The organism is Amycolatopsis kentuckyensis (genome assembly GCF_041679295.1).
GTDB classification, from domain to species: domain Bacteria; phylum Actinomycetota; class Actinomycetes; order Mycobacteriales; family Pseudonocardiaceae; genus Amycolatopsis; species Amycolatopsis kentuckyensis_A.
In genome coordinates this window covers 166,517-221,588 of sequence record NZ_JBGDMD010000006.1, presented here as the reverse complement: position 1 = coordinate 221,588, position 55,072 = coordinate 166,517, and the positions used below count along the sequence as shown (strand labels likewise).

The following is a 55,072-nucleotide window of genomic DNA, read 5'->3' as shown; positions in this document are numbered from 1 at the left end:
CCTTGCCCTCGAACTTCTGGCCCATCGCGTACCCGGCGGCGTTGAGCACCTGGTTGCCGATCACGATGGTGTACGGGTGGAAGCCGTGGCCCTGGTAGTCCCAGCCGCTGTGGTCGGTGCACCGGAAGATGCCCAGCAGGTCCTTCATGTCGACCCCGCGCGCGTACGCGACGCCGTGCTCGCGGTAGCTGGGGAACGCCATGTCGTTCTTCTTGAGCGCCCGGCCGGAGCCGATCTGCGCGGCTTCCTGCCCGAGCAGCGGGACCCAGATGCCGAGCTGGCCCTGGCGCTGCATGGCGTTGGCTTCGCGGTCGGCGCGGCGCACCAGCACCATGTCGCGGTAGAGCCCGCGCAGCGCTTCGGCGTCGACGTCCTCGACGTACTTGTCGAACTGGGGCGAGGGGACCCGTTCGCCTTCGGGGGTGAGCAGCTGAGTCAGCTCAGCGCCACCTTCGCTGGTTGCCCGCAATCCGGCGATCACCTGCTCGGGGGAAGGCTGGGCCGCTACGGCGGCCGGCCCGTCTCCGGGCTCCGGGTGCGTCCACTGTTCGGACGGCATGCGCAGTACTCCTCGGTGTCGGTGCCTCTGGCGGCCGCTTGTGGCGACCACAGCGACTGCACCGGCGGCGACCAGCGCATCGGGTCCGAAGCGCTCGGTCACCGTCGGCGTTGACGGTTCTCGCCGACATCCTGGCACGAAGGTCGTGGTTTTGGTCAGTCACGGATGCTGATTTGTTGCTGAGAAAGGGGCCCTGAACAGGGAAAACGCTTGGAAGCCCGAGCATCGGACCTACGAGAGTAGGGAATCGATGCGCGCGCTCACCAGGCGTGGCCGCGTCACCACGCGCACCCGATCCCGCGTGATCACCCACATCGGGGACGACCTTGTGATGTGCCGCACGCCGGGACCCCCGTGGCACGATGGCGGCGTGGAGCAGAAATCCGTTCGTGAATCCGTCGTGACGTCGTGGACCGACGACGTCATCCCGAGCCTGTCCGGGCTGGTGGCCATCCCCGCCCTGTCCCCGGCCTTCGACGCCGACTGGGCGAACACCGGGCACCTGGCCGCCGCCGTCGACCACGTCCGCGAGTGGATCGCCGCGCGCGACCTGCCCGGCGCGACCCTCGACGCCGTGGAGCTCGAAGGCCGCACGCCCCTGCTGCTCGTCGACGTCCCGGCGACCCCGGGCGCGGCGGACAAGGGCACTGTCCTGATGTACGGCCACCTCGACAAGCAGCCGCCCGTCGGTGGCTGGTCGGAGGGTCTCGGCCCGTGGACGCCGGTGATCCGCGACGGCCGCCTGTACGGCCGCGGGTCCGTCGACGACGGCTACTCCGGCTACGCGGCGACGACGGCGATCCAGGCCGTCCACGCGGCCGGCGGCGAGCACGCGCGGATCGTCGTGCTGCTGGAGACCGGCGAGGAGTCCGGCAGCCCCGACCTGCCCGCGTACGTCGAGCACCTGGCCGACCGGATCGGCGACGTCTCGCTGGTGGTCTGCCTCGACGCCGGCGGCAGCGACTACGAGCGGTTGTGGCTGGTCACGAGCCTGCGCGGGATGCTGCACCTGGACGTCACCGTGCAGCTGCTGGGCTCGGCGCAGCACTCCGGCGTCGCGTCGGGTGTCGTCGCCAGCTCGTTCCGCGTGCTGCGCAAGCTGCTCGAACGGCTCGAGGACAGCACGACCGGCGAGCTGCTGCTCGACGAGCTGAAGGTGGACGTCCCGGCGAACCGGCTGGCCGAGCTGAAGGCCGTCTCGCAGGACTTCCCCAACGCCCTCAAGACGGCGTTCCCGCTGGTCGAAGGCGGCCGCGTGATCACCGAAGACGCGCTGGAGCTGGCGCTCAACAACACCTGGCGGCCGACGCTCTCGGTGATCGGCGCCGACGGCTTCCCGAAGCCCGCCGACGCCGGCAACGTGCTCCGCGAAAGCACGACGCTGACCCTGAGCTTCCGGCTCCCGCCGACGGCCGACGCCGAGAAGGGCCTCGACGCCGTCAAGGAGGCCCTGACCACCGACGTCCCGTACGGCGCGAAGGTCACCTTCGGGCACAACCCGCAGGCGGAGGACGGCTGGAACGCGCCGACCGAGGCGCCGTGGCTGACGAACGCCCTGCGCACGGTCAGCGACGAGGTCTTCGGGCAGCCGCACCGCGCGGCCGGCATGGGCGGGTCGATCCCGTTCATGGGCCTGCTCTCGCGGAAGTATCCGGAGGCGCAGTTCCTGGTCACCGGCGCGTGCGGGTCCGACTCGAACATCCACGTGCCGGACGAGTGGCTGCACCTGGACTACGCGCAGCGGGTCACCGAGGCCGTCGCGCACATCCTGGACGCGCACGCCCGCGGCTAACGGCAGGCCTGCCGGAACGCCGAGGTGGCCGCGTCGAGGTACGCCGGGAACTCCTTGGCGCCGCCGGAGTCGATCCAGCGGTCGAAGGCGTCGCCGAGGATGATCGCCGCCGCCTGAGCTGCCGGTTTCGCCAGCTCGGGCGGTGTTCCGCGGCGCTCGAGGGCGTCCCGGATCGCGGCCGTGATCGCCGCGCCCTTGCTCCGCTCGCGTTCGCGGAGTTCGGCGCTCGACGCGATCACGGCCCGGCGTTCCGGCGACGGGTCGACGAGCCGCGTCACCTGCGTGCCGACCTCGACGAGCGCGCCGAGCGCCGTGCGAAGCGGCGACTCGGCCTCTTCAGCGGCGAGGACGGCTTCGGCGACCGCGGGCGGTAGCTGCTCCGCGCCGCCGAAGAGGACTTCGCGCTTGTCGGGGAAGTAGCGGAAGTACGAGCGGCGGGTGATCCCGGCGCGCTCGGCGATCTGCGTCACGGTCACGGCGTCGTACCCGTGCTCGGCGAACAGCTCCAGCGCGGCTTTCCGCAGCCGGTCCGCGGTCCCGGGATCCCATCTGGCCACGGCTCCAGCCTACAAGTGACGTCTCACTGTGTCGTCACGTGCTAGCCTCAGTGACGACACACTGAGACGTCACTGAGGAGCCGACATGGACATCTGGGTTCTGGGCGCGGCGGGTCGCACCGGCCGGGCCGTCACCGCCGCCCTGGCCGAACGCGGACTTGAGGCTGTGCAAGTCGGACGCGACCGGGAACGGCTCGAGGCGCTCGGCGGGAAGTTCGTCGTCGCCGACGGTGCCGACGCCATCGCGGCCGAAATCCGGCGGCAGCGGCCGGCGGTCGTCATCAACACGATCGGCGAGTACGCGGCGACGGCCCCGGCGATCGCCCGCGCGTGCCTGCCCGGGGGCCACTACCTCGACCTGGCCGCGGACCTCGTCGCCGTCTCGCGGCTGCTCGATCTGCACGAAGAGGCCCAGGCCGGCGGCAGCACCTTCCTGACCGGGGTCGGCTTCGGCGTCCTGGCCACCGAGGCCGTCGTGGTGAAGCTGTGCGAAGGGCGGCCGACGCCGGCCTCCGTGCGGGTCGACGCGCTGGCGTCCGTCGCCATCGAGGAAGGCGCCGTGGGAGTCGCGCTGGCCGCCAGCATCGTCGACGCCCTGGCCACGGCCAGGACCGGTGCGGCCCCGAGGACCATCGCCCTGCCGGACGGCGAGTCGATGACGGCGGCGGGTGCTCCCTCGGGCGAGCTGATCGCCGCCCAGCGCGCGAGCGGCACGCCGGACGTCACGGTCTACTCCGGACTCGCGCCGGTCTCCCCGCTGGTCCGGGCACTGGTGCCCGTGCTCGGCCGGCTGGTGGCGATCCCGGCTGTGCGCCGGTTCGCCGTCCGGCGGCTCGCCGCGGTCCGCACGAAGCCCGCTCCCCGCCCGCGCACGCACTCCTGGGGCCACGCGGTCGTCACCTGGCCGGACGGCACGACGCGCGAAGGCTGGCTCCGCGCGGGCGAGGCCATGGACTTCACCGCCGCGACCGTGGCCGAAGCGGCGGCCCGGCTCGCCCGTGGCGAAGCCAAGCCCGGCGCCGCAACACCGGCGGCCGCGCTCGGCGCCGAGCTGGCCGAAGCCGCGGGCGGCACCTTCCTGCTTTAAGCGAGCCGGGTCAGGTGGACCGAGACGTCCAAAGTGGACTGCCCACCGCCGGTGAAGATGCCCTTCAACGGCGCCACGTCCGCGTAGTCCCGGCCCATCGCCACCCACACGTGCCGCGGCCCGACCGGGATCCCGTTCGTCGGGTCGTACGCCCACCAGCCGCCGGTCCAGACGTCGACCCAGGCGTGCGACTCGCCCTCGACCACCTCGCCGAGCTTGGCGTCCGGCTTCGTGTGGAGGTAGCCCGAGACGTACCGCGCCGGGACGCCGATCGCCCGCAACATCACCAGCGTGACGTGCGCGAAGTCCTGGCAGACGCCTTCGCGCGCTTGCCAGGCGTCCGTCGCCGTCGAGTGGACGCCCGTCGTGCCCGGCTGGTACTTGAGCTGCTTGTTCACCCACTCGTTCACCGCGAGGACCGCGTCCGCCGGATCCAGCCCCGTCCGCAGCGCGCGGGCCTCGCGGGCCAGCTCGGCGTCACGCGGGGTGTAGTCGGTCGGCGTCAGGTACTCGGTGCGGTGGTCGACGACCGTGTCGGACCGCAGGTCCTTCCAGGTCGCGGTGCGGATCGGCTCGGCTTCGTCCGCCGTCTCGACCACCGACGTCGCCAGCACGGTGAACTCCGTGTGCGGCGCGTGGAGGTCGAAGGACGTCACGACCGTGCCCCAGTAGTCGGTGTACCGGTAGGCGCGGGTCGCCGGGGTCGTCTCGATGCGCGTCGCGACCGTCGTCTGGCGGCGGTCCGAACGCGGGGTCAGGCGCGCCTCGTTGTACGACTGCGTCGCCGGCGTCGCGTACCGGTACCCCGTCCGGTGGGCCACCCGCAGCTGCCACGTCACAGCGAAACCTCCGCACCGCTCCACGCCACCCACGGCGACGTGCTGAAGTACTGCAACGACACCGCTTCCCCGATTTCCTTGATCGACGTCTGCAACGCCGGGAGCCGCCGCGGCAGGTCGGTGAGCAGCTCCGACGGCCGGAGGAACTCCAGCTCGCTGCGGGCCCGGCCGAGCTCGCGCAGCGCTTCGGACTTCTCGTTGCTGCGCGCGCCGCCACCCGGGTCGAGCCGCTGCAGGCACTCCTCCGCCTGGCGCAGCGCGTGGAACACCGAGCGGGGGAACAGCGTGTCCCGCAACAGGAACTGGACGACGCGGCCGGCGTCGAGCGCGCCCCGGTACGTCCGCAGGTAGGTGTCCTGCGCGCCGGCCGAGCGCAGCACCGTGATCCAGCCCGGCGAGGACGCGCGGTCCGCGACCCGCGAGAGCAGCAGCCGGACGACCATGTCGGCGCGTTCGATCGAGCGGCCGAGCACCATGAACAACCAGCCGTCGTCGCGCGACATCGTCGAGTCGGCGAGGCCGGCGAACATCGCCGCGCGTTCCTCCACGAACGACAGGAACGCGTGCGGCCCGGCCCGCCGGGCGTACCGCTGCCGGTCCGGGACCGCGTTCCACGTCGCGTTCAGGCATTCCCACAGCTCGGTCGAGACGACTTCGCGCGCGCCGCGGGTGTTCTCGCGCGCGGAGTTGATCGAGCCGACGATCGACGCCGGGTTGTCCTTCGCGTACGCGACCAGCTCGGTCAGCTTCCAGACGTCGAGGGCTTCGCCGTCGGGCGTGTCGATGCCCAGGACGGCCAGCAGCTGGCGGCTCGCGTGGTCGGGGTCGACCGTCGCGTCTTCCAGCAGCTGGTGGACCGAGACGTTGAGGATGCGGGAGGTGTCGTCGGCGCGTTCGACGTACCGGCCGATCCAGTACAGCGACTCCGCGTTGCGGGCCAGCATCGGAACCTCCCTAGCTCTGCTGTTGCTGCTGTTGCTGGGACGAGGTCAGCTCGGGTCCCTGCTCGGCGACCAGCCCGTCCACAGTGGACATCGCGCCGAGGGAAGGCGACTCGAGCTCGCGTTCGGCGGTCGACGCCCGGGACGCCAGCACCCAGGTGTCCTTCGAGCCGCCGCCCTGCGACGAGTTGACGACCAGGCTGCCCTCCGGCAGCGCCACCCGCGTCAGGCCGCCGGGCAGGACGAAGATGTCCTTGCCGTCGTTGACCGCGAACGGCCGCAGGTCGACGTGCCGCGGCGCGAGCCGGTCGTCCACCTTGGCCGGCACGGTCGAGAGCTGGACCACCGGCTGCGCGATCCAGCCGCGCCGGTTCGCGCGCACCTTCCGCCGCAGCGTCGCCAGCTCCGCCGGGGTCGCCTCGGGCCCGAAGACGATCCCGTAGCCGCCCGAGCCCTCGACCGGCTTGACGACTAGCTCGTCCAGGTGGGCCATGACGTGGTCGAACTCGTCGGGCAGCCAGCACCGGAACGTGTCCACGTTGGGCAGCAGCGGCTTCTCGTTGAGGTAGTACTTCACCATCTCGGGCACGTAGGTGTAGACGAGCTTGTCGTCGCCCACGCCGTTGCCGACGGCGTTCGCGACGACGACGTTGCCCGCGCGCGCCGCGTTGAGGACGCCGGCGATGCCGAGCACCGAGTCCGGCCGGTAGTGCACCGGGTCGAGGAACTCGTCGTCGATCCGCCGGTAGATGACGTCGACCTGGCGCTCGCCCTCGGTCGTCCGCAGGTAGACGACGTTGTCGCGGCAGAACATGTCCCGGCCTTCGACCAGCTCGACGCCCATCAGCCGCGCCAGCAGCGAGTGCTCGAAGTACGCCGAGTTGTGGACGCCGGGGGTCAGCACGACGACCATCGGGTCGGCGACGTTCGCCGCGGCCGCCGCGCGCAGGGCCCGGAGCAGGTGTGACGCGTAGTCACCGACCGGGCGGACCCGGTGCTGGGCGAACAGGTCCGGGAAGACCCGCGCCATCGTCCGCCGGTTCTCCATCACGTACGACACCCCGGACGGGTTGCGGAGGTTGTCCTCCAGCACCCGGAACGTGCCCTCCTCGTCGCGCACCAGGTCCACTCCGGACACGTGGATGCGCACGCCGTTCGGCGGGTTGATGCCGAACGCCTCCCGCTGGAAGTGCTCGCACGAGGTGATCAGCCGCCGCGGCAGCACGCCGTCGCGCAGGATCTGCCGGTCGCCGTAGATGTCGGCGAGGAACGCTTCGAGCGCGCGGACGCGCTGGGCGACGCCGCGCTCGAGCTTCGTCCACTCGGCCGCCTGGATCACCCGCGGCACCAGGTCCAGCGGGAACGGCCGCTCCTGCCCGGACAGCGAGAACGTGATGCCCTGGTCGACCATCGCCCGGTCCAGCGCCTGCGACCGCGAGTTCAGGTCGTGCGCGTCGAGCGCGGCGATCGACTCGTAGAGCGCGCGGTACGGGCCGCGGACCGTGCCGTCCGCGGCGAACATCTCGTCGTAGGCGCCGGCGTGCGGGCGTTCCGGGGAGAGGTACCCCTCGAACCGCGCCCCCGGTCGGGTGATCCGGCGGGTCGTCGCCTTCCTCGCGCGTCGACCGGACGGGGGCAGCCGGGGCGGGGTCGCGTTCATGAACGACATCCTCACCCACGTGCCCCTTCGTGCGCGACACTCTCGTTCAGGTGGGCGCGGTGCGAAACGTCGCCGTAACTCGACAGTGCTGTGCTTTGGTATGGATGAGTGGCAATATGCGTGCTCTCAGAACCTGAGAACTACGAGGAGTGACGACGTGGCCCGAGTACCCCAACTCAAGGCGCTCGCCCTGATCCCGGCTCTCGCCCTGGCGGCCGGTGCCCTGGCCGCGTGCGGGGGCGACGAAGGCGGCACCGCCGCCGGTGGTGTCCAGCTCATCGCCGCGGGCAAGCTCACGACCTGCACGCACCTGCCCTACCAGCCGTTCCAGGTCAAGCAGGGCGACAAGATCGTCGGCTTCGACGTGGACCTCGTGGACCTGGTCGCGAAGAAGCTGAACGTCCAGCAGAACATCGTGGACATCGCCTTCGAGAACATCGAGTCGGGCGAGGCGATGAACTCCGGGCAGTGCGACCTGGCCGCGGCGGGCATGACGATCACCGACAAGCGCAAGCAGAAGTTCGACTTCTCGGCGCCCTACTTCGAGGCCACGCAGGCGCTGCTGGTCAAGGCGGGCTCGCCGATCAAGGACTTCAGCAACGTCGCCGGCAAGAAGATCGGCGTCCAGTCGGCCACGACCGGCGCCGACTACGCCAAGGAGCACGCGAAGGGCGCCGAGATCGTCACGTTCGACGACCTCGCCCTCGAGGAGCAGGCGGTCAAGAACGGCACGGTTGACGCGGGCGTCAACGACAACGGCGTCCTCTACGACTTCGTGAAGACGAACCCGGACACCGCCGTCGCGACCGAGTTCAAGACCAACGAGTTCTACGGCATCGGCGTCAAGCAGGGTAACTCCGCCCTGGTCACGGCGATCAACGACACGTTGAAGGCCTCGGTGTCGGACGGCACCTACGCGCAGATCTACCAGAAGTGGTTCGGCAAGGCGCCCACGTGGCTGCCGGGTAACCCGACCCAGTAAGACCCCCGCCTGTGGCCGGTGCTTCGGCACCGGCCACAGCGGTGTTTCCAGTGGTGTTTTGACTGCCCGTTCCGGGCCTGCTCGAGGAGTGAAATGGCACTGAGCCGACGCCAGCGACGATCGGCGTTCCGGGGTGCGCAGTACGTCCTGTTGCTCGTGATCGTCGTCGTGCTCGCCTTCCTGGCCAACTGGGGCCAGATCGGCCGGGCGTTCTTCGACCTCGACGTCGCGGCGAAGCAGTTCCCCGACGTCATCACCGTGGCGCTGAAGAACACCATCATCTTCACCGCGCTCGGCTTCGCGCTGGGCCTGGGTCTCGGCCTCGTGCTCGCCCTGATGCGGCTGTCCTCGGTGGGCCCGTACCGGTGGTTCGCGCGCGCCTACATCGAGTTCTTCCGCGGCCTGCCCGCGCTGCTCATCTTCCTGGCGGTCGGCGTCGGTGTCCCGATCGCGTTCCCGGACACCCACCTGCCGCGCAACATCTCCATCATGATCGCGCTCGGCATCGTGTCCTCGGCCTACATGGCCGAGACGATCCGGGCCGGCATCCAGGCCGTCCCGCGCGGGCAGGTCGAGGCCGCCCGTTCGCTCGGCATGTCGCCGGCGCGGTCGATGATCACGATCGTCATCCCGCAGGCGTTCCGGATCGTGCTGCCGCCGCTGGCAAACGAGCTGATCATGCTGACGAAGGACTCGTCGCTGGCGTTCCTGCTCGGCACGACGCCGGCGCAGCAGGAGCTCGCGCAGTTCAGCCGCCAGGCGCTGCTGGAGGCGAAGGGCCTGACCCCGATCGTCGTCGCGGGCCTCTGCTATCTGGTCATCACCATCCCGCTGTCGATCCTGCAGCAGCGGCTGGAGAAGAAATACGGGGCCGGAGTGGCCGGGGGTACCAAGTGAGCGACGTGATCGTCGAAATTTCCGGCCTGCACAAGGCGTTCGGCCCGCTCGAGGTGCTCAAGGGCATCGACCTGCAGGTCGAGCGCGGCCAGGTCGTCTGCATCATCGGGCCGTCCGGTTCGGGCAAGTCCACCTTGCTGCGCTGCGTGAACCTCCTCGAGGAGCCGCAGCAGGGCAAGATCGTCGTGAACGGCAACGAGATCACCGACGAGGACGTCGACATCGACGGCGCCCGGCGCAAGATCGGCATGGTCTTCCAGGGCTTCAACCTCTTCGCGCACCTGACGGTCCTGGACAACCTGACCGTCGCGCAGCGCAAGGTCCTCAAGCGCGGCAAGGAAGAGTCGGTCAAGATCGCGCGCGAGAACCTCGAGAAGGTCGGCCTGAGCGAGAAGGAGACGTCGCTGCCGGGCCAGCTCTCCGGCGGGCAGCAGCAGCGCGTCGCGATCGCGCGGGCGCTGTCGATGAACCCCGACGTCATGCTGTTCGACGAGCCGACGTCCGCGCTGGACCCGGAGCTGGTCGGCGACGTCCTCGCGGTCATGCGGCAGCTGGCCGAAGAGGGCATGACGATGCTGGTCGTGACGCACGAGATGCAGTTCGCCCGCGAGGTGGCCGACAGCGTGCTGTTCATGGACGGCGGCGTCGTGGTCGAGCAGGGCCCGCCGAGCCAGGTGATCGGCGACCCGCAGCACGAGCGCACGAAGTCGTTCCTGAAGCGGGTCCTCGATCCGACGCACAGCCTCGACGACTGAAACGCCTGCGAATTCCGTTCGCGTTCGCTACTTTGAAAGCGGGTGAGGGAGGGGGCAGTCCGTGACGACCGAAAGCGCGCTGCCACCCCTCGACCCCTTCGCGGGCATCCCCGACCGCCGGTACGAAGTCAAGGCGTCCGACCTGCTCAAACCCGGCAATGGCGGGTTGCTGCGCTGGCGCCGGACGGCCACCAACGCGCCGATCGTCTATGTCGAGGACGCCTACATCACCGGCACGCTCGACCTGCGCGCCGCGGACCTGAAGTACCTGTTCCGGTTCGAGCGCTGCCGGTTCGAGCACCCGCCGGACGTGCGCGAGGCGAACCTGCTCGGGCTGGTGTTCCGCAAGTGCTGGCTGCCCGGGCTCAAGGCCCGCAACATGCGCAGCCGCAACGACGTCCGGCTGATCCGCAGCGTGGTCCAGGTCGACGGCGCCGACCGCGAGATCGAGGAGACGACCGTCCAGCGCGGTGACGACCGCGAACGCGGGATGCCGAACGCCGCGGTCAACCTGACCGACGCCGTCATCGAAGGCTCGATGGTGCTGACCCGCACGGTGATCTCGCACCCGCACGGCAAAGCGATCCAGGCCGACCGGCTCGTGCTGACCGGCGCGCTGCTGGCCTACCGGATGGTCGCGAACGGCGAAGTCCGCCTCCCCGGCCTGCGGACCGGCGGTAACGTCAACTTTTCGGGCGCCACGCTCAACAACCCGGACGGCTTCGCGCTCAACGGCAACGGCCTGCACATCGGCGGCAGTCTGTTGTGCGAGGTCGACAACTACGGGCCGGCCAGCCAGCGCAAACGCTTCTCCGCCACCGGGATCATGTACCTGCCGAGCGCCACGGTGGACAGTGACATCGTGCTGCGCGAGGCGAAGCTGACGGTGTCCCAGCAGGGCCCGATCGCCGTCGACGCGTGGAAGTCCAACGACCCGTACCTCGACCCGCGGCCCGCGCTGGTGGCCGACCGGATGCGCGTCGACGGCAACGTCGAACTGTCCGACGGCCTGCAGGCGCTCGGCACGCTGCGCATGGTCAACGCCCGGATCGGCGGCTCGCTGCGGCTGGCCGGCGCCGAGGTCAGCGTGGTGCGCGGCAAGTCCCAGCCGTACTACGACCGCGCGTTGCACCTGGACGGCACGGAGATCGGCGGCGACATCGAGGCGACGAGCCTGCGCGTCCCGACCGGGCAGCTGCGCCTGGCCGACGTCACGGTCGGCGGCAACTTCCTGGCCTGGAACTCGATGTTCCGCCACCCGGGCCGCGACGTGTTTTCGGCGCGCCGGTCGAAGATCGCGGGCAACTTCCAGCTCACGGACGCGACGATCCACGGCACGCTGCGCCTGCAGGGCGTCGAGGTCGGCGGCTCGATCAACCTGGCCGGCACGCGCTTGACGGAACCGGGGCTGCGCGCGACCAGCAGTTTCTCCCTCGACATCCGAACGGGCCGGATCGGCCGCGACCTGACGCTGCGGGACAACAACAGCCGCCCGTTCGTCGCGGAGGGCGGCGTCAACCTCGACGGCGCGCAGGTCGCCCGCCGCGTCGACCTGCGGGGATCGGAGCTGAGGTCGCTGCCGCCGTTCAGCGTGGCCCTCGACGCGGGCGACGTCGCGGCCGACGAGTTCACGCTGACGCCGAACGTGCCCCCGGCCGGCCGGGTGGTCCTGCGCCGCGCGCACTGCGGAACGTTGACGGACAACGACGAGTTCTGGGCAGCCTCGGGCGGAATCGAGCTGGAGGACTTCCGCTACGACGCGCTGGGCCGGGGAATCCCCCTCGACGACGACAAGGCCCTCGACCGCCGCATCGAGCTGCTGCGCCAGGCAATGCGCGGCTACCGCCCGGGCCCGTACGACCAGCTCGCGCACATGCTCCGCGCGGCGGGCAACGAAGAGCACGCGTCAACGGTGGCGCTGCGCAAACAGCAGTTCAGGTACGAAGCGCTGGCGCGCGGCTTCAAGTTCTTCGGCCCGGGGGTCCGGCTGTGGAGCTGGCTGCAGCGGTCGATGGTGGGGTACGGCTACCGCCCGGTCCGCGCGCTGGGGTGGCTGTTCACGTTGCTGGTGCTGGGCAGCCTGTGGTTCGGCTTGGGCACGGACGACTGCGTGACCCGGCCTCCTTTGGATCCGGCGCACCAGATCATCGCGAACGGCCCGCGGTGCGTGGTCAACCAGCAGGACACGGGGCTGCAGTGGAACCCGGTGATCTACACGGCGGATCTGCTGGTGCCGATCGTGGACTTCGGGAACAAGTCGCGCTGGTACATGCACGGGCCGGACAACTGGGTGGCGGCCGGGTTCACGGCGTCCGGGTGGATCCTGGCGACGACCGTGGCGGCGGGTGTGAGCCGGATGCTGCGCCGGGAGAATTGATCTCTCTTCGGCTTTCTAGTGATGGTGCTAGAGAAGGTCAGAGTCCGTTAGTCGATGAAGCGGGACCAGAACTCGATGTACCTCGGCCCGTCCGGCGGCGCCGTGCTGATGCCGCCCGTCGCGAACTCGCGGTGCAGGTAATCCCGCAGGTCACAGCCGTACACGATGATGTCCGTCTGGTACACCGACAGCACCGGGTAGCCCGCCGTGCCCGGCACCCCGGGCAGGTACCGGTGTCCGCAGACCGGCACCAGCTGCGGCACGCCGGCCAGGCGGCGGCGCGCTTCGCGGACCGCGTCCTCCGGGCCGACCGGCCGCGTGCCCCAGTCGGGGAGCCAGAAGCCGTTGTGCTCGACGTCGTAGAGGACGCCGTCGACCGGCCAGGCCAAGCGTTTGCGCAGCTGCTCGGTGTTGCCGCAGCGCCAGTCCGGCCAGCGGTCGCCGATCGGGACGCCGGCGGACAGGAACGTGCGGTGGTCCGCGGCGAAGCGGAAGCCGAACCGGCGCTCGACGTCGTCGAGCTCGGCTTCGGTCAGCCCGGGACGCACCGGTTCCCGGAGGTTCTCCTGCAGGTGCCGTGCCTCCTCGAAAGTGAGGGCGCCGGCCGGCTGGACGGGGGTCATGCGCCGAGCCTAAGCGGCGGCTCACCGCGCCGCGCGTCCTTTTCCGCCGTTTTCACGACCACCCACATGGGGTGAGTTTGTTCTCTCATCGGCTGGACCTCGGAACAGCACGTGAGCGCGTGTAGTTCACTCTTGCCGTGACTTCCCCCCGACCGCAGGCCCGCGTGCGCGCCCCCGAGCTGCGCGGCGACCTCTGGCTGAACACCGGCGGCCGCCCGCTGACCCTCGCCGAGCTGCGCGGCCGCATCGTCCTGCTGGACTTCTGGACCAGCGGCTGCATCAACTGCCTCCACGTCCTCGACGAGCTGTGTCCCCTCGAGGCCGAGTTCGCCGACGTGCTCGTCACCATCGGCGTCCACTCGCCGAAGTTCCTGCACGAGGGCGAGCGCGCGTCGATCGAAGCCGCGGTCCGGCGCTACGACGTGCACCACCCGGTGGTCAACGACCCGAAGATGGAGCTGTGGTCGCAGTACGCGGTCCGCGCGTGGCCGACGCTCGCGGTCGTCGACCCCGAGGGGTACGTCGTGCACGTCGCCGCGGGCGAAGGGCACGAAGAGGCGCTTCGCCGCGTCATCGCCGACCTCGTCACGAAGCACGAAGCGAAGGGGACGCTCCGACGCGGCGGCAGCCCGTACGTGCCGGTCGAGGAGCAGGTCAGCGAGCTGCGGTTCCCGAGCAAGGCCGTCGCGACGGCCGAGGGACGCGTCCTCGTCGCGGACACCGGCCACCACGCGATCGTCGAGTTCGCCTCCGACGGCGAGACGGTCATCCGGCGCTTCGGCAGCGGGGAACGCGGCGGCCAGGACGGCCCGTTCGACATCGCGACCTTCGCCGAGCCGTCGGGCATCGCGCTGCTGCCGTACGACGTCGCCGAGCGCGCCGGTTACCACGCCGTCGTCGCCGACACCGCCGGTCACCGGCTGCGCGGCCTCGACCTGATCACCGGCGAGGTGACGACGGTCGCCGGCACCGGCGCGCAGTGGCGCAGCGGGCCGGACTCCGGCAAGGGCGTCGAGGTCGACCTGACGAGCCCGTGGGACGTCGCCTGGTACGGCCCGGCCGGCGGGATCGTCGTCGCGATGGCGGGCAACCACACGCTGAGCGTGTTCGACCCGATCTCCGGCACCATCCGCCGCTTCGCGGGCACGACCGTCGAAGGCCTGCGAGACGGCGACGTCGGCGAAGCGTTCTTCGCGCAGACGTCGGGTCTCGCCGTGGACGGCGACAAGCTGTGGCTCGCCGACGCCGAGACGTCGGCGCTGCGCTGGATCGAGCCCGACGGCGAGTCGTTCACCGTCCACACGGCGATCGGCGTCGACCTGTTCTCGTTCGGCCACACCGACGGCCCGGCCGACAAGGCGCTGCTGCAGCACCCGCTCGGCCTGGCGGTGCTGCCCGGCGACAAGATCGCGATCGCCGACACCTACAACGGCGCCGTACGCCGCTTCGACGTCTTCACGCGCCAAGTGACCACGATCGCCACCGGGCTTTCGGAGCCGCAGGGGCTGCTGCTGCACGACGGCGAGCTGCTGGTCGTCGAGTCGGCGGGCAACCGCATCGGCCCGCTGCCCGCAGCCGAGCCGACGGTCGTGTCGGGCGACGCGCACGCCGTCCGCCGGCCGCCGACCGTGCTCGCACCGGGCGAGGTCGACTTTTCGGTCGTCTTCAGCGCCCCGCCGGGCGAGAAGCTCGACGACCGCTACGGCCCGTCGACGCGGCTGGAGATCAGCGCGTCGCCGCCGTCGCTGCTGGCCGACGGCGGGGGAACCGGCACCGACCTGAAGCGCACGATCCGGCTCGCCGAGGGCGTGACCGAGGGCGTGCTGCAGGTCGTCGCGCAGGCCGCGAGCTGCGATGACGGCGGTGAGCACCCCGCGTGCCGAATCACGCGGCAGGACTGGGGCGTGCCGGTGCGCCTGGCCGCGGACGGTGCGCGTGAGCTGAGCCTGGTCATGGCGGGTGAGCCCGCCGAGTAGCATGCGAACCGTGTCTGACGGGCCGAAACTCGAGATCCAGATGCTGCACGACCGGGTGCTCGTGCGGCTGTCGCCGGAAGAGGGCGAGCGCCGCAGCAGCGGCGGCATCGTGATCCCCGCAACGGCGCAGGTCGCGCGGCGGCTGGCGTGGGGTGATGTACTGGGCGTCGGCAACAGTGTGCGGAACGTCAAGACCGGCGACCGCGTGCTCTTCAACCCGGACGACCAGCTCGAGGTCGAGATCCAGGGCGAAGGGCACCTGGTGATGCGCGAACGCGACATCCACGCGGTGGCGATGGAGCGGACCGAGCACGGCACGGGGCTCTACCTGTAGGTCGGCTCCCGCGGAGGGGCAGGGGCGTGGCAGACGACGACGAGCGCGAGCGCGCCGAACCGGGTGGTTCTGTGGTGGCCGAGCCTGGAGTGGCGGAGCCGGCCGAGGTCACGCCCGAGACGGCGGAGTCGGTGGACGCGGGGGAACCGGAGCCGACCGCGACCGAGCCCGCCGAGTCCGCGGAAACGCTCGCCGCCGAGCCGGTCCTGGAGCCGTCTCCAGCCGAGGTAGCCGCCGAACCCGCCGCGCCGGCCACCGCTGTCCTGGCCCCGGCTGCCGATGAAGCCGCCGTCACCGCTGATCTCTTCTCCGATGATCTCCTCGGCGAACTCCTCGAAACCCCCGCTCCGCCGCCCGCGCCTGAGACTCCGGCTCGGAGGCTTCGCAAGGGCGTTGCCCGGACCATGATGTCCATCGGGATCGCGCTCGGGCTCTTCGTCATCCTCTACGCCATCGATCTCCTCGTCAGCGCCGGTGATGTCCCTCGCGGGGTCACCGTTGCCGGGATCGAGGTCGGGGGGCTCAGCCATGCCGATGCCGAAGCCAAGCTGCGCAAGGAACTCGAACCGCGGCTGACCAAGCCCGTCGTCATCCACGCCGGGGATGTGCAGGCCGAGCTCGTGCCCTCGCAGTCCGGGCTCGGGCTCGACTGGCCGAACACCCTCGGGCTCGCCGGGCACCAGCCGCTCAGTCCGATCACGCGGATCATGTCCTTCTTCTCCAGCCGCGAGGTCGGCGTCGCCACGCGGACCGATCCCGACCAGATCAGCCAGGCCGTGCGCCAGCTCGCCGAGGGCAGGCTGAACCACCCGGCCACCGAAGGCGCGGTCGGGTTCGTCGCGGTCGAAGGCGACGACGGCCGCGTCAACCCCTATCCGATCCTGCCGCGGCAGGGGCAGCAGCTGACCGACCTCGGCGGGGCCGTGCGGACCGTCACCGACCACTGGCTCGACCCCGGTGGCGTCAAGCTCGGCATGGCGATCACGCCCGTGAAGGCCACCGCCGCCGGCGTGCAGGCCGCCTACCAGCAGGTCGTCGTGCCCGCTGTGGCGCAGCCGGTCGTCGTGCACGGCCAGGGCAAGGACGTGCCGCTCACGCCCGCCACCATCGCCTCGGCCTTCCAGTTCGCCGCCGTCGAAGGCGGGGCCGTCGAGGTCCGCATCGACCAGGGCAAGCTGCAGGCCGCGCTCAAGGACCCCCTCGCCAGCACCGAGACCGACGGCAAGGACGCCCAGATCGTCTTCACCGGCGACCAGCCCGCCGTCGAGCCGTCCGAGGACGCCCGGAAGGTCAACTGGGAGAAGACCTTCCTGCCGCTCATCGACGTCCTCAAGAAGACCGGCGGCCGCGACCTGCCCGTCGTCTACAGCGCGTCGAGCCCCAGCGTGACCACCGACTCCGCCAGCGCGCTCGGCATCAAGGAGGTCATCGGCCAGTTCACCGTCGGCGGCCTGGCCGGCCCGGCCGCGACGAACAACCGGACGCTCGCCGCCCGCGTGTCCGGCACGATCGTCAAGCCCGGTGAGACCTTCAGCCTCGGCGCCCGCTCCGGCCCGCGCACCGCCGACGCCGGCTACGTGCCCGCCCCGGCCGACGAAGACGGCACCGGCGCCGAAGTCGTCGGTGGTGGCGTCTCGCAGCTCGCGTCCACTTTGTACAACGCGGGCTACCTCGCGGGCCTCGCCGACGGCGGTCACCTCGACCACGACCACTACCTCGACCGCTACCCCGCCGGCCGCGACGCCAAGGCCGTCAACGCCGACGGCAGCCCGGTCGAGCTCAAGCTGACCAACGACTCGCCGACCGGGATAGCCATCCAGGCCACGGTTTCCGGCGACTCCGTGACCGTCCGGATCTGGGGTACCCGGCACTACCGCGTCGAGAGCCAGACCGGCGCGCAGACCCCCGGCGATCCCCCGCCGGTCCAGTTCGGCGGTACCAGCCCGTGCCAGCCGTCGATCGGTACGCCCGGCTTCAGCGTCACCGACACGCGCGTGCTCTACGACGTCGCGAGCGGCGCCGAGATCCGCCGGACGTCGCACACGGCGACCTACGGTCCGCGTCCGACCATCCTCTGTTGAGTTGTCAGCGAAGGACCATGCAACCCGCCTCCTCGAAGTCGCGCAGCCACGCCGGCTCCCGGAAGTGCTTGTTCCACCGCAGATCCAGTTTGTCCAATTCGGACAGCTGAGCGATCGACGCGGGCAGGGTCTCCAGCAGGTTCTCCCGCAGGTCGAGCTGGCGCAGCTCGGTCAGAGAACCGATCGACGAGGGCAACGCCGTCAACCGGTTGCCCCGCAAGTGCAGCTCCCGCAACGCACTGAGCGCACCGATCGACTCCGGCAGGGAAGCCAGCGAGTTGCGGTACAGCCTGAGTTCGCGCAGCGAAGCCAACCCGGACAGGTCCGGCGGAAGCGAGACGATCCGGTTGTCCGTGCAGCCCAGGTACCGCAACCGGCTCAACCGGCACCAAGCCGCCGGGAACGACGTCAGCCGGTTGTCGCTGACGTACAGGTACTCGGTGAGCCCGGCCAGGTCGCCCAGCTCGTCCGGCAGCGAGTTGAACTCGTTGTGCCCCAAGTCGAGCGTGTGCAACGACTTCAGCGCCGAAATCCCCGGCGGCAGCGACGAAAGCCGGTTCGCCGCCAGGTTGAGCACCTCCAGCCCGGTGTGCGTCCACAACGACGGAGGCACCGCCGTGAGTGAGTTCTGGTACAGATCGAGCCGGGTCACCCCCGGTGGCAGCGAAGGCACCGACGTCAGCCCCTGGCCGCTCAACTCGACCGACGTCATGACGGCCGCCTGGTCCGGGGCAGCAACGCCCAGCTGCGCGAGTCGTCCGGAGTGGACACCTGGATCCGCAGCCCCGGTGCCTCGGACACCGCCAGCTCGGTCAGCCGGAGGTCCATCCGGCCGGCCTGCGGGTGGTTGATCCGCCGCAGGCGGGCCTGGGGCTCGGCGACCTCGTGCCGGGCCCACAGCTCGGCGAACTCCGGGCTCAGCGCCGACAACCGGCGGATGTCCTCTTCCCACGACGGGTCGCCGACGTGCCTGCCGTACTCGGCCCGCATCCGCGCGACCATGTAGGGCACCTCCTCTTCGTAGTTCAAGAAGAACCGCCGCGCGTTCGGCTCGGTCACGCAGCACCACAGCAGGTTCTTGTGCAGGCACGGCAAGCTGTGCCACTCCCAGAACAGCTCCTCCTGGGCCGCGTTCGACTCCAGGATGTCGAACCGCCCGTTGACCAGCGTCGCCGGCAGCGGGTCGAGCGCGCGCAGCACCTCGCGCACCGTGTCCGGCACCGTTTCCACCATCGACGGCAGCCGCGACGGCGTCAGCTCCGCCAGCCGGTACAGGTGCTCCCGCTCCGGAGGCACCATCCGCAGCGTGCGCGCCACGGCGTCGAGCACCTGTGAGCTCGCGTTGATCGGCCGCCCCTGCTCCAGCCACGTGTACCAGGTGACGCCGACCCCGGCGAGCAGCGCCACCTCCTCGCGGCGCAACCCGCTGAGCCGGCGACGTGGGCCGGGTGCGAGCCCGACCTCCTCCGGGCCGATCCGCGCGCGGCACGCCTTGAGGAACTGGCCGAGTTCCTCTCGGCGGCTGGTGTGGACCTGCGTCTGGGTCATGCGGACATGGTGCCGGAGGGGTACGACAATTTTCGTCGAAGCGGGTGCTGGCAGTACCAGCATCGCCAGGCTCTCTCCGGAAACGACCGCGGAACCCCAAGGTCGGAGCCATGACTCTGACCACCCCTGCCCCGGCCACGGACCGGGAAGCCCGGCCGGACCGGCGGCCGTGGTTCATGCTGGCCGTCCTGCTGCTCGGCCAGTTCATGGCGCTGCTCGACGTGACCGTCGTGAACGTCGCCATGACCGACATCCGCACCGACCTGCACGCGTCCGGCGCCGCGCTCCAGCTCGTCGTTTCCGGCTACACCGTGGGCTACGCGATGCTGCTCATCACGGGCGCCCGCCTCGGCGAGCTGTACGGCCGACGACGCCTCTTCGTCACCGGCACGATCGCCTTCACCGTTTGCTCCGCGCTCTGCGGCTTGGCGCCGGACGAAAAGATCCTCATCGCCGCGCGGATCGCCCAAGGAGCGGGCGCTGCGCTGATGATGCCGCAGGTCATCAGCCTCATCCAGGCGCAGTTCAGCGGGGCCGCGCGGGCGAAGGCCCTCAGCGCGTACACCGCGGTCCTCTCGGTCGCGTTCGTGGCCGGCCAGGTGCTCGGCGGCGTGCTCGTCGGCGCGGACCTGTTCGGCACGGGCTGGCGGCCGATCTTCCTGGTCAACGTGCCGCTCGGCGTGCTCGTAGCCGTTTTCGCCGCCAGGCTGCTGCCCAGCGGCACGGCGAAGGCGGGCCGCCGCCTCGACCTCGTCGGGCTCGCGACCGCCGTCCCGGCTGTGGTGCTCGTCGTGCTGCCGCTGGTGCTCGGGCACGAAACCGGCTGGCCCGCCTGGACCTTCGCGTCGATCGCGGTGGGCGCGGCACTGGCCGTGCTGTTCGTGGTCGTCGAACGCCGGGTGGCCGACCCGCTCGTCGACCTGGCCGTCCTCAAGGTCCGCGGGGTCGCGCCCGGCCTGGCGACGCTCGCGGCGGGAGTCGCGTCCTACGGCGGGTTCCTTTTCTGCGTGTCGCTGCACCTGCAGTCGGGCCTCGGCAAGACGGCGATGGCCGCCGGCTTGGCGATGGCGCCGGGCGGCGTCGTCTTCGGCCTGTGCGGGTTCTTCTGGAACCGGCTGCCGAAGCGGGTGCACGCCTGGCTGACCCCGGCCGGCTACGTGGGGTCCGCGGTCGCCTACGCACTACTCGGGCTGGGCCGCGACGGCGGGACGCTGTTCTTCGTGGCGCTGCTGCTGTTCGGGCTGTCGATGGGGCCGGCGTTCGGCTCCCTGATGGTCAACGCGCTGACCCACGTCCCGCTCGAGCGCGCGGCGGACGTCAGCGGCCTGCTGACCACCACGCTGCAGCTGGGTCAGGTCGTCGGCGTGGCCACGTTCGGCAGCCTGTTCCTGACCCTGGCCGTGACGTCGTCCGCGACCGCCCTCACCACGGCGATGACCTGCGCCGCCGCGCTGCTGCTCGTCGGCGCAGGCCTGTCGCTCAAGCGGTAGTGCGGTGGCCGCCCTTGACCCGGGCGTAGATCGCCGACGCCGCGATGACGCCGACGACGGCGGCCACGACCTGGAAGATGTGCCGGATCCAGTCGATGCCGGACGTGTCTTTGACGCCGAACACCCCGGCGAGCCAGTTGCCGATGAACGCGGCGACGATGCCGACGACGATCGTCAGCCAGATCGGGATCTTCTGGTCGCCCGGCGCGAACAGCCGGCCCAGCACGCCCAGGATCAGGCCCACGATGATGGTCGAGATGATGCCCCAAAGTCCGCCGAGCACAGCTGCCTCCTCGGATAGCGCAATAAGCGCCACGGTGGCACCGATCCCGCCGTACCGCGCGCGCTGACCCCCGATGAGGTGACACGAAAAGACCCGGCCCGGTCCGCCCCCGACGAGCGGACCGGACCGGGCCGGGTCTTCCGAAGTACCAGCTACCTGGTTACGCCTCGGCGGCCGTACGCACCGGCGGCGATGCTCACGCCGATGGCGGCGAGGACGACCTGCGTCAGGATTTCCAGCCAGTCGATGCCGTTGGTGTCGGCGTACCCGAGACCACGCGCGATGGCCGTGCCGATGAACGCGGCGATGATACCGATCACGATGGTCAGCCAGATCGGGATGCTCTGCTTGCCGGGTGCGACCAGCCGGCCCAGAACGCCGATGATCAGCCCGACGATGATGGCGCTGACGATGCCGGCGACAGTCATCACTTTCTCCTCTCAAGGATCCGCGAACCCGGCCACTCGGGTCCGTCGGACTCGGTGAGCGGAGTGCCCGCCCCCGGGGCCCCTGAAACACGAAAAGGACCCTCCCCACGCGGGGAGAGCCCTTTTCGTGACCTATCAGAACGCGGCTTCGTCGAGCTCCATCAGCGCGTTGTCGGCGGCCTCCACGATGGCGCGGCGGGAAGTCAGCTCCGGCAGCACCTGCTTCGCGAAGAACGACGCCACGGCGATCTTGCCCTCGTAGAACGGGACGTCCTTGGCGGACGCGCCCGCGTCGAGCTTGCCGATGGCGACCTCGGCGTGCTTGAGCAGCTGCCAGCCGATGAGCAGGTCGCCGACCGACATCAGCAGGCGGACCGTGTGCTGGCCGACCTTGTTGATGCTCTGCGGGTCCTCCTGCGACGCCGTCAGGTAGCCGATCAGCGAGCCCAGCATGCCCTGGGTGTCCTCGAGGGCCTGCTTGAGCAGCCCGCGCTCGTTCTTGAGCCGGCCGTTGCCCGCCTCGGACTCGATGAACTTCGTGATCTCGCCGGCGACGAAGGCCAGGGACGCGCCCTTGTCGCGGACGATCTTGCGGAAGAAGAAGTCCAGCGACTGGATCGCCGTGGTGCCCTCGTACAGCGAGTCGATCTTGGCGTCGCGGATGTACTGCTCGATCGGGTAGTCCTGCAGGAAGCCGGAACCGCCCAGCGTCTGCAGCGACTGCACGAGCTGCTCGGTGGCGCGCTCGGAGCCGACGCCCTTGACGATCGGCAGCAGCAGGTCGTTGACGCCGTGGGCGATCTTCTGGTCGCCTTCGCCGGTCCACAGCTGGTCCTGGAACGACGCGGTGTACAGGTAGACCGCGCGGAGGCCCTCGGCGTACGCCTTCTGGAGCATCAGCGACCGCCGGACGTCCGGGTGGTGCGTGATGGTGACGCGCGGGGCGGCCTTGTTCAGCATGTTCGGCAGGTCGGCGCCCTGGACGCGCTCCTTGGCGTACTCGAGCGCGTTGAGGTAACCCGTCGACAGCGTCGCGATGGCCTTCGTGCCGACCATCATCCGGGCGTACTCGATGACCTGGAACATCTGCGCGATGCCGTCGTGGACCTCGCCGAGCAGCCAGCCCTTGGCCGGGGTGCCGTGCTGGCCGAAGGTCAGCTCACACGTCGTCGAGGCCTTGATGCCCATCTTGTGCTCGACTCCTGTGACGAAGGCGCCGTTGCGCTCACCCAGTTCGCCGGTCTTGGAGTCGAAGTGGAACTTCGGCACGAGGAACAGCGACAGGCCCTTGGTGCCCGGCTTGGTCTCGATGCCGGGGCCCTCGGGGCGAGCGAGCACCAGGTGCATGATGTTTTCGCTCATGTCGTGCTCGGCCGAGGTGATGAACCGCTTCACGCCGTCGATGTGCCAGGAGCCGTCCTCCTGCTTGGTGGCCTTGGTGCGGCCCGCGCCGACGTCGGAGCCGGCGTCCGGCTCGGTCAGCACCATCGTGGCGCCCCAGGCCCGGTCGATCATGAGCTGGGCCCAGTGCTTCTGCTCTTCGGTGCCGTTCTTGTTCACGATCATGGCGAAGTTCGGGCCCGCCAGGTACATGAACAGCGGGGCGTTGGCGCCGAGGATGAGCTCGGACGCGGCCCACTGGACGGTCGGGGGCAGGCCGAAGCCGCCGAGGTCGTTGGTCAGCCCGAGACGCCACCACTCGCCGTCCAGCAGCTGCTGGTAGCTCTTCTTAAACGACTCGGGGATCTTGACGCTGAAGGTCTTCGGGTCGTACACGGGCGGGTTGCGGTCGGCGTCGGCGAAGGACTCGGCGAGCGGGCCGGTCGCGAGCTTGTTCAGCTCGGACAGCACCCCGCGGGCGGTCTCCTCGTCGGACTCGGCGAGCACACCCTTGCCCAGGCGCTCCTGCACGCCCAGGACCTCGAAGAGGTTGAACTCCAGGTCTCGGACGTTGCTCTTGTAGTGGCCCATGTCGTCACTCCAATGTGTTCGGCTCCCCGGCCGGGCACATGTTCGCCTTACTCGCCGGTAACTTCAGGATATTACCTGCGGGTAACTGGAGCAAGCAGATCCGCACTTCCGAGTGGGGAAATCCGGGCGGTTTCAGGGGTCAGCGCTGGCCCGGGAGCGCCGTTGTGTCGGCAGTCACCGGCACGTGGCCGTCTTCCGCGCGGGCGACGAGTATCCCGCCGCGGAAGGCGATGGTGACGGCGTGCGTGCGATCCCGCGCGGAGAGCTTGCGCAGGATGCTCTTGACGTGGGTCCGGACCGTTTCGACGGACAGGAACAGCAGCTTCGCGATCGCCGAGTTCTCGAGACCCTCGGCGACCAGCTGGAGCACCTGGTACTCGCGCCGGGACAGCGGCATCGCGCCGCGCGTCGCGGGTGGGCTGTCGTGGGCGAGGTCGCCCTTGGGCACGGTCGCCCGCTTCGGGCGGGCGGTCAGCGCGGCCAGCGCCGGGTCGATGTACCGGCGCTCGGTGTGGGCGCGCCGGATCGCTTCGGCGAGCCGTCGTGAGTCGATCGACCGCGGCACGATCGCGTGCGTGCCCGCGGCGATCGCGGCCGCGAGGTACTGCTGCGTGCGGTTCGTGTCCCGGATGAGCGTGACCAGGATCAGTGCCGGGTCGCCGGCGTTGAGCAGTTTCGTCAGGTGGCAGTTCGGATCGAGCGCCGAATCGAGCACGACGACGTCCGGCTTGACCTGCTCACACAGCTGCAGCGCGGCGTGGTGGCTGGCCGCCTGGCCCGCCCAGTGCAGCCCCTGGCTGCGGTGGACGAGCGCGGCGAGGCCGTCGCGGAAGATCGGGACCGGATCGACGACGGCCACGCCGAGACTGCGCCCGCCGGGTCCGATCGGCCCGGTGGGCCTGCGGGTGGGCTCGATGCCGTGCATCGTGGGCCTCCGTCTCTGCGCCGTCGCTCCTGGGGACGCCTCCCGGCGTCGTCCGGTCCCCCCTGCCGGGACCGGCCAAAAGTGACTCCTCCTGCTTGGTACGAGTCGCGATTGCGCAGCTCATGACGCCAATTACCCCTCATGGCCCAATCCGCCGGTCACAGCAAACTTTGAGTAGAAGACGATCTTGAAGGGGCGGTTCGGCCGGGCCTTGGCGGACCCGATGGAGCGGTTGGCGCTACTGAGGGTGGCTCGCCCCGTATTCAACGATTTCGACGGACTTCGGATGCGGCCCGCAGCTTCGCGAACTCGTCCGCGAGCCCGGCCGGCGTCCAGTGCGCGTTGAGCCCGCTCGGGTTCGGCAGGACCCACACGCGGGTGTCACCGATCCGGTGCTCCTGCGGTCCGACGCGCGCCTTCGGGAAGCCGAACGCGGTCCGGTAGGCGGTGATCCCGACGACGGCGAGCCACCGCGGCCGGTACTCCTCGACCTTGGCCTGGAGGAGCTTGCCGCCTTCGCGGTATTCGTCGGCGGTGAGCTCGTCGGCGCGGGCGGTCGTCCGCGCGACGACGTTCGTGATCCCGAGCTTGAGGTCGAGCAGCTGGTCTTGCTCCGCGGGCTTGTACCGGCGGGGCGTGAAGCCGCCGTGGTGGAGGGCGGGCCAGAAGCGGTTGCCGGGACGGGCGAAGTGCTGCTTCAGCGCGCCGGAGTACAGGCCGGGGTTGATGCCGCAGAAGAGGACGTCGAGGCCGGGCGCGATGACGTCCGGGATGGTCGTGTTGTGCGCGGCGGCCAGCTGGTCCTTGGTGGGTCTCACGGGCCCAGTTTCCGGCATGCTCGTCTGGTGGAAGTCACCGCGGACGGGTGTCCCGTCGAGGTCTACCTGCTGTTGCCGGCGGCCGGTGAGCCGGAGATCGTGCACGCGGCGTTGCCGCCGGGGGCGTCGATCCTGGAGCTGGGGTGCGGGGCGGGGCGGGTGACGCATCCGTTGCTGGCGCTCGGGCATCCGGTGGTCGCGGTGGACGATTCGCCGGCGATGCTCGCGCACGTCCGGGGTTCGACGGTGTGCGCGCGGATCGGGGAACTGGACCTCGGGCGGACGTTCGACGCGGTGCTGCTGGGGAGTCATTTGATCAACACGGCGGTGCACGCGGATCGCCGGGCGATGCTCGCCGCCGCCCGGCGGCACTTGGGGGCTTCGGGGCGGTTGATCGTCGAGTGGCACCCGCCGGCTTGGTTCGATTCGGTCGCGTCCGGGCAGGGTGGGTGGCTCGGGGAAGTTTCGGTCTCGCTGGCCGATGTGGTCCGGGACGGGGATCTGGTGTCGGCGACCGTGCGCTATGCGGCTCGGGGCGAGCGGTGGAACCAAGAGTTCACTTGTCGCCGTCTCGAGCTGGAAACCGTCCTGACGTCGGCTGATCTGGTCTTCGACCGGTGGCTCACCGCGGACCGGACCTGGTTCACCGCCCTCCCCGGTCGCCGGGGGTAGCGAATTCACCACGTACCTGCGTAACCTGTGTGATCTCCCGCACAGCGCCGTACCGAGGAGGGTTTCGTGCAGCTTCCGCTCATCCTCGGCCTCGTCGCGCTGGTCATCGCGGTAGCCGCCCTCGTCGTCGTCCTCGAAGATCGCCGCGCCGCCAAGCGGGCCGCCCTGCAGCGCAAAGCTCGGCTAGCGCGTCTCGGCGAGGTGGACCCGCTCGCTCCGGGCCGGCTGCGCGCCGATCGGTGAACGCAGGACCGTCAGCAGCAGCGCCCCGAACACCCAGCCGACTCCCGCGCCGGCCGCGTTGTTCATGAGGTCGTCCACGTCGAAGATGCGGTAGACGTACGGCGCGGTCCCGAAGTTCGCCGTCAGCTGCGTGATCTCGATCAGCAGCGACGCCGTGAAGCCGATCAGGAGCGTGCCGATCAGGCCGCGGCGCCACAGCACCCGCGCGAACACCCCCAGCGGGACGAACAGCAGCACGTTCAGGCACGCCTGCTGGAACGTCTGCGTCAGGAACCACTGCGACCCGTGCTTGAGCATCTCCGTGTGGATGTCGGTGATCCACTGGAACGGGTGCAGCTGCACGGTCTGGCTCAGCCGGCGCGTGCCCGGTCCGGGCAGCGGCAGGAAGACGACCGCGAGCGTCATGCACCCGTACAACAGCACCGCGGCGGTCGGCAGAAGTCCTCGGACGCGCAGGCCGCCGTAGCGCGCGAGCTGCGTGATCAGCTGCGGCACCAGGACCACGGTCCACAGCGCCAGGAAGCCGATGAACCCGTACTGCAGGGCGGTGACCTGTGCGTTCGTCATGCCACCGACGTTATGGATCTTGCCGCGCGGGGACTTCGGTCGAAGAGCCCGACCGCATCGGCCACTCGGCCGATCACCGCCGGGCCGATCGGTCAGTCGTCTTCGCGGTCCTCGGAGCGTTCGGATCGCCACGCGCTGAACACCGTGCCGCCGATCAGCAGCACGACGACGGCAAGCACCACGAGTACGACTTCGATGCCCACTTGTCCCCCACACGCCGTAGTGTCCGGCTCATCGTCCCGGTCCGAGCGGCCGTTACCGGTGATCGATGTCATGTCGAGACATAACCGGATGCTGCTTGCGCGGACGGGGGAATGCGCACGACGCTCGGCACGTCGAAGTCTTGTGCGGGGCAACGAAAGGGAACGCTCATGGCACCGGTCCGGGTCGGCATCGTCGGGCTCAGCGCGAACGGCGGCTGGGCCGCCACCGCGCACGTGCCCGCGCTGGCCGTCGTGGACGGCTACGAACTCCGCGCGCTCAGCGGGAGCAGCGCCGAGTCGGCGCGGGTGGCCGGGGAGAAGTACGGCGTGCCGCTGACCTTCGGTGACGCCGGGGAGCTGGCGCGGCACCCGGAGGTCGACCTGGTGGTCGTCGCGGTGAAGGTGTCCGAGCACCGGGCCCTGATCGAGCCCGCGCTGGCCGCGGGCAAGCAGGTGCTCAGCGAGTGGCCGCTTGGTGCGAGCCTCGCCGAAACCGAGGCGCTGGTCGAAGCCGCTCGCGACAAGCAGACCGCGGTCGGCCTGCAGGGACGGTCCGCGCCCGCGTTGCGCTACCTGCGCGACCTCATCAAGGACGGCTACGTCGGCCGCGTGCTCTCGACGTCGCTGATCGGTTCGGGCGGCAACTGGGGGCCGTCGGTCCGGGCCGGGCGCGACTACCAGCTGCACCCCGAAGGCGGGGCGACCATGCTGACGATCCCGTTCGCGCACACGATCGATGCCTTCGACATGGTGCTCGGCCGGTTCGCCGAGCTGTCGGCGACGATGGCGACGGTCCGGCAGCGCGTGCGTGACGAGGTCACCGGCGACTCCGTCCCGATGACCGCGCCGGACCAGATCGCCGTCAACGGCGTCCTGAGCGGCGGTGCCGTCGCCTCGCTGCACCTGCGCGGCGGGTCGTCGCCCGCCACGGACTTCCACTGGGAGATCAACGGCACCGAGGGCACCCTGGTCGTCACCGCCGCGGACCCGCTGTTCTGGATCGCGAAGCTGACGCTGCGCGGCAGCCGGACCGGCACGCTCGAGAAGCTCACCGTGCCCGCCCGGTACGAGCTCCCGCAGCTGGCCGGGCGCAGTTCCGAGCCGTCGTACAACGTCGCGCACGCCTACGCGCGGCACCTCAAGGGCGACCTGCCGGACTTCGCGCACGCCTTGCGCGTGCACCGCGTGCTCGACGCCGTCCAGCGGTCGGCCGACGCCGGAAAGCGGGTTTCTCCGGACGGGGAGTAACTGTTACTCTCGGGTAATGGACGACGTCGTCTATGACCGCGCGGGCCGGGGCGAGCCTCTGGTGCTGATCCACGGCATCGGGCACCGCCGTCAAGCGTGGACGCCGGTGTTTCCGCTGCTCACGCCGCATCGCGACGTCATCGCCGTGGACCTGCCGGGCTTCGGCGAGTCGCCGGAGCCGTCCGGCGGCTACGGCGTCGAGCCGGCGCTGGTGATGTTCAAGGAGCTGTTCACCGAGCTGGGTCTCGACCGGCCGCACGTCGCGGGCAACTCGCTCGGCGGCCTGCTGTCGCTCGCGCTCGGGCAGGCCGGGCTCGTCCGCAGCGTCACGGCGCTGTCGCCGGCCGGGCTGTGGAACCGGACGCAGAAGATGTACGCGATCGCCACACTCAAGGCCCACCGCGCGCTCGCCCAGCGCACGCCACCGCACGTCGTGCGCCGCATCGCCGCGACCCCGGCCGGCCGCAAAGCGCTGACCGGGATGATCGTCGGGAAGCCGGCGCGGCTGACTCCGGACGACGTCGTCGCGGACGCCCACGCGCTCGCGACCGCGCCGGGCTTCGAACCCACCGCTGCCCAGTCGCGTGGGGACTTCCGCTTCGCCGGCCCTGTCACCGGTGTCCCGGTGACGATCGCCTGGGCCGAGCACGACCGGATTCTCGCCCGGCCGCGCGTCGCCGACCTGCGGAAGGTCGCTCCGAAGGGGACGTTCCGGCTGCTGCCGGGCTGCGGGCACGTGCCGATGAACGACGACCCCGAACTCGTCGCGCGAGTGCTGCTCGACGGAAGCCGTTAGGTGACATTCGCTTTACGTCCGTCTTTTGACCCTGGTAGGTGACTGCTTCGCGAGGCAGAATCCTCCGCCGTGCGCCCGTTGGGGACCTTGGGCGCGAATCGGAGGAAACACGCATGAGGCTTTCAACCCGGCTCGTGGTGCTCGCCGCGGCCGCGCTGGCGACGACCGCGGTCACCACCGCGCCCGCGTCCGCGGGCCAGCGCCCGGACCCCACCACCGACGTCCGGATCATCGGGTTCAACGACCTGCACGGCAACCTCGAGCCGCCGGCCGGCTCCAGCGGCCGCGTCCGGCAGTCCGACGGGACCACTGTGGACGCCGGCGGTGCCGCTTACCTGGCCACGCACGTGAAACAGCTTCGCGCGCAGGTGCGCAACTCGTTCGTCGTGTCCGCCGGCGACAACATCGGCGCGTCGCCGCTGACCTCGGCGCTCTTCCACGACGAGCCGACCATCGACTTCCTGAACATGCTGGGCGTCAACGGCTCCGTGGTCGGGAACCACGAGTTCGACGAGGGCTACCAGGAGCTTCAGCGCATCCAGAACGGCGGCTGCCACCCGACCGACGGGTGCCAGTTCGAGAAGACCTTCAGCGGTGCGAAGTTCCCGTTCCTCGGGTCCAATGTGTACTTCACCAACGGCCTGCCCGCGTTGTTGCCGTTCACCGTCAAGTTCGAGGGTGGCGTGCCGATCGGTGTCATCGGCGCCACGCTGAAGGACCTGCCGTCGGTCGTCACGCCGGAGGCCATCAAGGGCCTCAAGTTCGGTGACGAGGTCGAGGCGATCAACCGCACCGCGAACCTGCTCGACTTCTTCGGGGTCAAGTCCCAGATCGTGCTGCTGCACCAGGGTGACAGCACCGAGCTCGAAGGCCCGAACGACTGCAAAGTCCTGCCGGGCCCGGCCACCGCGATCGCGAAGGCGGTGACCCCGAAGGTCGACGCGATCTTCACCGGCCACAGCCACCAGCAGTACAACTGCGTCATCAACGACCCGGCCGGCCAGCCGCGCCCGGTCATCCAGGGCGCGTCCTTCGGCCGGCTGCTGTCGGTCGTCGACCTCAAGATCAGCCTGAAGACGCGCGACGTCGTGCGGTCGCAGACCAAGGCGTTCAACGAGATCGTCACGCGGACGGTCACGCCGGACCCGGCGGTGGCGGCGCTGGTCGCGAACGCCGTGGCGAAGTCGGGTCCGATCGCGAACAAGCAGATCGGCACCATCACCGCGGACCTGAAGGCGGCGGGCAACGCGGCGGGCGAGTCGGCTCTCGGCGATGTCATCGCCGACGCGCAGCTCGCGGGCACGCAGTCGAACAGCGCGGTCATCGCGATGACGAACCCGGGCGGCATCCGCGCCGACCTGAACTACGCGTCGTCGCCGGCAGGCGAAGGCGACGGCGTGGTGACCTACGGCGAGGCGTTCACCGTCCAGCCGTTCTCGAACATCATGCAGACGATCACGCTGACCGGCGCGAACCTCAAGAACGTGCTGGAGCAGCAGTGGGCGCCGGGTGTGAACCCGAAGTTCCTGCAGATCTCGAGCTCGCTGCACTACAGCTGGTCGGCGTCGGCGGCGCAGGGCGCGCGGGTCTCGAACATCACGGTCAACGGCACGCCGGTCGACCCGGCGGCGACGTACCGCGTGTCGGTGAACAACTTCCTCGCCGCCGGCGGGGACGGCTTCACCGAGTTCACCAAGGGCACGAACCTGGCCGGCGGACCGGTGGATCTGGACGCGCTGGTCGCGTACCTGGGCGCCCACCCGAACCTGGCCCCGCCCGCGGCGGACCGCGTCACCCAGCTGCCGTGATCCGGTTTTTCCAAGACGGCGGCCCGACAATGGACCCATGCCGACTTGGGAAGACGTCGTACGCCTGGCCTCGGGACTCCCCGAGGTCGAGGCGTCGACCTGGTACCGCACGCCCGCGCTGAAGGTGGCGGGCAAGGGGTTCGCGCGGCTGCGCACCGAGGCCGAGGGCGGCCTGGTCGTGATGTGCGGGCTCGACGAGAAGGCCGCGTTGCTGGACTCCGGCGACGCGGCCTTCTTCACGACCCCGCACTACGACGGCCACGGCTCGATCATCGTCGACCTGGATCGCGTGGAGCTCGATCAGCTGCGCGAACTGCTCGAAGAGGCGTGGCGGCTGAAGGCGCCGGCCCGGCTCACCAGGTGAGCTCGCCCTTGAGCATGCTCATCAGGATCATGTCGTGGCGCTCGCCGTTCTGGCCGACGAAGGACTCGCGGTGCCGGCCCTCTTCGACGAACCCGACCTTCCGGTAGACGTGCCGGGCGACCTCGTTCTCGGCGACGACCCAGAGCGTGACCTGGTGCAGGCGCATGTTGTCGAAGCCGTAGCGGCACATCAGGCGCAGCGCCTCGGTGCCGTAGCCACCGCCCTGGCGGTACTCGGCGTCGCCGATGTAGACGTCCAGCTCGGCCTCCCCGATCTCGGGTTCGGCGTCGCGCAGGTCGATGATGCCGATGAGCTTGCGCTCGGCCTTGGCCTCGATGCCGAGGACGACCTTTTCGTACGTGTTGACCGCGCGCTCTTCACAGCGTTTGCGCACCTGGGCCAGCGAGAGCGGGTGGTCGTTGGTCATCCACCGGCAGACCTCGGGATCGCCCAGCCACGGGTGGATGCGGTCGGCGTCCTCCGGTTCGAGCGCGCGCAGCCGGACGAGCTCCCCCTCGAGCAGCATTTCTCCCCCTAATCCCGCTTCAGCAGCAGGAAGTCGTGGACGTTCAGCAGGCCGAGGAACTGGCGGACGGGCGTCGGCATCGCTCGGCGGGACTCATCATGCACGAGCTCGGGCGAGTGCACGCGGTAATTTTTCCGCTGGGTGACGATGGTGCAACTCTCCGCGGCCAGCACGTTCTTCACCCAGTCGGTGTCGGGGCCGTAGGTGAGCGCGACGACGAAGCCGTCGTCGCTGCGGAAGACGTTGAGCGGCGTGCGGTACTCCTTGCCGGATTTCCGTCCTTTGTGGACGAGCAGGCCGAAACCCGGCGCCCAGTTCACGAAGTACTTGTTGATCCGGTTGGTCACCACGCGGTTGAAGCGGGCGAGTCCTTTGGACAGCACCATGCAGCCCATAATATCAACGTACGATGAATTTATCGAACGAGTGACCCCGGCGCACGGGGTGTGTCGCCCCGATGGTGGGATATGGCGCATGTCGACCGAATGGCCGCTGCGCCAGGACCCGGAGGGGCCGGTCATCATCGCGCTGGCCCTGGTGAACGACCCGGACGCGCTGGGCTTCGTCGTGCTGGACGACGAGGACGACTGGTTCATCAGCGACGGCACCGAGCTGTCCGACGACGTGCTGGTCAACCGCGAGAGCTTCCGGAAGATGTCGCTGCGCGAAGCCGTCGAACTGCTGCCGCAGCTGACCGCTCTCGCCGGGATGCCGACGGGCATGGCCGCTGATTGGGACCCCGAGCGCCGCACGTGGCTGCTGTCCTCGGTGACCGGTTCCGACGACGAGGACGAGGACATCCGCCTGCTGAACCAGCGCCGCGCGGCTTGGAAGTTCGAAGGCTCGCCGGACGACGAGGCCCAGATCAGCAGTGGCCTGACGGAGATCCCGACGGGCCCGCAGCAGCCGGTCCGCGCGGTCCGCCAGGTCGTCCGCGAGCAGGACGGCACGTGGCTGTTCGTCGGCTTCGAGGTCCCCGAGGCGGAGGACTTCGAGGTCGAGGGGTTGGAGCTGGAGCACGTCGCGGGCCTGTACCCGGACGTCCGCACGGTGCTGAAGGCCGCACCCGGCCAGGTGTACGACCGCGCGACCCCGGACTCCGAGTGGGAGCTAGTCGAGGGTTAGACATCGATCGGCAGGTGGAAGAGCCCACGCGTGATCGGGCTCGGCCACCAGAGGAGTTCGTCCTCGGGCGCGGCGAGCCGCGCGGTCGGCAGCCGGCGAAGCACGGTCTCGAAGCCGACGTCGGCCTGCAGCCGGGCGAGCGCGGCGCCGATGCAGAGGTGCGGCCCGGCGCCGAACGCGAGGTGCCGCCGGTCGGCCGAGCGTCGCCCCGGCCGGAACGCGTCCGGGGCGTCGAACGCCGCGGGGTCGCGGTTGGCGGCCAGCACCGAGACCAGGATCGGGTCGCCGGGCCGCATGAGCCGTCCGCCGATTTCGACGTCTTCGGTGGGGAACCGCCAGGTCGCGTTCTGCAAGGGCGCGTGCAGCCGCAGCGTCTCCTCGATGACGGCGGCGCGGTGCGCCGGGTCGACGCGCGCCTTCGCGGCTTCGTCCGGGTGGGTCAGCAGCGCGAGCGCACCGGTCGAAATCAGCCCGACGGTCGTTTCGTGGCCGCCGATGAGGATCAGGAAGGCGGTCGACGTCACCTCGTCGGCGGAGAGCGTTCCCGCGGCTTCCTGCGCGACGAGGTCGCTGATCAGGTCGACGCCCGGCGTCGCGCGCTTGGCGTCGACGACCTCGGTGACCAGCCGTTCCAGCACGTCGGTGGCTTCGTGGACCTTCGAGCCGTCGGTGTCGTCTGCCGAGTCGATGACGAGCGACCACTTGTGGACGTCCTCGCGATACCGGTCGGGCACGCCGAGCAGGTCGCAGATGATCGCGATCGGCAGCGGGTAGGCGAGGTCGGTGACGAGATCGCCGTGCCCGCGCGCTTCGATCGCGGCGATCAGCTCGTCGGTCACCTGCTGAGCGCGTTCCCGCAGGTGCTCCATCCGGCGCGAGCCGAACGCGCCGGCGCAGGCGCGACGCAACCGGGCGTGGCCGGGCGGGTCGGCGTTGATCATGTTCGAGGCGAGCGACGGCCGGTGGTCCAGCGGCAGACCCATGCCCGAGCGCTGCCACTCGGCGTTGCCGGCGAAGGGGCTCTTGACCAGGGCGGGGTGGTTGAGCGCGGTCACGGCGTCGTCGTACCGCGTGACCAGCCAGGCCCAGGTGCCGGTCGGGAAGGCGAGCCGGTGCGGCGGTCGTTCGCGCAGCCAGGCGTAGGCGGGTGAGGGGTCGCGATCGAAGTCCGGACCGAACAGCGCGGGCTCTCCCATGCCTCCCACCCTGCCCGCGAAACTTTTCCGGCGGCAAGTGTCCCGGCGCGGCTTCGCCCGTTCGTCCTTACAGTGAGAGCCGGCGATCGGCGCCGGTCAGGACCCGCGAGGAGCCCCTCATGCCCAAGTACGCCGCGATCATCTACGCGACCGACATCGACCCGACCACGCCCGAGGCCGCGGACATGATGAAGGATTACAACGAGTTCGGCGAGGGCGCGGCGGCGGTGATCCGCGGCGGCGCGGCTCTGTACCCGACGGCGACCGCCACGACGGTCCGCGTCACCGGCGGTAAGGGCGGCGACATCGTCACCAGCGACGGCCCGTACGCGGAGACGAAGGAAGCCCTCACCGGCTTCTACCTGATCGAGTGCGCCGACCTCGACGAAGCCGTCAAGGTCGCTTCGCGCATCCCGGGTGCCTGGGACGGCGCCATCGAGGTCCGGCCGGTCGTCGACTTCGGCCAGTGACCCACGCCGGGGACGCGGTCGCGCGGCTGGTCCGGGACGAGGGCACCCGGGTACTGGCCACGCTGGTCCGCGTCACCGGCAGCGTCGACCGGGCCGAGGACGCGGTCCAGGACGCCGTCGTGCGCGCGCTGGAGACGTGGCCGCGCGACGGCGTCCCGGACAACCCGCGCGGCTGGCTCCTGGTGGCGGCCCGCCGCCGCGCGGTCGACGTCGTCCGCCGCGAAGCGAAGCGGCTCGGGAAGGAGGCGGACGCGATGCCGGCCGTCGACCCGTCCCCGGACCCGGTTTCCGTCCGCGACGACCTGCTGCGGCTCGTCTTCACGTGCTGCCACCCGGCGTTGTCGCTGGACGCGCAGGTGGCGTTGGCGCTCCGGACACTGGGCGGTTTGTCGACATTGGAGGTCGCGCGGGCCTTGCTGGTCCCCGAGGCGACGATGGCGAAGCGCCTGACGCGGGCGAAGCAGAAGATCGCTCAGGCTCGGATCCCTTACCGGGTGCCCTCGGCGGAGGAACTGCCCGCGCGGCTGGCCGGCGTGGCGTCGACGGTGTACCTGATCTTCAACGAGGGCTACACGGGCCGCGAGTCGCTGCTGGCCGAGGGAGTCCGCTTGGCTCGCCTGCTGGCATCGCTGATGCCGGACGAGCCGACGGCGCTGGGCTTGCTGGCGCTGGTGCTGCTCCAGGACGCCCGCCGCGCGGCGCGGTTCTCCGACGGGGTGCCGGTGCTGCTGGCCGACCAGGACCGGTCGGCGTGGGACTTCGCGCTGATCAAGGAGGGCGTCGAGCTGGTGGGGACGGGTTTGCGCCGAACGCCGTCGACGCCGAATCCATATGTGGTCCAGGCGGCGATCGCGGCGTGCCACGACCTGGCGCCGTCGTACGCGGAGACGAACTGGGACGCGGTGATCTCCTGGTACGACGTGCTGTTGTCGATCCAGGACACGCCGGTGGTGCGCCTGAACCGCGCGGCGGCGGTGGCGGAAAGGGACGGGCCCGCGGCGGGGTTGGCCTTGGTGGACTCTCTCGCGGGATTGGACGACTACCCGTGGTGGCACGCGTCGCGGGCGGAGTTGCTGCACCGCTTGGGTTCACCGGCGGCGGCCGAGGCGCTGGACCGGGCGGTGGAGACGGGACTCCCGGCCGCCCACGCGGCCCACCTGCGCCGACGGTTGAGTCCACAGTAGACGAGCCGGCCGGTGGGTGTTTTCCTTACCGTCCCGTGAAAAACCGGGGTCTTGACCGTGGTCCGGACGGGCGCGTTCGATGGACGGACGTCCTACCCGAGGAGGCCGACCATGGCCGAACACCAGAACGCCACTCTCATCCGCCGGGGCTACGAGGCATTTTCCGCGGGCGATGTCGCCACGTTGTCGGAACTCCTCGCCCCGGACGCCGTGCAGCACATGCCCGGCCACAACATGTTCTCCGGCGACCACAAAGGCCGCGACGCGATCCTCGCGATGTACGGGCAGCTCGCCGAGAGAAGCGGCGGAACGCTGAAGGTGGAGCTGGAAGAGGTCTACGCGAACGACGAGGAAGTCATCACGGTCTACCACTCGACCGGCACGCGCGACGGGAAACAGCTGGACACCCGCCACGCCCTGGTCTTCCGCATGCACGACGGAAAGGCCACGGAACTGACGGACGTTTCGAGCGACGAATCCGCCGACGACAATTTCTGGGCCTGAAAGAAATGCGAAAAGCCCCGGGTTCGAGGCCCGGGGCTTTTCGGTGAGAGCGGATGACGGGAATCGAACCCGCGTATTCAGCTTGGGAAGCTGATGTTCTACCATTGAACTACATCCGCAGTGCGTCGTCAGCATACACGGCGTCGTGATCCCCATGTCCAGCCCCCTCCCTCCTTGACTCCTCCGCCTCAAGTGACAACACTTGTTGTCGACCTCGGAGGTGAACGCCATGGACGAGCCCGAGCTGTTCCGCGAAGGCGGGTTCCGGCTGGCCCAGCGGCTGTTCATCGACGGGGACATCCGGGGTGACGAGCGGCAGGTCGCGCGCATCCGGGAGTTCGCGCAGGTTCAGGACCAGCGGGCCGACGACGTCGTCGCCTGGATGGCTCGGCAGCCCAAAGGGGAAGGGCGGCGGCTCTTCGAAGAAGCGCTGACGAACGGCGCCACCGCGGAGGGGCCGCTCAAGGACTTCTTCGACGAGGTCGACGCCAAGCCCTACTGGGTCGACGACGAACGGCTCGACCGTGGCGCCAAAGCCATCACCCGGGCCGGGTTGCTCGGCCTCTTCCCGCTCGGGGACATGTCGCTGATGGGTGGCTACCTCGCGTCCCGCGCGACGAAATCGCTGGTCGGGACCGGGGAGATCGAATACCAGGCCACGCGGCGGCTCGTCGAGACCGCCACCTGGTGGATCGACGTCACCACCCCCGGCGCCCTCAAGCACGGCGAAAAGGGTTACGCCTCCGCTCTGCGGATCCGGCTCGTGCACGCCCACGTGCGCGCCGCCATGAACCGGCGGGACGACTGGGACTACGCCGCCTGGGATCGGCCCGTCAACCAGGTGCAGACCGCCGGCACCCTGCTGCTCTTCTCCCTCGTCTACGTCTTCGGCACGCAGCTGCTCGGCCTGCGCTACTCCGCGCGCGAACGCGGGGACATCCTGCATCTCTGGCGGTACATCGGCTGGCTCATGGGCGTCGATGACGAACTGCTCCCCACCTCCGAAGAGGACGCCTGGCGCCTGCTCTGGCTGCTCGCCGCCACCGAGTTCATCCCGGACGACGACTCGAAGCGGCTCGCCAAGGCGCTGATCGACGCCAACGCCGCCGTCGGCGAGGGGCGCGGTGCCGTCGGGAAGGTGCTGTCGCACGTCTCCGTCGCCGTGCACTCGTCGATCAGCAGACTCGTGCTCGGGAAGACCAACGCCGACTTCCTCGGGCTGCCGAACGATCCCGTCGCGCAGGCCGCGATCGTCGCCGTCGCCGGGGTCAACTTCGCCGCCGAGACCGTGCGGCGGCTCATCCCCGGTGCCACCGCGCTGCAGGAGCGGATCGGCGAGGCCGGGCGCCGCGGGTACGTGAAGCGGCTCGAGAAGATCTTCGCGCCCGACACGTCCTACGCGCAGCACATGCGGGTCGCCTGAAGAGTGACGTGGCTCGCCGCAGCCAAGCTGGCTCTAATTATGCTCATTAGTTTACGCTGCCGCGGTGCTGCTAAGTGACCGTGACCTTCGCAAAGAGATCGAATCTGGCGGTCTTGGACTGGACCCGTTCGACCCAGCCATGGTCCAGCCGTCCAGCGTCGATGTCCGGCTTGACCGGCTCTTCCGTGTCTTTAATAACAGCAAGTACACCCACATCGACCCGCAGCTGCAGCAGGACGAGCTGACCTCGCTCGTCGAGAAGGAGGGCGACGAGCCCTTCGTGCTGCACCCGGGCGAGTTCGTCCTCGGCTCGACGTTCGAGCTCGTCACCCTGGCCGACGACCTCGCCGGCCGCCTCGAGGGCAAGTCGTCGCTCGGCCGCCTCGGGCTGCTGACGCACTCGACCGCCGGCTTCATCGACCCCGGCTTCTCCGGGCACATCACCCTCGAGCTGTCGAACGTCGCCAACCTGCCGATCACGCTCTGGCCGGGCATGAAGATCGGCCAGCTCTGCATCTTCCGGCTGTCCAGCTCGGCCGAGTTCCCGTACGGCTCGAGCGAGGCCGGGTCCCGCTACCAGGGGCAGCGCGGCCCGACCCCGAGCCGGGCGTACAAGAACTTCCACCGCGTCGACACCTGGCGCTAGACCGCGATCTTCTCGTCCCAGTCGATGTGGTGGTTCCACATGAAGGCGTTCGGGTCCTCGTCGAACGGCTTCGAGAACGCCCGCTTGATGAAGAAATCGCGGACGACGCGTCCGACCGGCCCGATCACCTTCTGCTCGCCGTTGCGCTTCCCGGCCGCGACCACGGCCTCGACGCGCTCGCGCCGCAGACCCTCGTAGGTCGCGAGTGCCCGCTCGACGTCCGGCACGTCGCGCAGGCATTTGCCCAGCGTGACGGCGTCTTCGATGGCCATCGACGCGCCCTGGCCCGCCGCCGGTGACGTCGCGTGCGCCGCGTCACCGATGATCACCATGCGGCCGCGGTGCCAGACCGGGACCGTCGGAAAGTCGAACGTCGGCCACGCCGGGTAGACCTCGCGCGTCGCGCGGATGATCTCCGTCGCCGGCGTCCGGTCGGGCGCGACCAGGTGCAGCAGCTCGGCGCGCAGCTTCTCGCCGGCCAGCGTCGCCAGCTCGGACGCGGTCGGCTCGGACTTGCGCGCCGGGTTCGCGAACCACCAGACGCGGCCGTCCCGCGGGCTCACGACGTGGCAGAAGAACACCCGCTTGCCGAACACCATGTTCAGCACGCCGGGCTCGTCCGGCAAGGACAGGCCTTCGGCGAACCCGCCGGTGTTGAGCAGCGGCACGTACCGCGGCGCCGGCGCGTCCGGGTCGATGATCGTGCGGACGCGCGACCGGAGCCCGTCGGCGCCGATCAGCAGGTCGCCGGTTTCGTGCGAGCCGTCGGCGAAGTCGGCTCTGACCTGGCCGGACGTCTGGCTCGCGCCGATCAGGCGGTTGCCGTACTCGGCGTGGATCCCGCGCCGGGTGGCTTCGTCGCGCAGGGCGACGTAGAGGTCGGAGCGCAGCACGGTCTGGCTCACCGTGCCGTCCGGGAGCGTGCCGCCCAAGGGGAATTCGGCCAGGCGGGTGCCGTTGCCGAGCCCGATCGACATGCGCGGCGAGTCGAAGCCCGCGCTCTTGACGACGTCCTTGAGCCCCAGCGGCAGCAGTGCGTCCAGGCCGTTCACGGCCAGCGTGAGGAACGCCCCGACGCCCTCGGCGCCCCGGTCGTACGCCTCGAACAGCACCGGTTCGTGCCCGGCTTCGTGCAGGGCGATGGCCGTGATCGTGCCCGCGATGCCGCCCCCGATGATCAGCGCCTCGGTCATCTCGTTCGTCCCCTCGAATCTCTTAGAAACTAATTCGTTCTGTCGAACTAAAGAGTGGGCTAAGCTGACGAGCGTGTCAAGCGAGCGAGCGCAGCTGGTCGAAGACGTCCTGTTCAAGTCGCGGGAGCTGTCGACCGAGACGGTCATGTTCCACACCGCGATCGCCGAGACGCGCGGGCTGTCCGCGGTCGACACCAAGGTTCTGGACTACCTCGCGCGGTTCGGGCCGCAGACGCCCAAGGACCTGGCGCGGCTGTCCGGCCTGGCGCCGGCGTCGGTGACGGCCATGATCGACCGGTTGGAGCGCAAGGGCATCGTCGGCCGCCGCCCGCACCCGGACGATCGCCGCCGCGTCTTCATCGAGCTGGACGAGCAGGCCATCGCCGGCGGCGTGCACCTCTGGGACAACCTGGTCAAGCGCATGTACGAGCTGTGCGAGCAGTACACCGACGACGAACTCCGCACGGTGATCGGCTTCGTCGAGGCGGCTACGAAGATCACCCACGAGTCGACGGCGAAGCTGACCGGCGCCACGGACGGGTGAGAATCGGCGCGTAAACCCCTCTTTCGTGCCAGGCTCCGAAAGGTCGTCCCGGCCCCCGGAGGTAGCTAGGAATGCGGTTGCCCGATAGGCCGCTTCGCTTGGTTCTCGTCCTGGCAATGATCATTTCGGTTTCGGCGCTCACGCCGTCGGCCGGCGCGGCCGGCGCTCCGCCCTTCGCGGTGGGCTACGACGACGTCGTCTACGGCGACTTCCTGTACGCGGGCAACGGCGTCCTCCGCTGCCCGCTCACCGCCGACCACGCGCCGACCGCCGGCGCGGTCGACACGCCCGCGGCCTGCGCGAACACCGCGGACCGCAAGGACACCCTCGTCAACGACGACTTCTTCATGCAGTGGGCGGACGTCGACGCCGACCCGGGCACGTTCGACTCGGCGAGCGCGTCCGTCCGCATCCCGCCCGGCGCCCGGATCGTCTTCGCCCGGCTGAACTGGGCGGGCAACACGACCGGCACGACGTGCGGCTTCCGCGAGGGCGTCCCGGCGATCCCGCCGCCCGGAAACCCCGCCACCCAGAACGTCCGGCTTTCGGTGGGCAGCGCGAAATCCGTCGACATCGCCCCGGCCGCGTTCGCCGAAGACGGCCCGTACTACTCCGCGCACGCCGACGTGACCAGCCGGTTCGCCGGCGCGCCGACCGGTGCCCCGCTCGATGTGACCGTCGGCAACGTCTGGGCCCCCAAGGGTTTCGACTGCGCCGGCGGCTGGTCGATCGCCCTGGTCTACGCGTACCCGCAGCGCAACCCGGACTTCGCGCCGAACAAGCGCAAAGTCGTCGTCCACGACGGGCACGTCCGCCAGACCGCCGACGCCCCCACCGAAATGACGATCACCGGCTTCCGCGCGGCGGCCGCCGACGCGCACATCGGCGTCACCGCCTACGACGGCGACTGGGGCGGCTCCGGCGACCAGTTCCTGGTCGCCGGCACCCCGGCCGCCGAACCCGCGACCGGCGGGACGTCGAACTTCTTCATCTCCAACGCGGACAACGCCGCCGCGCCGGGCGTGAAGAACAACTTCAGCGTGGACGCCAAGTCGTTCGACGTCGACACCATCCCCGCCGGCGCGACGAGCGCCAAGCTCGGCTTCGTCACCAGCGGCGACACCTACCTCGCGCAGAACCTGGCGTTTTCCGTGCCGGTGCCCGAACTCCACGTCGCCGTGCGCCCGGCCCGGCCGAAGGCGCACGCCGGCGAGCCGGTGACGTTCGCCGTCGCCGTCACCAACCCGGGCAGCGCCTCGGCGAACGGCGTGCAGGCCGTCGACGAGGCCGTGCCCGCCTGCGCCAAGGCACTCGGCACGCTCGCCCCGCACCAGACCGTCACCTACGACTGCACCGGCCCGGCCCCGGCCGACGACTTCACGAACACCGTGCGGGCGACCGGCACGAGCACCCTCGGCGACGCCCTCGACGGCACGGCGTCCGCGGCCGTCGACGTCGTGCACCCGGCATTGGGCATGACGAAGACCGCCGACCGCCCCGCCTACCGCGCCGGCGACACCGCGACCTTCACGATCAAGGTCACGAACACCGGCGACATCGGGCTTTCCGGCCTGCGGGTCACCGACCCGAAGGCGCCGGCGTGCGCCCTCGCCGGGGAGCTCGCACCGGGCGAGAGCCGCACGACGACGTGCACGGCCAAGGCCCCGATCGCCGACGGCGTCAACACCGCGACCGCGACCGCCACCGACCACCTCGGCAAGGACGACGTCGGCAAGGAGGTCACGGCCACCGCGAACGCACCCGCGCCGACGATCGCCCCCGCCGTCGAGGTCACCAAGACCGCGGACCCGCCGGTGATCCACGCCGGCGACGCCGTGACGTTCACCATCGCGGTCAAGAACACCGGCGACAGCCCGCTCGCCCCGGTGCGGGTCACCGACGACACGACGACGTCGTGCTCGCGCACGTTCGACGGCCTGGCCCCGGGCACCACGCAGACGTACACGTGCACCGCGAACCCGTCCACGACGAAGACATCGCAGGTCACCGCCACCGGCACCGACCTCTCGGGGCAGCCGGTGGCCGCCACCGCGTCGGCGACCGTCACGGTGATCACGCCGGCCTTGACGCTCGCGAAGGACGCGTCACCGGCCGTCGCACGCCCAGGCGACCCGGTCACGTTCACGATCACGGTCGCCAACGCCGGCGACGCGCCGCTGACCGACGTCGCCATCACCGACGACCGCACCCCGGCGTGCGCCAAGGCGATCGGCGCGCTGCCGCCGCAGGGCAGGCAGACCTACACCTGCACCGCGCCGGCTCCGCCGGACGACTTCACCAACACGGCGGCCGCGTCGGGGAAGGACCAGCTCGGCCGCACGGTGAAGGTCACCGACGACGCCGTGGTCGACGTGATCCACCCAGCGGTGGCACTCGCCGCGCAGGCTTCGCCCGCGGCCGTCCGCGAAGGCGACCCGGTGACGTGGACGATCACCGCGTCGAACACCGGCGACGTGCCACTGACCGCCGTGGCGGTCGCGGACGACCAGGTCGCAGGGTGCGCGAAGCCGCTCGGAACGCTGCCGCCGCAGGGCAAGCAGACGTACACGTGCACAACGCGCGCGGGCGCCACCGGCTTCACGAACAAGCCGACGGTGACGGGTCTCGACCCGACCGCCCGTCCGGTGACGGCGAGTGCCGAAGCCGCGTTCGTGGTACAGCACCCGGCCGTGGCGATCACTGCGCAGGTGACGGGCGGCCCGTTCCGCGAAGGCGACGCGGTCCCGCTGCGCATCACGGTGCACAACGCGGGTGACGTGCCCCTGACCGGCCTGCGAGTCACTGACTCGTCGACGCCGGCCGTCCAGCGAGACACGCGAGACACGCGAGACACCGGACCGCAGGCCCGAGCCACGGGGTGCGCCCAGGTTCTCGACGGCGCCCTCGATCCCGGCACCACCAAGTCCTTCGGCTGCACACTGACCGCCCCGGCCGACGACGTCACCGCCAAGATCCAGGTCACCGCCACCGCACCGGTCGGCCCACCGGTCACGGCGGAAGGCACCGCCGCGATCGACGTGATCCACCCCGCCGTCGCGATCACCCGGTCCGCCGATCCGAAGACCGTGCGCCCCGGCGACACCGTCACCTCGGCGATCACCGTCACCAACACCGGCGACAGCGTGCTGCACGACGTCTCCGTGGCCGACCCGGGCGCACCGGCATGCGCCAAATCCCTGGGTTCACTCGAACCGCGAGCCACGCAGAACTACAGCTGCACGCAAACCGCCGGCGAAGCCGACTTCACCGCCACCGCGAAGGTCACCGGTACCGACGCCACGAACCGTCCCGTGACCGCCACCGCCGGGCAACCGGTCCATGTCATCCACCCGGCGATCACCATCACGAACGACGCGACGCCCGCGCAGGTCCGGCAAGGCGACACCGTCACGTTCACCCTCGTCGTCACGAACACCGGCGACGTCCCCCTGACCGAGGTGTCCATTGCGGACAGTCGCACTCCGGCGTGCGCTCAGACCATCGGCACCCTCCTTCCCGGCGCTCCCCAGCACCACTCCTGCACGGTAAACGCCGGCACCGACAATTTCGTGAGCTCCGCCACCGCGAAAGGCACCGATCCGACGAACCGCGAGGTCAGCGCCACCGACGACGCGGCCTACAGCGTCATCCACCCCGCACTGAGCATCACGCAGGAGATCCACGGCGGCCCGTTCCACGAAGGCGACGCCGTGCCGCGCACGATCACCGTCACGAACACGGGCGACGTCCCCCTCACCGACGTCAAGGCCGACCCGTGCGCGAAGACCTTCGACCGCCTCGAAGCCAAGCAAGCGCAGAAGTACGACTGCGCCGCGACCGCCCCGCAGGACGACGTCGTGAGCACCGCGAAGGCCACGGCCACCGCCCCGATCGGCCCGCCGGTCAGCGCCGAGGACAGCGACGAACTCGACGTCATCCACCCGGCCGTGAAGATCACCGAGGAAGCGAAGCCCGCCACGGTCCGAGCAGGCGACGAAGTCACTTTCACGATCACCGTCACGAACACCGGCGACGTCCCCCTGACCAGCGTATCGACGAACAAGCAGCCGTGCGCGAAAGAAATCGGCACCTTGGCGGGCGGGGAAAAGCGGAGCTACACCTGCACCCGAAAAGCGCCGGACGACGACTTCGCGGATACCGTCGAAGTGACCGGAATGGACCCGGCCAATCGCTCCGTGCAATCGATGGCGGAGGCAAAAGTCGACGTCGTCCACCCCGAGATCGCGTTGATGAAGGACGCGACGCCGTACGAAGCCCGCGAAGGCGCGACGGTCACCTTCTCGATCCTGGTCAAGAACACCGGCGACGTCCCGCTCACCGCCGTGTCCGTCGTGGACGACCACACGACGTCGTGCGCGCATACCGCAGCGAACCTGGCCGCAGACGCCGAAATCACCTACACCTGCACGACGATCGCGGGGAAACAGGGCTTCACGAGCAAGGCGACTGTCACCGGCCAAGACCCGACGGGGCGCCCCGTCCAAGCGTCCGGCGACGCCACCTTCGTCGTCCGAAGCGGCTGAACGGAGTAACGCCTGAGCGTCCGATTGCCGCGAAATTCGTGTCGGTCGTCGAATGCCCGGACCGGGGAATGTGACCAGTGCGTTCGTAGGGTTCTCGCTGTAATCGTTCCGTGATACGTTCTCGCGCCGTGTCCCCCATTGGTGAACGTGCTCGCGTGGTGATGGTGTCACTCAGTGTGCTGCTCGGCGTCTTTTCCGCCGCGGCAGGCACCTGGATGGCGACCGCCGAAGGAAACACCGCCGAGCTCGGCGCCGCGGCACTGGTCCTGCCCGACGCGCCGGCCGGCGCCGGCGGTGGCAGCGGCACCGAACTCGCGGGCGGCAAGGCCCCGGCTCCCAAGCAGAAGACGACCGAAGCGCCCGCGCCGACGACGACGTCCAGCGAAGCCCCGGCTCCGACCGAGACTACGACCGCCCCGCCGACCACGTCCGAAGCGGCCCCGCCGCCGACCACCAAGGCCGCGGCCCGCGTCGCGCAGTCGACCACCGCGCAGGTCATTTCCCTGGTCAACGACGAACGCGCGCAGGCGGGTTGCAAGCCGCTGACCGAGGAATCGCACCTCACGACGGCCGCGCAGGACTACAGCGACGACATGTCGGCCCGCAACTTCTTCTCCCACACCAACCCCGAGGGCGTGACGTTCGACCAGCGCATCAAGGTCGCCGGCTACTCGAAGCCGGGCGCGGAGAACATCGCGAAGGGGCAGACGTCCGCGGCGCAGGTCATGGACGCGTGGATGAACTCCGAGGGCCACCGCGCGAACATCCTGAACTGCTCGCTCACCAAGATCGGCGTCGGGTTCACCAAGGCGGGCAACTACTGGGTCCAGGACTTCGGCTACTGACCCGTCACTGGTGAGGGGTGTTCCACCGCTCCGCGATGTCGCCGTAGCGCGCCAGCACGGTCGCGCGCAGCTCCGGGTCCGTCCGCGGCACCGGTTCGATGAACACCTCGGTGACGTCGTTGAACGACTCGGTCAGCTCGCCTGCGAGCCGGACGCACGCGCGTTCGAGGTCGCCGGCGGTCAGGGAGTCGTCGAAGTCGACGCGGGTGCAGACGAGGACCTGGTCGGTGCCCATCAGCATCGTCTGCAGGTCCACGACGGCCTCGATCTCCGGCGCGGAAGAGAGGTGGTCACGGACGCCGCGGACGATCTCCGGGTTGGCCTGGCGGCCGATGAGCAGGCCCCGGTTCGTCCGCCCGAGCAGGTAGGCGACGAAGGCGAGCAGCACGCCGATGACGATCGACGCGACGCCGTCCCACACCTCCGAGCCGGTGATCTGGTGCAGCCCGATGCCGGCGAACGCGACCAGCAGGCCGATCAGGGCGGCGGAGTCCTCGAACAGGACGGTCTTCGGCGTCGGGTCGTCGATCAGCCGCAGGTACGCCCAGAATGACCGGTTCTCGGCCTTCGACTCCCGGACGGTCTGGCGCACCGCCTGCACCCACGACGTGCCCTCGAGCAGGAACGCCACGGCCAGCACGATGTAGCTGAGGATCGACGTGCTCTGCGCTTCGCCGTGCCCGAGCAGCGTCGAGACGCCTTCGTAGAGCGCGAACATCGAGCCCGACGCGAAGATCGACACGGCCGCCAGCAACGACCAGAAGTAGCGCTCCTTGCCGTAGCCGAAGGGGTGCACGCGGTCGGCGGGCCGGTCGGAACGTTTCAACGCCGTCAGCAGCAGGACTTCGGTGAACGTGTCGGCCACCGAGTGCGCCGCTTCGGACAGCATCGCGCCGGAGCCGGTGATGATGCCCGCGATCAGCTTCATGACGGCGATCGCCAGGTTCACGCCGCCGGCCAGCAGGACGGTCAGCGTGCTTTCGCCACCGGAGTTCCCGTTTTCCTCGGTCACCCTGGTGAGCGTAATGGTCAGAGGCGACGCAGGCCGTGCAGCACGCGTTCCATGAGCGCCACCGCCGGGCGGCCTTCGGTGTTCACGCGCGTGTCGTGGATGGTGATCAGGCCCTGCTCGGCCATGTCGTCGAGCAGCACGCGGGCGACGCCGAGCGGCACGCTGAGCCGGGCCGCGACCTCGGCGACCGAGCGCGGGTGAAGGCACAGCGAACGCACCGAGCGGAACTCGCCGGTCAGCCGGGCGCCGTTCCAGCGCGCGCCGGTCCGGGTCGAGACGAGGGCTTCGATCGCCAGGTGCCGCCGCGACTGCGTGCGGCCGCGCGTCAGGACGTACGGGCGCACGAGCGTCCGCTGCGTGGGGAGCGTGCCCGAGGAGGGCTCCATGCGGTACTCGCCGACGGGCGGGATTTCGCGGAGAGCGTGCCGGCCGCTGGTTTCCCCGAACCCGGATTCCGTGGTCCGCAGGTCCTCGCCCATCCGCGCTGCCCCCTGATTCCGTGATCGTCGAAGTGGCCTCGCTGGCAGCGGTGGCGGCGAGGAAAGCCCAGCCTACGCCCGGTGGACAGGCTTTTGGCCAACGTTTGTTTCCACCCTGATGGGCCATTGCGGTGAATATTGTGAACGTTATTCGTGTAATCGATTTCCGTGTTTCACGGAATGAGAAACGGCCCCGGCCAGGAAGTCCTGACCGGGGCCGTGCGTTTCTGCGACGTATGTCACTCCTCCGCGAGCGACGGTGCTCCGAGGGCGATCGGCTTCGGCTCCGGCTTGCGCTTGACGGACTCGAGCAGCATCTGCGCGACGTCGACGATCTCGACCTTCTCGCTCGCGCTGCCGTCGGCCTGACGGGCCGTGAGGCCGTCGTTCAGCATGACCTTGCAGAACGGGCAGCCGGTCGCGATCTTCGACGGCGCGGTGCCGAGCGCCTCGTCGACGCGCTCGACGTTGATCCGCTTGCCGATCTTCTCTTCCATCCACATCCGCGCGCCGCCGGCGCCGCAGCACATCGACTTGTCGCCGTGCCGCGGCATCTCACGCAGCTGCGCGCCGGTCGCGCCGACCAGCTCGCGCGGCGCCTCGTACACCTTGTTGTGGCGGCCGAGGTAGCACGGGTCGTGGTAGGTGACGTCCTCGGCGACCGGCGCCACCGGCACCAGCTGCTTCTCGCGGACCAGGCGGTTCAGCAGCTGCGTGTGGTGCACGACGTCGAACTGGCCGCCCAGCTCCGGGTATTCGTTGGCGAGGGTGTTGAAGCAGTGCGCGCAGGTCACGACGACCTTGCGGGCCTTGCGCTCGCGTCCCTCGAACACCGAGTTCAGGATCTCGACGTTCTGCTGCGCCAGCATCTGGAACAGGAACTCGTTGCCGGCGCGGCGAGCCGGGTCACCGGTGCAGGACTCCTCCGAGCCGAGCACGGTGTACTTGACGCCCGCCATGTGCAGCAGCTCCGCGACCGCGCGCGTCGTCTTCTTCGCGCGGTCCTCGAACGCGCCGGCGCAGCCGACCCAGAACAGGTACTCGGTGTCGCCGAGGTCGCCGTCGAACACCGGGACCTCGAAGTCCAGGTCCTCGGTCCAGGCCAGCCGGTCCTTGGCGTTCTGGCCCCACGGGTTGCCCTTGTTCTCCAGGTTCTTGAACATGCCGTTCAGCTCGCTGGGGAACGACGACTCGATCATCACCTGGTAGCGACGCATGTCCACGATGTGGTCGACGTGCTCGATGTCGACGGGGCACTGCTCGACGCACGCGCCGCAGCTGGTGCAGGACCACAGGACGTCGGGGTCGATGACGCCGCCGTCGTCGCCGATCAGCGCCTTCTGCGACTCGGCGATCGCGAGGACGTCGATGCCCGCGTACATGTTGTCGCCGGACAGGCCCACCTCGTCGCCCGCCATGTCGCGCTTGCCGCCGGCCATCAGGTACGGCGCCTTCGCGTAGGCGTGGTCACGCAGCTGCGTGATGACCAGCTTCGGCGACAGCGGCTTGCCGGTGTTCCACGCCGGGCACTGCTCCTGGCAGCGGCCGCACTCGGTGCACGTCGAGAAGTCCAGCCAGCCCTTCCAGCTGAAGTCCTCGATCTTGCCGACGCCGAAGGTGTCCTCGTCCGGGTCGGCCTCCTCGAGGTCGAGGACCTTGCCGCCGCTCATCATCGGCTTGAGCGCGCCCAGGGCGACGCCGCCGTCGGCCTCGCGCTTGAAGTAGATGTTGAAGAACGCGCTGAAGCGGTGCCAGGCGATGCCCATCGTCATCGTGCGCGCGACGACGATCAGCCAGACCGTGGCGCTCATCAGCTTGACGAACGCGAAGACCGTGACCAGGTTCGGGCTGGCCGGCAGCAGCTGGCCGATCGGGTTCGAGACGAACGACGCCCACAGCGGTCCTTCGTGCGTGTTCAGCGCGGACTTCGCGGCGCGGACGCCGATGATGCCGATGCCCTCGATCAGGACGACGGCCTCGATGAAGTACGCCCACTTGAAGTTGGAGCCGGCGAAGCGCGACTGGCGGTCGGCGCGACGCGGGTGGTTGCGCTGGCGGATCGCCATCAGCACCAGGATGCCGACGATCGTGCCGAGCCCGAGCAGCTCCATGAGCAGCTGGAACGGCGGGAAGTCGTCGAGGATCGGCCAGCCCCACGTCGGGACGAAGACCTCGCCGTAGGCCTCGAACAGGGCGAGCGAGCCGAGCAGGAAGCCCCACATGACGAGCCAGTGGGCCGGGCCGACGCTGCGCTTGCGGTTCATCCGCGTGTGCGCGGCGAACTCCTTGATCAGCGTCTTCATGCGCGGCATGAACGGCCCGTTGCGCGTCGAGTCGGGCTGCCCGAGGCGGATCACCCGCACGAAACGGGCGATCGTCGCGGCGAACATGCCCCACGCGACGAGGCCGAGCACGACGGAGATCCCGCCGAGCGTCAGTTGCAGAGCGCCCATCGTTCGGGTGCCTTTCGTCCGGGAGAAACTGTGGTGGTGCCGGGAGACTAACCGTCCTTACTGATGAGTAACCCGTTGAGTGGCCCTAAGTCCCACCGATGTGGTGTACGTCGCTCTTTGTTTCGGGACGATCGTTCAGGTAGTTTTCACCCTATGGGTGCGTACCTTCTCCTCGCGTTGGCGATCGCCGCCGAGGTCTCCGCGACGGTCTCGCTGAAGCTCTCCCAGGGCTTCTCCAAGCTCGGGCCGTCGATCATCGTCGTGCTCGGGTACGCCGTCGCGTTCCTCGTGCTCGCGCGGGTCCTGAAGATGGGGCTGGCGGTCGGGGTCGTGTACGCGATCTGGGCCGCGGCCGGCGTCGCGCTGGTGGCGATCGTCGGGGTGGTGTTCCTGAAGGAGCCGATCAACGCGGCGATGATCGCCGGGCTGGCCCTCGTCATCGGCGGGGTCGTGCTCATCGAGATCGGGAGTGCTTCGACGTGAAACTGCAGGTCGACGGCCGCAAAGCTCGTGGTGACAAGCGGCGCGCGGAGATCATCGAGGCGACGCTGCGGGTGATCGAGCGCGACGGTGTCGCGGGCGTCACCCACCGGACGGTCGCCGCCGAGGCCGGCGTGCCGACGACGTCCACGACGTACCACTTCTCGTCCCTCGACGACCTGCTGGTCGCGACGCTCATCTCCTGCGCCCGCGACATGGCGACCGAGGTCTACTGGATGATCGACCGGGCCCGGTCACGCGGCTCGCGCGGCGCCGAGGAGGTCGCGGGCCTGCTCGCGGAGGCGCTGGGGCCGCGGCGCGGGCGGACGATGGCCGAGTACGAGCTGTACCTCCTGGCCGCGCGGAAGCCGGAGCTGCGACCGGCCGCGCGTCGCTGGCTGGACGTCCTGACGTCGATGGTCCGCCACGACGACGAAGTGGCGTTCCGGGTGTTCCTCGCGGGCATCGACGGGCTGCTCATCCAGGGCCTGATCGACGACGAGCCGCCGTCCGCCGACGAGCTTCGCCCGGTTGTCGACTACCTGCTGAAACCTCGCTGAAACACCCCGGCTCTAGCGTCGGCGCATGACGACGAAGCAGGAAGCCGCCGAAGCCGTCCTCGCCGCCAAGACGCGCCTCGGGCTCAGCTGGGCCCAGCTCGCCGAGACCCTCGACGCCCCGCTCGCGTGGACGACGTCCGCGCTGCTCGGCCAGCATCCCGTGCCGGCCGAACTGGCCGCGAAGGCCGCGCAGGTCCTGGAGCTGGACACCGACGCCGAAGCCGCGTTGCGGCTGCAGCCCACGCGCGGCGCCCTCGACGACGTGGTCCCCACCGATCCCACGATCTACCGCTTCTACGAGGTTCTGCAGGTCTACGGGCCGACGATCAAGGAGCTCATCCACGAGCAGTTCGGCGACGGGATCATGAGCGCGATCAACTTCAAGCTCGACGTCTCGCGGCGCGAAGACCCGGGAGGCGAGCGCGTCGTCGTCACCATGGACGGGAAGTTCCTCAAATATCAGTGGGGCTGAGCAAGCAGCCTGGGTTAGCTTCCGGGCATGCGGATCTTCGGTGACTACGAGCTTGACGACGACCGGGCGCGGCTGGACCTCGACGTGGTGTGGAAGTTCCTGTCCACGGAGGCCTACTGGGGGCGTTGGCGGACGCGTGCGCAGGTCGAGGCCGCGATCGACGGGTCGTGGCGCGTCGTCGGCGCCTACCGCGGTGACGAGCAGGTCGGCTTCGCCCGTGCCTTCTCCGACGGGGTGTCTTCGGCGTACCTGGCTGACGTGTTCGTCGTCGACTCCGCGCGGGGCACCGGTCTCGGTAAGGAGATCGTGCGCGAGATGATCGACAACGGGCCCGGTGCCGGGTTCCGCTGGATGCTGCACACCGCCGACGCGCACGGGCTGTACCGGCAGTTCGGCTTCGGCGAGCACACCAAGGGCCGCTACCTGGAGCGTGAAGGCGTCAACGCGGAGTCGCTGCGCTGAGGCGCAGGAAGGCGTCCCACGATCGGGTGGAGATTTCGAGCGTTCCGCCCGGGCGGTCCTTGGTGTCGCGGATCCGCACCACCTGAGCGAGCGCGACCTCCACGCATTCGGCCTCTTGCCCGCTGTAGCTCGACTTCCGCCAGGTCACGTCAGGCCTCCAGTTCGGTGATCACCCCCTCGATGAACGCGCGCGATTCATCTGCGCTCAAGGCGAGGGACGCCATGGTTTTCGCGGCCGACTTGTAGTCCGCCACCTGATCCTCATCGTAGATGTAGGCGCTCCCGCGATGCTGGTCCAAGAAGACGATCGCGGGCAGGTCCGAATACTCGAAGACGCTGAAGGAACCGTTGAGACCGGGGTGAAAGCCGCCGCCGAAGGGGACGATCCGCACCGCGAGCCTGCGTGGCAGCCCGAGCAGGTGCCGGAGCTGGTCGAGGTGGATCTCCGGGCCGCCGATCGGCTGCCGGAGCGCGCTCTCGCCGAGCAGGATGGAGCACTCAGGCGCGCGGTACTCGCGAATTGCCGCCTGGCGGATCGTGCGCACCCGCAGCCGCTGCTCCACCAGCTGCGCGGGAGAGCCGCCGTACGCCAGGATCGCCCGTGCGTAGTCGGGCGTCTGCAACAGCCCGTGCACGACCATCGGCTGCCAGCTGAAGATCGAGACCGCGGTGCGCTCGTACTCGGCCAGCGTCGTCAGGATCGCCGGCGCGTCCGGCATCTCCTTCTCCAGCCAGTTCGGCTCCCGCGCGTGCTCGGCCAGCTCGAACAGCCGGTCCCGCACGGGCACGTCCACCCGCAGCTGCCCGAGCAGGAGCGCGACCTCCTCGACCTTGGGCACTCGCAGCCCAAGCTCCCAATTGGACAGTTCCGCCGGGTGCACGCCGGTCGCCCGGGCCAGCTGGCGCAGCCCGAACCCGCGCTCCTGGCGCGTCTTCCGCAATCCGAACCCCAGCGCTCTCGACCGAGGTGTCGCTATCGGTGGTGACATGACCGCAGTGTGTCATCGACCACCGACAAAAACGGGCCCGGCTCCGTTGCCGATCCGCAACAGCGCCGGGCCCGTCGGAGAAAACTCAGCCCTTGTTCTCGTACACCGGCGTGATCACCGCGCGGGCGAGGGTGTGGCCGAACATGTTGAAGCCGAGGAACGCCGGGGTCGCGTCCTCCGGGACGTCCAGCTTGTCGACGTCCAGCGCGTGCACCGCGAAGTAGTAGCGGTGCGGGCCGTGCCCGGGCGGGGGCGCCGCGCCGAGGAACTGCTTGACGCCGCCGTCGCCCTTGAGCGTCACCGCGCCTTCCGGCAGGCCCGAGCCGTCGCCCGCGCCGGAGGGCAGCTCCGTCACCGACGGCGGGATGTTGAACACCGCCCAGTGCCAGAAACCACTGCCGGTCGGGGCGTCCGGGTCGTAGCACGTCACCGCGAAGCTCTTCGTCTCCGCCGGGAAGCCTTCCCAGGCCAGCTGCGGCGACCGGTCCTCGCCGCCGGCGCCGAAGATGCCCGAAAGGTGGGGCGTGGCGAGGGTTTCGCCGTCGGCGACGTCGTTGCTGCGGAGGGTGAAGGACGGCACGTCGGGCAGGGATTCGTACGGGCCGGGTGCTTGCGGCATGGATCCTCCTGATCACGGAACTGAGCCTGGCGCCAGGTTAGGCCCCTCGACCCACCCCCGCGTGTCAGGGACGGATCTCAGGGTTCTTTCGGGGGGTTACCCCCATGTGCGCGCACCTCACCCGGCCATAACGTTTCTCACGCAGAGGAAACAACTGAGGGGAACGACCATGGCGCGCCCGCTTCTGGCTCTGGGTGGCATCGTCCTGATCGGCGTCGGCCTGGCGACCGCGTTCGGCTGGGGCTGGGGATCGGACTTCGAGAACAGCAAGACCCTTTCGGAGACCATCCGCAGCGTGAAGCTGGAAGGCGACTCGGGTTCGGTGAAGATCCGCACCGGGACGGGACCGTCGACCGTGCGCGAAAAAGTCAACTACCACTGGCGCAGCAAGCCCGGTGACACGTTCTTCCGCGTCGACGGCGACCAGCTCGTGCTCACCGACTGCGGGAGCAACTGCTCGGTCGACTTCGAGGTCGTCGTCCCCGCCGGCGTGCCGGTGACCGGCCGGCTGGACTCGGGCGGCCTGGACGTCGCCGGGGTGGCGAGCGTGGACGTGCAGTCGGACTCCGGGCACGCGCGCGTCGAAGACGTGCCGGGCCTGGTGAAGCTGCGGCTGGAGAGCGGCGGGATCGACCTGTCGGACGTCGGCGAGGTCCAGGTGCACGCCGACTCGGGCAGCATCAAGGGCACCGGGGTGCGCGGGCCGGTCGACGTGACGGCGTCGAGCGGGAGCGTCGACTTCACGTTGGCGCAGGCGAACAACGTCAAGATCAAGGCCGACAGCGGCAGCGTCGACGTCGAGGTGCCGGGCGGGCCGTACCGCGTGATCGGCGACAGCGACAGCGGGCACCGCAGCATCGACGTCCCGACCGACGGCTCCGCGGCCAACACGCTCGACCTCACGACCGAAAGCGGCAGTGTCACGGTCCGCGCGGCCTGACCTTTTCCTTACTACGGGGGAACTTTCACCATGGGCAAGATCGAACGGCGCGTGCTGGCGGCGGCGTTGCTGGGGGCCGTCACGATGTTCGGCGTCGTGGGGTTCACGCGCGGGGAGGAGCCCGCGGCGCCGGCGCAGGGGGTGCCGGTCGCCGCGGATTCCCACTATCGAGTGACTTCCTGGGTTGGCACCCCGGCGGAAGTCGTTGTGCGGCAAGGAAATCCCGATTTCTTCCTGACTTCCTGGTCCGGCCGCCGCTCCTGAACTGTCGGGGGTCGCTGTTAGGAATGGGGTGCGCCGAAGGACGGCGTGCAGGGGGAGGAAACAAGTCATGGACGTGCGCCGGGTCGTCGCGGTCATCGCGGCGGTCGTGGTCATGGGAGTCGTGCCGGCGGTTGCTTCGGCGTCTTCTTCGCTGGTGTGGCACGCGTGTGCGACACAGCAGGAGCCAACGGCCGAGTGCGCGGCGGTCGACGTGCCGATCGACCGCTCGCGACCGGAGCTGGGGTCGGCGCGGCTCGCGCTGGCGCGGTTGCCGGCGGCCGACCGAGCCCATCGGATCGGTTCGCTGCTGGTGAACCCGGGCGGGCCGGGCGGCTCCGGCGTCGGGTTCGTGCAGTTCGGCGGGCTGGCCTCGCCGGACCTAGCGCGGCTGCGGCAGCGGTTCGACGTCGTGGGCTTCGACCCGCGCGGCGACTGGTTCAGCACGCCACGCATCACGTGCGATCCCGGGACCCTGTTCGACCCGGCGCTGGACCGGTTCCCCGCGTCCCGCCCGGGCTTCGACGCGCTGGTCGCGCACAACCGCGCGGCGGGAGAGGACTGCCTGGCCCGGACCGGGCCGCTGCTGGCGAACGCGGACACGCAGAGCGCGGCCGAGGACATCGAGACGATCCGCGCGGCGCTCGGCGAGGCCAAGATCTCGTGGCTGGGCCTGTCGTACGGCACCGAACTGGGCGCGGTCTACGCGTCGAAGCACCCCGGCCGGGTGCGCGCGATGGTGCTCGACGGCGCCGTCGACCACGCCCGGCCACTGCGTCAGGCGATCCTCGAGGAGGCCGCGGCGACCGAGGACGCGCTGGTCCGGTTCGCGGACTGGTGCCGTGGCTCGGCAGAGTGCGTCCTGCACGGCCGGGACGTCCTCCGCTTCTACGACGACGTCGTGAGCCGGGCGGCGCACGGCGCGGTGTGGGCGAGCGACCTGGGCCGCTCGGCGACGGCCGACGAGGTCTCGGCGGGCGTCTACAACTACCTCTACATCCGCGAGGAGTGGCCGGCGCTGGGCAAGGCGCTGGCCGCGGCGGGCGGCGAGTTCCCGGACGCCCGCGGGCTGACCGAGCGGAACCAGTTCGCGTCCCCGATCTACGGGGCGTACCGGGCGATCGGCTGCCACGACTTCCCGTCGCTGTTCACCGGGCCGGCCGACCTGGGACTGACGGCCGGGCTGCTCCGCGCGGTGGCGCCGCACAGCTGGCGGTACTCGGAGTTCTGGGACTTCACCAGCGGCTGCACGGGCTGGCCGGTCCCGGCGAAGAACCCACCCCAGCCCCACCCGGTCCACGGCGCCCCGCCGATCCTGGTG

At 70.0% G+C, this 55,072-nt stretch carries 56 protein-coding genes and 1 tRNA gene (2 of these 57 cut by a window edge); 32 read left to right on the top strand and 25 right to left on the bottom strand.

Annotated elements, in window-relative coordinates; translation table 11 throughout:
- Positions 1-559 carry the 5' portion of a pyruvate dehydrogenase (acetyl-transferring) E1 component subunit alpha gene (gene pdhA, locus ACERZO_RS26255; RefSeq protein WP_372667429.1) on the bottom strand. 647 nt of this gene lie to the left of the window's left edge, so only the first 559 of its 1,206 coding nucleotides appear in the window; its start codon is at positions 557-559; the stop codon falls past the left edge of the window.
- A gap of 370 nt (positions 560-929) precedes the next feature.
- On the opposite strand from pdhA, the gene ACERZO_RS26250 reads away from it, so the two are divergent.
- Positions 930-2,351: a M20/M25/M40 family metallo-hydrolase gene (locus tag ACERZO_RS26250; RefSeq protein WP_372667428.1), complete on the top strand. Its 1,422-nt coding sequence runs from the start codon at positions 930-932 to the stop codon at positions 2,349-2,351.
- Here the strand turns inward: ACERZO_RS26250 and ACERZO_RS26245 are convergent.
- Complete coding sequence (locus ACERZO_RS26245; protein ID WP_372667427.1) at positions 2,348-2,908, bottom strand: TetR/AcrR family transcriptional regulator; 561 nt, start codon at positions 2,906-2,908, stop codon at positions 2,348-2,350. The genes ACERZO_RS26250 and ACERZO_RS26245 overlap by 4 nt on opposite strands.
- Positions 2,909-2,993: 85 nt before the next feature.
- Here ACERZO_RS26245 and ACERZO_RS26240 point away from each other — a divergent pair, with 85 nt between their 5' ends.
- Positions 2,994-3,995 (top strand): hypothetical protein, encoded by a 1,002-nt coding sequence (locus ACERZO_RS26240; RefSeq protein ID WP_372667426.1) that lies wholly within the window; start codon positions 2,994-2,996, stop codon positions 3,993-3,995.
- Here ACERZO_RS26240 and ACERZO_RS26235 read toward each other — a convergent pair.
- From ACERZO_RS26235 to ACERZO_RS26225, 3 genes are read right to left on the bottom strand one after another with little or no spacing between them, the layout of a single operon-like run.
- A complete protein-coding gene (locus tag ACERZO_RS26235) occupies positions 3,992-4,834 on the bottom strand; it encodes a transglutaminase family protein (RefSeq protein ID WP_372667425.1) in 843 nt (280 codons plus the stop codon). The genes ACERZO_RS26240 and ACERZO_RS26235 overlap by 4 nt on opposite strands.
- Complete coding sequence (locus tag ACERZO_RS26230) at positions 4,831-5,778, bottom strand: alpha-E domain-containing protein (RefSeq protein ID WP_372667424.1); 948 nt, start codon at positions 5,776-5,778, stop codon at positions 4,831-4,833. The genes ACERZO_RS26235 and ACERZO_RS26230 overlap by 4 nt, the downstream gene beginning before the upstream one ends.
- 10 nt (positions 5,779-5,788) lie before the next feature.
- On the bottom strand, positions 5,789-7,444 hold the full coding sequence (locus ACERZO_RS26225; RefSeq protein ID WP_372667888.1) for a circularly permuted type 2 ATP-grasp protein: 1,656 nt from the start codon (positions 7,442-7,444) through the stop codon (positions 5,789-5,791).
- Between the two features lie 148 nt (positions 7,445-7,592).
- Here ACERZO_RS26225 and ACERZO_RS26220 point away from each other — a divergent pair, with 148 nt between their 5' ends.
- The 4 genes from ACERZO_RS26220 (at position 7,593) to ACERZO_RS26205 (ending at position 12,446) form a co-directional block, all read left to right on the top strand.
- Positions 7,593-8,417, top strand: coding sequence for a transporter substrate-binding domain-containing protein (locus ACERZO_RS26220; protein ID WP_372667423.1), 825 nt, complete (start codon positions 7,593-7,595; stop codon positions 8,415-8,417).
- Positions 8,418-8,510: 93 nt separating this feature from the next.
- On the top strand, positions 8,511-9,314 hold the full coding sequence (locus ACERZO_RS26215; protein WP_372667422.1) for an amino acid ABC transporter permease: 804 nt from the start codon (positions 8,511-8,513) through the stop codon (positions 9,312-9,314).
- Positions 9,311-10,069 (top strand): amino acid ABC transporter ATP-binding protein, encoded by a 759-nt coding sequence (locus ACERZO_RS26210; RefSeq protein WP_372667421.1) that lies wholly within the window; start codon positions 9,311-9,313, stop codon positions 10,067-10,069. Before ACERZO_RS26215 ends, ACERZO_RS26210 begins: the two co-directional genes overlap by 4 nt.
- A 61-nt stretch (positions 10,070-10,130) precedes the next feature.
- The gene (locus tag ACERZO_RS26205; RefSeq protein WP_372667420.1) at positions 10,131-12,446 is read left to right on the top strand and encodes an oxidoreductase; all 2,316 of its coding nucleotides are present in this window, start codon (positions 10,131-10,133) and stop codon (positions 12,444-12,446) included.
- A 47-nt stretch (positions 12,447-12,493) separates the two neighbouring features.
- Here the strand turns inward: ACERZO_RS26205 and ACERZO_RS26200 are convergent, their stop codons facing one another.
- Positions 12,494-13,069: a hypothetical protein gene (locus tag ACERZO_RS26200; protein WP_372667419.1), complete on the bottom strand. Its 576-nt coding sequence runs from the start codon at positions 13,067-13,069 to the stop codon at positions 12,494-12,496.
- Positions 13,070-13,233: 164 nt separating this feature from the next.
- Here ACERZO_RS26200 and ACERZO_RS26195 point away from each other — a divergent pair, with 164 nt between their 5' ends.
- The 3 genes from ACERZO_RS26195 to ACERZO_RS26185 are packed head-to-tail and all read left to right on the top strand — an operon-like array spanning position 13,234 to position 17,460.
- A complete protein-coding gene (locus ACERZO_RS26195) occupies positions 13,234-15,045 on the top strand; it encodes an NHL domain-containing thioredoxin family protein (RefSeq protein WP_372667887.1) in 1,812 nt (603 codons plus the stop codon).
- A gap of 1 nt (position 15,046) precedes the next feature.
- Positions 15,047-15,379, top strand: a complete 333-nt coding sequence (locus ACERZO_RS26190) for a GroES family chaperonin (protein ID WP_372667418.1) — start codon at positions 15,047-15,049, stop codon at positions 15,377-15,379.
- A gap of 26 nt (positions 15,380-15,405) precedes the next feature.
- Entirely contained in the window at positions 15,406-17,460 is a 2,055-nt protein-coding gene (locus tag ACERZO_RS26185) for a VanW family protein (RefSeq protein ID WP_444843232.1), read from the top strand.
- Positions 17,461-17,464: 4 nt separating this feature from the next.
- Here the strand turns inward: ACERZO_RS26185 and ACERZO_RS26180 are convergent, their stop codons facing one another.
- A complete protein-coding gene (locus ACERZO_RS26180) occupies positions 17,465-18,172 on the bottom strand; it encodes a leucine-rich repeat domain-containing protein (protein WP_372667417.1) in 708 nt (235 codons plus the stop codon).
- Positions 18,169-19,008, bottom strand: a complete 840-nt coding sequence (locus ACERZO_RS26175; protein ID WP_372667416.1) for a helix-turn-helix transcriptional regulator — start codon at positions 19,006-19,008, stop codon at positions 18,169-18,171. Before ACERZO_RS26175 ends, ACERZO_RS26180 begins: the two co-directional genes overlap by 4 nt.
- Positions 19,009-19,118: 110 nt before the next feature.
- On the opposite strand from ACERZO_RS26175, the gene ACERZO_RS26170 reads away from it, so the two are divergent.
- Positions 19,119-20,498 carry an MFS transporter gene (locus ACERZO_RS26170; protein WP_372667415.1) on the top strand — a complete coding sequence of 460 codons (1,380 nt, stop codon included), beginning with the start codon at positions 19,119-19,121 and terminating at the stop codon, positions 20,496-20,498.
- On the opposite strand, the gene ACERZO_RS26165 is transcribed toward ACERZO_RS26170, so the two are convergent.
- The 5 genes from ACERZO_RS26165 to mug form a co-directional block, all read right to left on the bottom strand.
- A complete protein-coding gene (locus ACERZO_RS26165) occupies positions 20,488-20,781 on the bottom strand; it encodes a GlsB/YeaQ/YmgE family stress response membrane protein (RefSeq protein WP_372667414.1) in 294 nt (97 codons plus the stop codon). The genes ACERZO_RS26170 and ACERZO_RS26165 overlap by 11 nt on opposite strands.
- 152 nt (positions 20,782-20,933) lie before the next feature.
- Positions 20,934-21,209, bottom strand: coding sequence for a GlsB/YeaQ/YmgE family stress response membrane protein (locus ACERZO_RS26160; RefSeq protein WP_360777902.1), 276 nt, complete (start codon positions 21,207-21,209; stop codon positions 20,934-20,936).
- A 135-nt stretch (positions 21,210-21,344) separates the two neighbouring features.
- Positions 21,345-23,180: an acyl-CoA dehydrogenase gene (locus tag ACERZO_RS26155; protein ID WP_372667413.1), complete on the bottom strand. Its 1,836-nt coding sequence runs from the start codon at positions 23,178-23,180 to the stop codon at positions 21,345-21,347.
- Between the two features lie 139 nt (positions 23,181-23,319).
- Positions 23,320-24,105 carry a response regulator transcription factor gene (locus ACERZO_RS26150; RefSeq protein ID WP_372667412.1) on the bottom strand — a complete coding sequence of 262 codons (786 nt, stop codon included), beginning with the start codon at positions 24,103-24,105 and terminating at the stop codon, positions 23,320-23,322.
- Between the two features lie 263 nt (positions 24,106-24,368).
- Positions 24,369-24,923, bottom strand: coding sequence for a G/U mismatch-specific DNA glycosylase (mug, locus tag ACERZO_RS26145; RefSeq protein WP_444843231.1), 555 nt, complete (start codon positions 24,921-24,923; stop codon positions 24,369-24,371).
- A gap of 27 nt (positions 24,924-24,950) precedes the next feature.
- Here mug and ACERZO_RS26140 point away from each other — a divergent pair, with 27 nt between their 5' ends.
- Together ACERZO_RS26140 and ACERZO_RS26135 are read left to right on the top strand one after the other, a co-directional pair.
- A complete protein-coding gene (locus tag ACERZO_RS26140; RefSeq protein ID WP_372667410.1) occupies positions 24,951-25,595 on the top strand; it encodes a class I SAM-dependent methyltransferase in 645 nt (214 codons plus the stop codon).
- Between the two features lie 66 nt (positions 25,596-25,661).
- Positions 25,662-25,838: a hypothetical protein gene (locus tag ACERZO_RS26135; RefSeq protein ID WP_372667409.1), complete on the top strand. Its 177-nt coding sequence runs from the start codon at positions 25,662-25,664 to the stop codon at positions 25,836-25,838.
- Here ACERZO_RS26135 and ACERZO_RS26130 read toward each other — a convergent pair.
- A complete protein-coding gene (locus tag ACERZO_RS26130) occupies positions 25,779-26,405 on the bottom strand; it encodes a VanZ family protein (RefSeq protein WP_372667408.1) in 627 nt (208 codons plus the stop codon). The two genes, ACERZO_RS26135 and ACERZO_RS26130, sit on opposite strands and share 60 nt — an antisense overlap.
- 371 nt (positions 26,406-26,776) lie before the next feature.
- Between ACERZO_RS26130 and ACERZO_RS26125 the strand changes: the two genes are divergently transcribed.
- From ACERZO_RS26125 to ACERZO_RS26110, 4 genes are all read left to right on the top strand, one after another.
- Positions 26,777-27,856 carry a Gfo/Idh/MocA family protein gene (locus ACERZO_RS26125; RefSeq protein ID WP_372667407.1) on the top strand — a complete coding sequence of 360 codons (1,080 nt, stop codon included), beginning with the start codon at positions 26,777-26,779 and terminating at the stop codon, positions 27,854-27,856.
- A 16-nt stretch (positions 27,857-27,872) separates the two neighbouring features.
- Positions 27,873-28,652 carry an alpha/beta fold hydrolase gene (locus ACERZO_RS26120; protein WP_372667406.1) on the top strand — a complete coding sequence of 260 codons (780 nt, stop codon included), beginning with the start codon at positions 27,873-27,875 and terminating at the stop codon, positions 28,650-28,652.
- 113 nt (positions 28,653-28,765) lie between these two features.
- Positions 28,766-30,460 (top strand): bifunctional metallophosphatase/5'-nucleotidase, encoded by a 1,695-nt coding sequence (locus ACERZO_RS26115; protein ID WP_372667405.1) that lies wholly within the window; start codon positions 28,766-28,768, stop codon positions 30,458-30,460.
- 37 nt (positions 30,461-30,497) lie between these two features.
- Positions 30,498-30,824: an MmcQ/YjbR family DNA-binding protein gene (locus ACERZO_RS26110; RefSeq protein WP_372667404.1), complete on the top strand. Its 327-nt coding sequence runs from the start codon at positions 30,498-30,500 to the stop codon at positions 30,822-30,824.
- Here the strand turns inward: ACERZO_RS26110 and ACERZO_RS26105 are convergent.
- Positions 30,814-31,350 (bottom strand): GNAT family N-acetyltransferase, encoded by a 537-nt coding sequence (locus ACERZO_RS26105; protein WP_372667403.1) that lies wholly within the window; start codon positions 31,348-31,350, stop codon positions 30,814-30,816. The genes ACERZO_RS26110 and ACERZO_RS26105 overlap by 11 nt on opposite strands.
- A gap of 8 nt (positions 31,351-31,358) precedes the next feature.
- Entirely contained in the window at positions 31,359-31,736 is a 378-nt protein-coding gene (locus ACERZO_RS26100; protein WP_372667402.1) for a nitroreductase family deazaflavin-dependent oxidoreductase, read from the bottom strand.
- Between the two features lie 88 nt (positions 31,737-31,824).
- Between ACERZO_RS26100 and ACERZO_RS26095 the strand changes: the two genes are divergently transcribed.
- Positions 31,825-32,475, top strand: coding sequence for a hypothetical protein (locus ACERZO_RS26095; protein WP_372667401.1), 651 nt, complete (start codon positions 31,825-31,827; stop codon positions 32,473-32,475).
- Here the strand turns inward: ACERZO_RS26095 and ACERZO_RS26090 are convergent.
- Positions 32,472-33,671 (bottom strand): cytochrome P450 family protein, encoded by a 1,200-nt coding sequence (locus ACERZO_RS26090; RefSeq protein WP_372667400.1) that lies wholly within the window; start codon positions 33,669-33,671, stop codon positions 32,472-32,474. The genes ACERZO_RS26095 and ACERZO_RS26090 overlap by 4 nt on opposite strands.
- A 119-nt stretch (positions 33,672-33,790) precedes the next feature.
- Between ACERZO_RS26090 and ACERZO_RS26085 the strand changes: the two genes are divergently transcribed.
- The 3 genes from ACERZO_RS26085 to ACERZO_RS26075 all read left to right on the top strand — a co-directional run bounded on the left by ACERZO_RS26085 (position 33,791) and on the right by ACERZO_RS26075 (position 35,829).
- A complete protein-coding gene (locus tag ACERZO_RS26085; RefSeq protein WP_372667399.1) occupies positions 33,791-34,141 on the top strand; it encodes a YciI family protein in 351 nt (116 codons plus the stop codon).
- Positions 34,138-35,325, top strand: a complete 1,188-nt coding sequence (locus ACERZO_RS26080; RefSeq protein WP_372667398.1) for an RNA polymerase sigma factor — start codon at positions 34,138-34,140, stop codon at positions 35,323-35,325. Before ACERZO_RS26085 ends, ACERZO_RS26080 begins: the two co-directional genes overlap by 4 nt.
- 111 nt (positions 35,326-35,436) lie before the next feature.
- Complete coding sequence (locus ACERZO_RS26075; protein WP_372667397.1) at positions 35,437-35,829, top strand: nuclear transport factor 2 family protein; 393 nt, start codon at positions 35,437-35,439, stop codon at positions 35,827-35,829.
- Positions 35,830-35,877: 48 nt separating this feature from the next.
- Here the strand turns inward: ACERZO_RS26075 and ACERZO_RS26070 are convergent.
- Positions 35,878-35,948 (bottom strand) — tRNA-Gly (locus ACERZO_RS26070).
- A gap of 110 nt (positions 35,949-36,058) precedes the next feature.
- On the opposite strand from ACERZO_RS26070, the gene ACERZO_RS26065 reads away from it, so the two are divergent.
- The gene (locus ACERZO_RS26065) at positions 36,059-37,252 is read left to right on the top strand and encodes an oxygenase MpaB family protein (RefSeq protein WP_372667396.1); all 1,194 of its coding nucleotides are present in this window, start codon (positions 36,059-36,061) and stop codon (positions 37,250-37,252) included.
- A 64-nt stretch (positions 37,253-37,316) separates the two neighbouring features.
- Complete coding sequence (gene dcd, locus ACERZO_RS26060; RefSeq protein WP_372667395.1) at positions 37,317-37,898, top strand: dCTP deaminase; 582 nt, start codon at positions 37,317-37,319, stop codon at positions 37,896-37,898.
- On the opposite strand, the gene ACERZO_RS26055 is transcribed toward dcd, so the two are convergent.
- Complete coding sequence (locus ACERZO_RS26055; protein ID WP_372667394.1) at positions 37,895-39,091, bottom strand: FAD-dependent oxidoreductase; 1,197 nt, start codon at positions 39,089-39,091, stop codon at positions 37,895-37,897. The two genes, dcd and ACERZO_RS26055, sit on opposite strands and share 4 nt — an antisense overlap.
- 73 nt (positions 39,092-39,164) lie before the next feature.
- Here ACERZO_RS26055 and ACERZO_RS26050 point away from each other — a divergent pair, with 73 nt between their 5' ends.
- From ACERZO_RS26050 to ACERZO_RS26040, 3 genes are all read left to right on the top strand, one after another.
- On the top strand, positions 39,165-39,635 hold the full coding sequence (locus tag ACERZO_RS26050) for a MarR family winged helix-turn-helix transcriptional regulator (RefSeq protein WP_372667393.1): 471 nt from the start codon (positions 39,165-39,167) through the stop codon (positions 39,633-39,635).
- 116 nt (positions 39,636-39,751) lie between these two features.
- Positions 39,752-44,179 (top strand): DUF7507 domain-containing protein, encoded by a 4,428-nt coding sequence (locus ACERZO_RS26045; protein ID WP_372667392.1) that lies wholly within the window; start codon positions 39,752-39,754, stop codon positions 44,177-44,179.
- 155 nt (positions 44,180-44,334) lie between these two features.
- Complete coding sequence (locus ACERZO_RS26040) at positions 44,335-45,024, top strand: CAP domain-containing protein (RefSeq protein WP_372667391.1); 690 nt, start codon at positions 44,335-44,337, stop codon at positions 45,022-45,024.
- 4 nt (positions 45,025-45,028) lie between these two features.
- Here the strand turns inward: ACERZO_RS26040 and ACERZO_RS26035 are convergent, their stop codons facing one another.
- The 3 genes from ACERZO_RS26035 to ACERZO_RS26025 all read right to left on the bottom strand — a co-directional run bounded on the left by ACERZO_RS26035 (position 45,029) and on the right by ACERZO_RS26025 (position 48,968).
- Positions 45,029-46,036 (bottom strand): cation diffusion facilitator family transporter, encoded by a 1,008-nt coding sequence (locus tag ACERZO_RS26035; RefSeq protein WP_372667390.1) that lies wholly within the window; start codon positions 46,034-46,036, stop codon positions 45,029-45,031.
- A 17-nt stretch (positions 46,037-46,053) separates the two neighbouring features.
- A complete protein-coding gene (locus ACERZO_RS26030; protein WP_372667389.1) occupies positions 46,054-46,515 on the bottom strand; it encodes a DUF742 domain-containing protein in 462 nt (153 codons plus the stop codon).
- Between the two features lie 239 nt (positions 46,516-46,754).
- Entirely contained in the window at positions 46,755-48,968 is a 2,214-nt protein-coding gene (locus tag ACERZO_RS26025) for a (Fe-S)-binding protein (protein ID WP_372667388.1), read from the bottom strand.
- Positions 48,969-49,121: 153 nt separating this feature from the next.
- Between ACERZO_RS26025 and ACERZO_RS26020 the strand changes: the two genes are divergently transcribed.
- Genes ACERZO_RS26020 through ACERZO_RS26005 form a run of 4 tightly spaced genes read left to right on the top strand, consistent with a single transcriptional unit; the run spans position 49,122 to position 50,942 of the window.
- Positions 49,122-49,451, top strand: a complete 330-nt coding sequence (locus ACERZO_RS26020; protein ID WP_372667387.1) for a DMT family transporter — start codon at positions 49,122-49,124, stop codon at positions 49,449-49,451.
- Positions 49,448-50,008, top strand: a complete 561-nt coding sequence (locus ACERZO_RS26015; protein ID WP_372667386.1) for a TetR/AcrR family transcriptional regulator — start codon at positions 49,448-49,450, stop codon at positions 50,006-50,008. Before ACERZO_RS26020 ends, ACERZO_RS26015 begins: the two co-directional genes overlap by 4 nt.
- A 25-nt stretch (positions 50,009-50,033) precedes the next feature.
- Positions 50,034-50,480, top strand: coding sequence for a cyanase (gene cynS, locus ACERZO_RS26010; protein WP_372667385.1), 447 nt, complete (start codon positions 50,034-50,036; stop codon positions 50,478-50,480).
- Positions 50,481-50,507: 27 nt separating this feature from the next.
- Entirely contained in the window at positions 50,508-50,942 is a 435-nt protein-coding gene (locus ACERZO_RS26005; RefSeq protein WP_372667384.1) for a GNAT family N-acetyltransferase, read from the top strand.
- On the opposite strand, the gene ACERZO_RS26000 is transcribed toward ACERZO_RS26005, so the two are convergent.
- The 3 genes from ACERZO_RS26000 to ACERZO_RS25990 all read right to left on the bottom strand — a co-directional run bounded on the left by ACERZO_RS26000 (position 50,920) and on the right by ACERZO_RS25990 (position 52,550).
- Complete coding sequence (locus tag ACERZO_RS26000) at positions 50,920-51,090, bottom strand: DUF397 domain-containing protein (RefSeq protein ID WP_372667383.1); 171 nt, start codon at positions 51,088-51,090, stop codon at positions 50,920-50,922. The genes ACERZO_RS26005 and ACERZO_RS26000 overlap by 23 nt on opposite strands.
- Before the next feature lies 1 nt (position 51,091).
- Entirely contained in the window at positions 51,092-51,931 is an 840-nt protein-coding gene (locus ACERZO_RS25995; RefSeq protein ID WP_372667382.1) for a helix-turn-helix domain-containing protein, read from the bottom strand.
- 85 nt (positions 51,932-52,016) lie between these two features.
- Positions 52,017-52,550: a YbhB/YbcL family Raf kinase inhibitor-like protein gene (locus ACERZO_RS25990; protein WP_372667381.1), complete on the bottom strand. Its 534-nt coding sequence runs from the start codon at positions 52,548-52,550 to the stop codon at positions 52,017-52,019.
- A 169-nt stretch (positions 52,551-52,719) separates the two neighbouring features.
- Between ACERZO_RS25990 and ACERZO_RS25985 the strand changes: the two genes are divergently transcribed.
- From ACERZO_RS25985 to ACERZO_RS25975, 3 genes are all read left to right on the top strand, one after another.
- On the top strand, positions 52,720-53,490 hold the full coding sequence (locus ACERZO_RS25985; RefSeq protein ID WP_372667380.1) for a DUF4097 family beta strand repeat-containing protein: 771 nt from the start codon (positions 52,720-52,722) through the stop codon (positions 53,488-53,490).
- Between the two features lie 30 nt (positions 53,491-53,520).
- A complete protein-coding gene (locus tag ACERZO_RS25980; protein ID WP_372667379.1) occupies positions 53,521-53,754 on the top strand; it encodes a hypothetical protein in 234 nt (77 codons plus the stop codon).
- A 67-nt stretch (positions 53,755-53,821) separates the two neighbouring features.
- Positions 53,822-55,072 carry the 5' portion of an alpha/beta hydrolase gene (locus ACERZO_RS25975; RefSeq protein ID WP_372667378.1) on the top strand. 228 nt of this gene lie beyond the right edge of the window, so only the first 1,251 of its 1,479 coding nucleotides appear in the window; the start codon lies at positions 53,822-53,824; its stop codon lies off the right edge, out of view.

Bases quoted from the DNA above. Each gene is read 5' to 3' on its own strand.
- ACERZO_RS26240 (WP_372667426.1), top strand. From the start codon at position 2,994: ATGGACATCTGGGTTCTGGGCGCGGCGGGTCGCACCGGCCGGGCCGTC.
- ACERZO_RS26230 (WP_372667424.1), bottom strand. From the start codon at position 5,778: ATGCTGGCCCGCAACGCGGAGTCGCTGTACTGGATCGGCCGGTACGTC.
- ACERZO_RS26225 (WP_372667888.1), bottom strand. From the start codon at position 7,444: ATGTCGTTCATGAACGCGACCCCGCCCCGGCTGCCCCCGTCCGGTCGA.
- ACERZO_RS26215 (WP_372667422.1), top strand. From the start codon at position 8,511: ATGGCACTGAGCCGACGCCAGCGACGATCGGCGTTCCGGGGTGCGCAG.
- ACERZO_RS26200 (WP_372667419.1), bottom strand. From the start codon at position 13,069: ATGACCCCCGTCCAGCCGGCCGGCGCCCTCACTTTCGAGGAGGCACGG.
- ACERZO_RS26190 (WP_372667418.1), top strand. From the start codon at position 15,047: ATGCGAACCGTGTCTGACGGGCCGAAACTCGAGATCCAGATGCTGCAC.
- ACERZO_RS26180 (WP_372667417.1), bottom strand. From the start codon at position 18,172: ATGACGTCGGTCGAGTTGAGCGGCCAGGGGCTGACGTCGGTGCCTTCG.
- ACERZO_RS26175 (WP_372667416.1), bottom strand. From the start codon at position 19,008: ATGACCCAGACGCAGGTCCACACCAGCCGCCGAGAGGAACTCGGCCAG.
- ACERZO_RS26170 (WP_372667415.1), top strand. From the start codon at position 19,119: ATGACTCTGACCACCCCTGCCCCGGCCACGGACCGGGAAGCCCGGCCG.
- ACERZO_RS26160 (WP_360777902.1), bottom strand. From the start codon at position 21,209: ATGACTGTCGCCGGCATCGTCAGCGCCATCATCGTCGGGCTGATCATC.
- ACERZO_RS26155 (WP_372667413.1), bottom strand. From the start codon at position 23,180: ATGGGCCACTACAAGAGCAACGTCCGAGACCTGGAGTTCAACCTCTTC.
- ACERZO_RS26150 (WP_372667412.1), bottom strand. From the start codon at position 24,105: ATGCACGGCATCGAGCCCACCCGCAGGCCCACCGGGCCGATCGGACCC.
- ACERZO_RS26130 (WP_372667408.1), bottom strand. From the start codon at position 26,405: ATGACGAACGCACAGGTCACCGCCCTGCAGTACGGGTTCATCGGCTTC.
- ACERZO_RS26125 (WP_372667407.1), top strand. From the start codon at position 26,777: ATGGCACCGGTCCGGGTCGGCATCGTCGGGCTCAGCGCGAACGGCGGC.
- ACERZO_RS26120 (WP_372667406.1), top strand. From the start codon at position 27,873: ATGGACGACGTCGTCTATGACCGCGCGGGCCGGGGCGAGCCTCTGGTG.
- ACERZO_RS26115 (WP_372667405.1), top strand. From the start codon at position 28,766: ATGAGGCTTTCAACCCGGCTCGTGGTGCTCGCCGCGGCCGCGCTGGCG.
- ACERZO_RS26110 (WP_372667404.1), top strand. From the start codon at position 30,498: ATGCCGACTTGGGAAGACGTCGTACGCCTGGCCTCGGGACTCCCCGAG.
- ACERZO_RS26105 (WP_372667403.1), bottom strand. From the start codon at position 31,350: ATGCTGCTCGAGGGGGAGCTCGTCCGGCTGCGCGCGCTCGAACCGGAG.
- ACERZO_RS26100 (WP_372667402.1), bottom strand. From the start codon at position 31,736: ATGGTGCTGTCCAAAGGACTCGCCCGCTTCAACCGCGTGGTGACCAAC.
- ACERZO_RS26095 (WP_372667401.1), top strand. From the start codon at position 31,825: ATGTCGACCGAATGGCCGCTGCGCCAGGACCCGGAGGGGCCGGTCATC.
- ACERZO_RS26090 (WP_372667400.1), bottom strand. From the start codon at position 33,671: ATGGGAGAGCCCGCGCTGTTCGGTCCGGACTTCGATCGCGACCCCTCA.
- ACERZO_RS26085 (WP_372667399.1), top strand. From the start codon at position 33,791: ATGCCCAAGTACGCCGCGATCATCTACGCGACCGACATCGACCCGACC.
- ACERZO_RS26075 (WP_372667397.1), top strand. From the start codon at position 35,437: ATGGCCGAACACCAGAACGCCACTCTCATCCGCCGGGGCTACGAGGCA.
- ACERZO_RS26065 (WP_372667396.1), top strand. From the start codon at position 36,059: ATGGACGAGCCCGAGCTGTTCCGCGAAGGCGGGTTCCGGCTGGCCCAG.
- ACERZO_RS26055 (WP_372667394.1), bottom strand. From the start codon at position 39,091: ATGACCGAGGCGCTGATCATCGGGGGCGGCATCGCGGGCACGATCACG.
- ACERZO_RS26045 (WP_372667392.1), top strand. From the start codon at position 39,752: ATGATCATTTCGGTTTCGGCGCTCACGCCGTCGGCCGGCGCGGCCGGC.
- ACERZO_RS26030 (WP_372667389.1), bottom strand. From the start codon at position 46,515: ATGGGCGAGGACCTGCGGACCACGGAATCCGGGTTCGGGGAAACCAGC.
- ACERZO_RS26025 (WP_372667388.1), bottom strand. From the start codon at position 48,968: ATGGGCGCTCTGCAACTGACGCTCGGCGGGATCTCCGTCGTGCTCGGC.
- ACERZO_RS26020 (WP_372667387.1), top strand. From the start codon at position 49,122: ATGGGTGCGTACCTTCTCCTCGCGTTGGCGATCGCCGCCGAGGTCTCC.
- cynS (WP_372667385.1), top strand. From the start codon at position 50,034: ATGACGACGAAGCAGGAAGCCGCCGAAGCCGTCCTCGCCGCCAAGACG.
- ACERZO_RS26005 (WP_372667384.1), top strand. From the start codon at position 50,508: ATGCGGATCTTCGGTGACTACGAGCTTGACGACGACCGGGCGCGGCTG.
- ACERZO_RS25995 (WP_372667382.1), bottom strand. From the start codon at position 51,931: ATGTCACCACCGATAGCGACACCTCGGTCGAGAGCGCTGGGGTTCGGA.
- ACERZO_RS25990 (WP_372667381.1), bottom strand. From the start codon at position 52,550: ATGCCGCAAGCACCCGGCCCGTACGAATCCCTGCCCGACGTGCCGTCC.
- ACERZO_RS25985 (WP_372667380.1), top strand. From the start codon at position 52,720: ATGGCGCGCCCGCTTCTGGCTCTGGGTGGCATCGTCCTGATCGGCGTC.
- ACERZO_RS25980 (WP_372667379.1), top strand. From the start codon at position 53,521: ATGGGCAAGATCGAACGGCGCGTGCTGGCGGCGGCGTTGCTGGGGGCC.